Origin of the sequence: Commensalibacter oyaizuii (genome assembly GCF_029953265.1) — a bacterium.
Taxonomy (GTDB): Bacteria; Pseudomonadota; Alphaproteobacteria; order Acetobacterales; family Acetobacteraceae; genus Commensalibacter; species Commensalibacter oyaizuii.
Genome location: NZ_JASBAO010000002.1, coordinates 1 through 42,310, shown reverse-complemented (window position 1 = coordinate 42,310; position 42,310 = coordinate 1). Strand labels below are relative to the sequence as shown.

Sequence of the window (42,310 nt, the reverse complement as noted above, 5' to 3'; positions counted from 1 at the left end):
GGTATACACTAAACGAATAGGCTGATGTGTTTTGATATCTTCAATATCGGTTATAATCACAAAAGGAACAGCCCTAGGTTCAGTTTGATTATTGATTTGCAAAGTATCATATTGTTCGCCATTTGCATAAACTGCTGAATATCTTTTCAGCTCATATAAATTATTCGTTTTCAATACCCAAGAATATTTGTGCATTAATCGTAACCAAGGTTCCGCATCAGGAACTCTATGTTCGCGTATCTCTTGTTGGATTTCCTTAGTTAAATTGCAATATCGTGTTTTACCCTTTGTTCCCGTAAGTTGATATTTTAAATATCGCTCTCGGCTTTCTTTGAATTTTCCAAAAAGTGGTGTAATAAAATCATCCCAATCGACATTATCAATTTTATGCGCCTTGAATTGGGTAATTAAATAAATATTTCCTCCACCAGACATCCAAACGGTCACCAATCCCCCTGGGGCATAATTTACAATAAGGCTAGTAAGATCATCCCCCAATAATTGCGCATAATGTTCAAGCACTTTTTGATCAAAAAGTGCTTCACCTTCCCAAAATTGATCTTCGGCAATTGAATACCAACGTACGGTAATTTTGTAAGGAAGAACCTGAACTTCTCCTACATTGGTGGCCTGATCGCTTCCTGGCCATCCTTTAGAGACAGGTCCACCTGTGGTAAAAGGAAGAATAATCCTACCCTGTTGATCGGTTAGATAATTATGATTAAAATCAGGCAACATGGTATATCCACCTGCTGAACCGACTTGTGCAATATACTCATATTCTTTTGGTTGTAACATCCACCAAACTCCTCCTAAAATAGATATTCCCGTAATTAATAAAAGTAGATACCCCCAGATTTTACGCATTATCGTTAATCTCTGCTCTTCTTGGGGGATTGGTTTGGTTATATAATCCCCCAGCACCGTGGATAATATCCCCTGGAACTAAAGAATTATGGATATAATAGTTATAAAGCTGTTTTTGCTGCTCAGGGGATAATCCAGATTGAGCTAACTCAATTTGGTGTAATCCAGATTCTGTGTAATGATCCAATAAATATTGGCAGATATATTGATCGAGTATTTTAAGGATAGAATGTTGCTGCATCTCAGCAATATTATCATTAAATGCATCTATTCCATCTCCTTCAAACTTTAACCCTTCTTTTTCTGCGATTTTTTTCATGCCATTAGCCAAGATAAATTGATAGTCCTTATAGGGAACATTACGCTTTCCATAAACAAGATCAATAAAATTAAAAGCCATCGGTGCATCAGAATCTGTTACCGTTTCAAGGTAAAATTGTCCTCTTTCATTAATATTTTTACTTTGAGGGTTGCCTCTATAATAACCTTGTTCTTGAAACCACCCCCAATAAATCTCATCTGTATAATATTGAGGATGTTCTTTTAAAGTCGATAAATACACATCTTCACTTGCATTGGCCGTATATCCACCCCCAATATCCGAATGTGCCCCTGGAAAGCTGCATTCAAACCCAATACCATCACCAATGGCGGTATTAATATGGGTTAAAGGAAAATGATACCGATAATCATTTTGCGCTGTAAAATGAATAATACGCCCTGAGACTTGTTTGGAACCAATATTCAGATCAAAGGGTTTGACATTATCATAATGCCCAATCATTCCATAAGAAGAAACCGTGTCATAAAGCCCTACAAAATTAATTTGAATCTCTTTATTGGTTTTGGCCAGTTCCGCACAAAAATAACGCGCAAAAAAAGAACCACGGCTAAATCCAAAAACATTAACAGTGACTTCTATACTTCCCTGCTTTTTAGCATTGACAATAGCATTTTTTAATAATTTTAACGCTTCACTGACTCTGGCATAAACCCCTGTTTCCCCATAAGAAAACGCCATTCCTGGGGTGCTATCCTTTTCATACATAGAAGATCCAGACCCTTGGATATATATTCTTTCAATAACATTTTCACTTTTAGAACAAGCTTTGAACAATAATGCGACATTGGATAAATCATTGGCGTAGCTGGTTTTGGGTTTGACTAGCTTTTTTTGTAAAGCAATATCTGCTGCACTAGGATCAGGCTTTGTGCGTAAATCAGAGTTATACATATTATTCAACGTGCCATCAAAAAAGATATTCACTGTTAAGCTTTTTATAATCACCTCAACTTGTGAGTTCTTTTGATTATTTGTCGCAGCATTCGTGTTTTCGGGCTGATTATTACTTTTTTGACCTGGTTGGTTGTCATCAATTCCTGGCATCTTGTTCTTTCTTTATTTTACTGATTATTTTCAGAATTTTGATCGTTACCATGATGTTTATAAATATCTATTTTGGTCTTGTTTGTACTAGTTTCTACTCTGGCCGTTTCGCCTTTAGCATTGGTAACGCCTCGAATAATTTCCCCGTCTCCTGTCACAATTTTATATTTGTAATAGGGTTTAGGATTTCCTTCTTGATCCTTAATCACAAACATTTCATCATAGTTCCCAATAGGTTCTGGCAAAGGCGGAATATTGAGTGGCATTGATCCTGGATTTTGCTTCATCACCACGGCTGTTCTTTCGATGATATGGTCTGGTGCATTGATGATGACTTGGTCTGGGTTCATATGGATAAAGCTATTCTTCCCGCAAACAAGGTTAATCTCTGTGGGTGAATAGAGGGTTAGTTTCCCGTCATGGGATGTAATTTGGATATCCTGCTTGGCATCAAGGTTCATTTGGTTTTGTTGAGCCTGTAGTTCGACTTTGCCGTAACCTGCGACGGCTCTGAGGTCTTTGTTATGGGCAAAGAGGGAGATTTCATTTGATGCAGCGAGGGTGACGTTGTTTTTGGCGTTAAGGCTTGCGTCTTTACCAGCTGTGGTGATGACGTTGCGTCCCGCATTATGCTGGATCGTAGAGGGCGTGGTCTGAGCAATGCCTGCGGGGGCGGAGATGAGGACACTTGCTTGTTGGAGCATTGAGATCGCTCCTTCAATCAAGCTCATGAGGTTTGAAGTATCTAACCCTGTCGCCTTTGACGCATCCGCTGCATCTTTAAGCTGCTTGGCTTGATTAAGCGCACTACTGAGCTGTCCAGTTGCTTCGATCATATCCAGCTGACTAGAACTCGCCTTTTGTCGTCCATCTGCACTGATAAAGATCCCGTTATTGGCTCTAATCGCGCCCCACTTGTCAGTTCGAAGTTCGAAGCCTTCCCCACGTTGCTGTCTGGAACTATCCACAAGGTGTCCCAGATTGAGCTGGGTCTTGCCTCCGTATTCGGTAGAGAGCTTAATGTGCTCCTTACCCCGTTCATCCTCCATTCTAAGCTTATTGTTGGATGGCGTTCTTAGAACGTTTCTTTTGTAATTTTGGATGGTGACGTGGTCGCCATTGGCTGAATCATGCAAGGCATAAGCAATATAGGGTCTATCAGGGTCGCCATCTTCAAAGGCAATGGCGACCTCTGTGCCGTCTAATAACGGCCAGTGAAAGCCATAGGTTCCCCCACTATAGGGCTTGGCTAATCTAACCCACAGGCTTTCTTTGCCCTTGTCCCATGTGTCTAAGTCAAAGTCGAATTGAACCTTATAGCGTCCCATCTCGTCAATATGACTGTAAGTATCAAACTTCTCTGTGCTGCTTACCCTGGCTGGAATGGTTCCTGCAATATGGGGTCTGGTCAGAAGTTTAGGTCTAAACCCTATTTGATCACGATAAGGAATGGCTTCAAAGGACATCTCATATTTGCCATTCCTTGAGCCTGAATTAGTCGTAGAGACAATGAGGAACCCATCTTTTAACGCAGGGTCTGTTGACCCTCCTTCAAGATCTAAAACCTTCCCAGGATAAAGGGAGGGATCATTGGTAAAGCCTGTAATTCTGATCTTATTATTTTTATACCGTTCATTATGCAGCCTGGCATGAAAAGACCCCGTTTCTATTTCGGGGTCTATGTCTGTGCCGCGTTCTAAATACCGATCCCCATAATGATAGGGAACTCCGTAAGTGGTATTATCGGGCTGCCAACTATCCGTCTCGCTGTTCTGTGTCGCATTGGCGGTTCTATAGTTATAATCCTTAACCTTTGCCCCTGCTTGCACCACTTGATGATGAACTTCTAAGCCCCAAACAGAAAGAATGCCTTTATCATTCATGCCAGATCCTGCTGGAGATCTTACAGGAAGACTATTGCCAAACACATATTTGCTTTGATCGTCGGAGAATACGATTACATCAAGATCAAGCCTGCTATCCATATCAAAGCGATACCAAATGCCATCCCACGCAAGCTTACGCGCGATAAAGTCATAATCGGTTTCTTTATATTGCATATCCTGCTCATGAGCAGGGTAAGTATGGGTAAGATCAAAATGGAAATCCTGACCTTCAAACCCATGACGATCCCTAAGCACTTTTTCAACAATTTGAGGAATAGATTGATTTTGAAAGATGGAGGTATATTGGGTTTTGCGTAACAAAGCCAAACGGGGCTCTAAGGTGACTTGATAGAAGGTCTGGTCTTTGGAACTGCCAAGTTTCGAAAACCCTGTAATAACACCATAGACCCGCCTTTGAGGCTCTAAATCAGAAGGGGATTGAAAGAAAAACTTAGCAGGGCAGTTTAAGACATCTTGAGGAGTGATGGTCGGATCGATAGAGGTAAAACGGATTTGATAAGAAAAAGGCTCACTGAGTTTTTCAACCCCATGAAAGTCCTGAATATCAATATCAGAATGACAGCCTGTAATAGAGAGATGATAGCGGTTATGGCCAGCACCAGAGACACCGAACCCTTTTCCAGTAAGAAGAGCCTTCGTTGCATCATCCACAACGTCAAATATCCCCATGTATTTGCCCCTATAAGTCATTAATATGTCTATATTATTATATTATCAAAATATTCCTTAAAAGAAATTATCGCAACCCGTAAATTAGAAAACGCATTAAAGGAATGATAAAGTTAGCTTTCGTCAACAACCTCCTCCGTTTGGGAAGCGATAAGTTTTGCCCCGCAAGCAGTCGAGTGTCCATTTAAAGCCACAGGAATGCCATTGACCGTTAATCCATTATATCCTTGTATAATTGGAAATGCACCTTTGCACAAAGGGCAAACCGTCATATGTCCAACCCCAGCCACAGGAATTCCCTGGATTGTATAATCCGTAAATCCATTAATAACTTTACCACCATGCGTGGTCATATCTCCAAGGCGGATTAATGGTTTTGCCATTGTAAAAAACCTGTTCATATTAATGTTACAAATATTGTATTAACATAAAGAAATAATTATTAAGATGTAACTGTAATTATTACATCTTAATATGTTCTATTTAACCATTAAAAGACATCATAATTCCCTCTTCATCATTATACTCTAATGAAACAGAGGATATTTTTTTCTTATCCGCCAGTTGCTGTAATAGATTTTGAGACAAAATAGGCAGGATTTGTTGATCTAGCAAACTGTCAATATTCCTTGCCCCCGTATCTGGTAACAAGCAAGCCTCTACAATCATATCATACAAGCTATCTTGGATAACGCATTCTATTTTATAGTGGGTCATCAAACGTTTAATGACCTCTTTAAATTTAATCTCAACAATTTGTCGCATTGCTGTGGCAGATAAAGGGCGATAAATAATTGTTTGAAAACGAGCCAGTAATGCTGCTTGGAAATGGTCTTTTAAGATAGGACGGATTAACTCGTGCAATTCTCCAATCGTTGCTTCTGGTTGTTCATCAAGCAGTGTCATCATATGTTCACTGCCTAAATTAGAGGTCATTAAGACAACACAGTTCCTAAAATCAATTTCACGTCCTTCACCATCTCTCATAAAACCACGATCAAAGACTTGGTAAAAAAGATTTAGAACATCCTTATGCGCTTTTTCAACTTCATCTAATAAAACAATACTATACGGATTTTTACGAACTGCTTCTGTTAGAACACCTCCTTGACCATATCCAACATAACCTGGAGGGGAACCCTTTAATTGTGATACAGTGTGAGCCTCTTGGTATTCTGACAAATTAATTGTAATCAGTGATTTTTCACCTGCAAATAACATATTAGATAATGTTAAAGCTGTTTCTGTCTTACCAACGCCACTGGGGCCAACTAGTAAAAATACTCCTAATGGGCCTTTATCAGAAGTTAGTCCTGTTTTTGCAGCACGAATTTTTTTGGCTAACTCATTTAAAGCATGGTCTTGTCCGATAACGGTTTTTCCCAGCGTGTTTTCTAGCTCTAATAAATTGGTTTGCTCATCTTTTAAAAGGCTATTTAACGGAATACCTGTCCAGTCTGCAATGACTGTAGCAACCATATATTCAGTAACATCAAGAGAAATTAAAGGATTATTATCTTGAATTGTTGTTAATTGTTGTTGAAGATTAATAATTTCTTCTTTATCTATATCAAGGTTATTCATTTCTTGCATTAAGCTTTGGATTTTTTGTTGAATTATGACCTGTTCTTCAATTGACTCTCCATGTAAAGACATAATTTCTTGTTTCTTATTTTCATAAGCAATTTTCTTTTGACGCAAATCAATAATCTTTTGAATAGCTTCTTTTTCTTTTTCAAACTGAGAAGTCAGATTTTTTAACTTATTTTGCAATAATTTTTTTTGTTCATTTATTTCTTTTAAACGGTCATGAAAAGTGTCTGGGGAAAATTGAAGATCATTTTCTATTGCTTCATACTCTAATTCATAAGCTGCGATTTTCGCTTTGATTTGTACAATAATCTCAGGAAGCGTATCTAGGCTCATACGCACTCTGGCACTGGCTGTATCTAATAAATCAACGGCTTTGTCTGGAAGTTGCCGACCTGTTAAATAACGTCTTGATAAAGTAACAGCAGCTTTAACAGCAGGATCTTGAATATGAACATTATGATATTTCATATAATGTTCTTTTAATCCACGTAGCATGAGGCATGCTTGCTCATCGTTTGGTTCGTCTACTTTAACAATCTGAAAGCGTCTTTCTAAAGCAGCATCTTTTTCAAAATATTGCTTGTATTCTGACCATGTTGTTGCAGCAATCGTTCTCAATTCACCACGTGCCAATGCAGGTTTTAATAGATTAGCAGCATCAGAGCCACCAGCCTGATTTCCTGCACCAATAATTGTATGTGCTTCATCAATAAATAATAGAACTGGATTGGATGAACGTTGGACAGCTTCAATAATATTTTTTAACCGCTGTTCGAATTCACCTTTAACGCCTGCACCTGCTTGTAACAACCCAATATCAAGCGTTCGTAGACTTACATTTTTTAATGCTGTTGGAACATTTCCTTCTGCAATTCGTAAAGCTAATCCTTCAACAAGAGCTGTTTTACCTACACCAGGTTCTCCTACCAAAATAGGATTATTTTTACGTCTACGCGTTAAAATATCAACCATTTGGCGAATTTCTTTATCTCTACCAAAAATAGGATCTATTTTTCCCTCTTTGGCATTTTTTGTGACATCGGTCGTAAATTTATCTAAAATTTGTTGGTAAGCATCATCATTAGAGGCTTTTGTTTTACTTGTTGCCTCTTTTGTTTTCTCTAATGTTTCTGTAGGAGAAGAAACAAAGTTTAGCTCAGCTCTATTCTGTATTTCGTCACGTTCATCAGACTGCTCATCCAATAGGGGGCGTAAACGTTGTAATTGTACTGCTCTTAAGCTTAACAAAGGCCATGTACTAGATGCCCTTAGCCATTCTGGCTGATTCATTAACGCTTGTAAAATATGACAAGAACGAATGCTCTCTGTATTTTCTTCTAATGAAGTAATAAGCCAAGAGGCTTGTAATAATGAGATAATTTCTTTCGATAATTGAGGGCGCGTTTGAATAGAATGAGATAAACCATCAAGGTAAGAAAGAAGATTTCTCCACAGTTCTTCTAAATCCCATTCATAACGCCTGGCAATAACAGTAATATCACCTTCCCCCTCTTCTAATAATTTTAATAACCAATGCTCTATTGTTATTTCTGCATGAGCTCTTGTCTGACAAAGAGATGCTGCTGCCTCTAAGGCTTTGGCACAATATGGATTTAAACGGCGTAACAAAGAGGCTGTAGAGTTGTCCATTTAATAATCTCTCATCATTATAAAATGTTATTAAAAATTTATAGGTTTTTTGAAGGTATAAAAGTGCTGTTATATTAAAAAAATAATATAACAGCACTTTACTCATTCATAATTTAAATTATGTAATGATTATTAAGATTGTGGACGCTCATCCCAATCATCAGAGTGAATAATATTTCCGTCTTTAAACGTCCAAATAATTTTTTTATAACGGAGTTCAATTTCTTCTAAATGATTATGTTTTTCTTTGGAAGGATCTTTAATATCGTACATTAATGGAGATACACGAACCAACTTTACAGTTTCTAATTTAGTATTGAAGTATTCAACTTCTTGGCCTGCATCATTAATACGATACCATTTAAACTCAGCTGATTTTAAAGTTTGCCCTGTAGTAACAGCTTTGTATAAATAGGGCGTAGAAGAATCAACTTCTTTTCTAAAAATAACAGGTTTATGAGTACGAGTGCCTGTTAATTTACCTGTATTATTATCGGTTGGAATATATACACTGTGATCAAAAGCAACAACTTCAATACTGCCTTCGCGTTTTTGAACATTAACTGATCCTTTAATATCAGCTCCACCATCATCTTTTAACCATAAATATAAAGGTATAGCCATTTTATTACTCCTTGATTTACTATACAGTCATTTGTCGCCTTGGTTGGGCGACACTTGATGATCGCTTGATCCTTTAGATATCATTCGACATGCAGACGACTTATCTAGGATCAAGCGAACTTCAACTCTGCGATTAGCTGCTCGCCCCGCATCAGTTGAATTATCGGCAATAGGCTGTTTGGAACCTTCACCTTGAACGGCAAAGCAGGTGGATGGAATATCACTATTTTGTACCATCCAGTTTTGAACAGCCTCTGCTCTTTCTCTTGATAACTCTTGGTTTAATTCTTCATTACCTGTGGAATCTGTATGTCCAGTAATAAGAATTAGCCACCCTGGTTTTGCTTTTATTTGTAATAATGCTTTAATTAATATTTTTGTTGATCCAGGTTTTAAAACTGATTTTCCAACATCAAATAGTGCCATACTATCAAAATTAATAAGTCCTTCTGGCTTAGGAGACACTGATGATGGAACAAATTTAGGAGGGTTATAACTGTTAATAGCCTTCAACAAGGGGGGCATAATTCCCTCACCCATATATAAACCCATATCTAAATATAAAGGAATACCATCCCGATAATACTGATCTAAAAGCGCTGCATCTTTTTGTAATTGAATAAATGCATCTTTTTTGTCCCCTTCTTTAACATTAGGTATTTGATAAAAACGATTAATATCGTGACTAATAGATCTTAATAAATGTTTGTTGTTAACGTATGCCCCTAAAAAAGAGCTTCCTAAGAAAATACAAACCAATCCTATAGCATACGTGATAGCCTTGGTAATAGGATGATAGCCTGATTGATGGGGCAATAAACGAATCATAAAATCTGGCAACAAAATCGTATTCTCTTTATTGACAGATCGATCAACTCTAGGAAGGCTAATTTTTTCTTTTACCCATTGTTCCCATAGATTATTATCTTTAACCTCTACAGAGGTAAAAATCATTCCTATTGAAGTGGGTGGAACATACATATAGTCTGGTTCGTTATTAATATATTCTTGAACAACATTGTGGTTGAACCATTGTAGCCAAGCATTAATATGTAAGATTTGAAATAGTCTTTTTCTTTTTTCTGAAACTTGGCTATTAACAATCCAGTCTTTATAATGAACTGGTGTTTGACCGTTTGTCCAAACAGTTAGCTTTTGATCAAGAGCAACCACCTCAAACCAAGGACTTTGGACACCCTCTAAACATGTTACAATTAAGGAGTTAATATTAGATTTGGTAAGTTTTTTTATACGGCTTACTTGATAAAAATACTCATGTAATTGCCCCATCAAAGCAGCCTTGTCACTTTGTTGTTCAGGCAAAGTAATCATTAACGTGCTGATTTGATTACGCCAACTTGGCCGTGCTATTAAGAGAGCTTCTACAACATCATCAATTTCATTAAGATATTTTAAAAAAATATAAAATCCATGATCTGTTTGTCGAATACGGTCATCGATACAAAATAGGCTTTGCTCACTATTTTGATAAGTTAATATAATAGGTCGACGATAAGCCGAGGAAGGCAGTTTATCTATAATATCATTTAATTTATCATTGGTTTGTAAGTCATGAGAAACTTTTCCTAGTTTAACCCAAGATATAATCGCAACAATCAAACAAACGATTAATAATGCAGCCAACAGCGCTTTATTGTTAGTAATAAAAATAAAGCAAAAAACACTTATTAACAAACAAGCTAAAAGCCATAATATACGTTTTAAGGTGGTGTTCACCTTTAGGCTCCTAGTTATTTATTACAGGCAGCAATTGATGCAGCAGCTGCTCTAAGTGAGAGTTCAATCCTATCCATAGAAATGTTACGATAATAATTGAAATAATAATCCATAAATAAAAAGATCGTAAATATCTAAAAAAAGGAGACTTATAGTATGTATTAATTAATATCGGCTGTTGCTGAAAATCAAAAATACCAACTTTATCGGTTAACGTTTCTGTTAAACTGGTTAAATCATGTTTTGATAAATGCTTGTAACGGCCTTGATATCCTAAAGCTAAAACTCGTTGAAAGCAGGTTAAAACTACTAAATTGGGTGACGGTTGGTTCAATACAGTTTTAATACGTTCAAAGAGGATTTCTCCAGCGTTCATGGTATTAAAAAATTTTACTTGTAATGGATTTTGAACCCAAGCATTATAACCGCTATCCATTTCTGTTCTATCTAAAACAGCTTCATCTAATAATGCACATTGTGCATAGGTAATATGCTCAATATTCTCTTCACTTTGTTTTTGTTCTTGTAGCTCTTTTTTAACAGTATTCACCATTGTGATGGCTTTTTGATACAATTTATCGCCATCTTCAATTTTTATACCATTTTTTAAAGAAGCAACTAATAACCATGTATCTAGCATTATACTATCAAGAGTAATATCATTTTTCATGATCGTAACACCGCAAACAATTCAAGTTTTACATCAGGAATAGTGCCAGGAACGTAAAAAATACAAAGCCCAGCATCCAACATTGCCCGTGCAGCACTATTATCCAAATCAATTGAAAAATATTGATTTTCTAAACGTAAAGGAATAGCAGCAGGAACATGCCTTAACGCAGTAATAGGCACACCATTTACTGCAACATTCACAATATTATTAACATCATCTGGAGCTCCGACCTTACAAACTAAAGGGAATTGTGTTTGTAAAATATGCGGTGCAAGAGATGACCTAACAGAAAGATAAAAATCGACATTTTCTCTTAAACGAGGATCATGTAGATTTCCTTTCCAAAAGTTATTATTTGTTTTTTCAAGATCAATTGCAATCACCCTCGAAGGCAAGCTTGCCTCCAATAAATCGCTAATCAAACGCATTAGGGGTGGAAAAACTTCATGTAGTTTGTCATGCTGATATCGTGGGATAGAGTTAATATCTTGTTCAAGAGAAAATGTCAGAAGAGATCCTGCAAGTCTACTTAACTCACGATAAACAATTTCTGGGTGAATAGTCGGAAAAGATCCAAAGAAACTTAAAATAGGCTCATAACTGTTTAAAGCATTTAATAACCAAAACAAAGAAACATCTGCAACAGCAAAATCTGCCATACGTTGATTATTTTCCCTGCGCATCCCCATTAAACGCATTCTTTTAGCCCGTAATTGAATTGTTAAAATTTCCAACTGTTCTGTTAATGTGGGCTGTGCTGAAAAAGATAACAACGGAGGAATAAATCGCTCATCAAGTATCCAAGACTGACCATCACGAACCAAGCGCGCTACAGGATAAGTAAGATACTCATCATTTGTATCGATATTAAACCTAAAGGTTAATAAGTATCGTTCAACAGCTACAGACTCTTGCTCACTTCCAAAAATATCTTGAACAGATACCCATTCTTGTTGATAGCGCACAGGACGTTGAACGACCTCATCTTCTTTACTATAATTACCACCATTAGCATGCTCAAGTGGAAGTGCTAATAAAACATCAACTTGTTGCAAATCAATCGGTAACACTTTATCCAAATCGCAAGCAGGAGGAAGACTATCCGCACGATCTGTATCGATAAAGCACCCATCCTGCATTCGAGCGCGTAGATGTTGAACCTTTAAACGATTTACTCGCAAAGCGTCTTTATCAAATTCTATTTGATGAACACCCCAAGGATGAACACAACCAATATGCGCAATGCAATCATTAGTTAATGCTTCCCATCGAGCTTGTTGTTGGAATTGTTGCGGAGACAAAAAAGCCCCCTCAACCCATAATGGTCTTGAAATTTTCATAAAAGATTAAACGTTTATTGTTTTGCTTTTGGCATTTGAGATACTAAAGAAAGATTAATATTCATGCCTTCCACTTGGAAATGAGGAACAGCATATAATTTAACCTTAAAGAATCCTGGATTATCTTCTATATCCTCTACAATCACCTTAGCTTCACGCAAAGGATGAGATGCTTGCAAATCATCAGTAGGGTCAGTCATTTCTGTGACTAAGGTATTAATCCATCTATTTAACTCTAACTCTAACAATCGTCTATCTTTGGTCATCCCAATATTTTCACGTTGTAATATTTTTAAATAATGGGCAATACGAGATAGCAAGAATATATAAGGAAGACGAGAATTAATGCGACTATTTGCTGTTGCTTCTTTTGTATCATATAAAGCGGGTTTTTGAGTTGAATTTGCTGAGAAGAAACAAGCATAATCACGGTTCTTATAATAAGAAAGAGGAATAAATCCAAGATTTGCAAATTCAAATTCTCTTGTTTCAGGAATCATAACCTCTGAAGGAATTTTAACCTGACTACCCGTACCAAGATCATATAAATGAATAGGAAGATCTGTTACAGCACCACCAGCTTGAGGCCCACGAATTTGAACACACCAACCGTTTCTAATAAAGCTTTTCATCATATTTGCAGCAAAAGCATAAGAAGCATTTGTCCATAAATAACGATTATGATCTGGTCCTTTTACTTCCTCAACATAGTTAAAACTTCGAACAGGAACGGTATCTGGACCATAAGGAAGGCGTGCTAATACTCTTGGCATTGTTAAACCAATATATCTTGAATCGTCTGTATCTCTAAAAGCTTTCCATTTAATATATTCAGCACGATCAAAATAGTTACCAATATCTTTAATTGCAGCAACTTCTTCCATGGTTTCTTTACCAAAGAAAGATGGGCCTACAGAAGCAATAAATGGCATATGAGAAGCAGCAGCGACTTTTGATATATTCTTTAATAACGCAATACTTTGTGGAGAGCGATCAAATTCATAATTCGCAATCGTTGCAGCAATAGGTTCACCACCAGGAGTGTCATATTCTTGTACATAAGTATGATAGTAAAAACCGCTTTGAGTAATTTCTGGTGCATCTTCGAAATCTCTACGCAAATCGTCCATAGAAACATCTAATAGCTCAAGCTTTACATTATGACGAAAATCAGTTTGATCAACCAAAGATTTAAGGCCTCGCCATGCCGACTCGACCTTTTGAAATTCTGGATGATGCATAATTGCATCCAGCTGCTTACTAAGCTGTTGGTCAATAGCACTAATATGATGATCAAGAAGAGTTTTATCTAAACGATCTACTTTTTCAGAAGATTGTTTTAATAAATTCATAAATACACTAACCGCAGCTGTTACACGCTCATCAGCACTCACATCAGCAAGGACATCCGTATTTTCAAAAGCATCAATTTCTTTTAGATGATTAACAGGTTTCAAATTGATTTTTTCAAATAATGTTTCATAAACACTATTAGCAGTAATTCCATCTGTCACTTTTGTTACAGAATTACTTTGAGATTTTTTTGAAGAAGTTTCTGACATCTTATTTAGTTCCACTTGTGAAATTTAGATTTTTTCTGGTGCTAATTCTGATAGTTCAGCTCTAAGTTTGTCACTTAAAGACTCGTCTTTAAGAATATTTTCCAACTCACGGCGGAACGTTACATTATCAAGTAAATTGGACTTTAAATCACGAAGTAAGTTACGCATAGAAAGAAGAGCTCTTAATTGAGGAACTTGACGCGCAATTTGTTCAGGCTCAAAATCTTTTAAGGATTTAAAATCCAAACGAATATTTTCTTCGCTATTATCACCTGTAAGTGTATTTTCAACAGTCATATTTACTTTTGGATTAAAATCAGCAAGAACACTATCGAAATTGTTTTTATTAATGGAAACTTTTTCTCTTTCTGATAAAGGTCTATGCTCTTGACCATTACTATAGTCCCCCATTGAAATTAATTTTAATGGTAACTCTACTTTCTTTTGTGCTCCACCCGTATGTAAATCTAATTTAATATTAATACGTGCTTGAGGCACTTCTTTTTGAAAACTATCTGACATATAGACCCCTCATATTTGACGATGTCAAAAACAATAAACAAAAATTTATTATTTTTTACGCAGTATTGTAATTATTTTGCTATAACAATTGATTATATACAGAAATAATATTTTGTTCAAAATAAAAACTTCTTACCTTTGAGTGATTTAATGGATAAAAATAGAAAAAAATCTTTTAATTATGAATGGTTATTCATTTTACCTATTGTATTGTCCATTCTATTTTTATGTTTTAATTATTCTTTTATAGAAACTGCAATTCAAAAACAGTTTTTTGCTTTATCTATCGTTAGAATTTATGAAATATTCTCACTATTAATGTTTATATTTTTAATATTATTTAATATATTTTCTTTTATTAATAATAGAAAAAAAATTGTTATACTAAGACCAAAAGATCAATTAAAAAGTAATTATTCAAACGAATACATAAAAACTATTTATTTGACTCTTCGAAAATACTTAAAAAATAAGTATGGTTTATTGTGGAAATATAAAACAAAGATTATTATTATTTTTGGAGAAAAGGAAAATATCTATAATTTGTCTTCTGATTTTACTCAAACCCTATGGAAAGAGGATAAAAAAACAGTTTTTTTGTGGTTGTATAATGAAAATACAACATTATCCTGCGAAAATGTGATTCAATTCTGTAAGTTACGAGGACGTCCTATTGATGGAATCGTTTTCATCACATCGACTAACTATCTATATGATGCCATCTCTGAACAAAGTATTTCTCTTGATATTCATCAAGTTTATCAAAAGTTAAAGGTTAGAATTCCTTTTTATATATGGATGGTTCATAATGAGAACAATGATAATGAAAAGATTTTTTCTCAGCCCATTTATTGTGCATTATCAAATCACATTTCTGTAAAAACCCTACAAGAGTCATTATCTTCTTTTATCCCTTCCTTGATTTCTGCTGGGATAATGCCTTTAACTGAGAATCATAAAAACACTTATTTACTTCAACTAGCATCTGATTTATTGAGTGGTGGAAAAGAACAATTAGCAAATAATTTAAAATCATTTATAGGTGGAAAAACACCCCTATATTTAATGGGTTTAATGTTTTCTCAAAGATTAAATACCAAATCGACCTATCAAAAAAATTGGTTTCAACACTCTAATTGGAGGGCAATTGCCAATCATTTAGATTACGTCCATCCCAAACGTATTAGCTTATCTAATGCTGAAAAATTACAGCTTGGATGTATAGGATTAATCTTAATATGGGGGATCGGAAATATTGCTTCTTATTTTATTAATAAGAATTCAATCATTCACAATTCGAAATTAGCCTCTCAAGCTATGAATGAACGATTGCCAACTGCACAAGGGTTATTAGTACAAAAACAATTACAACAGGAAGTAGCTCATAAACAGCTGCTCGTTAGACAAGGGGCTCCTTGGTATAGTCGCTTTGGATTAAATAAAAATACACAACAATTAACAGCATTATGGCCTTATTATAAACAAGCCAATCTTAGATTGATGCAAAACCAAGTAGTTGCTTTACTTAATCAAAAACTTACTTTTTTTATCGAAAATAATAAAAAATCTACAAATAATTTACAAGTAAAAGAGGCATATGATTTATTAAAAGCATATTTGATGATGGCAAAACCGGAAAAGATGGATGCAGGGTTTTTTGAAGAGGTTATTTTCCAACATTGGCAAGAGCGCCCTAATGTCACTCAAGGAATCTGGGAAAACACAGCTCCATCTTTATTAAAATTTTACGCACAAAACCTTCCCAACCATCCCGATTGGAAGATTAGTCTTAATGCGACATTGGTTGAAAAAACCAGAAAAATACTATTGCACCAAATTGGAAATCATAAAGTCGAAGAAATCCTATATAATAATATTATAGAAACAGCATCACCTCATTTTGCAAAAGTACAGTTAAAAAATATTGTTAACAATACAGATGTAAATCAAGTTTTTTTTACAAAAGAAACTATTCCAGGCGTGTATACACGCAAAGCGTGGGAAAAAGAAGTTAAAACAGCTATTGATCAAGCTATTGAGGAGCCAAGACAAAATGTTGATTGGGTTTTAAGTGATAATCCAGAAACAGCCAATGATCCCAATGATAATAAAGCACTTAAACAATTATTAACTGATCATTATTTTAATGATTTTCAGAAAAAATGGGCTATATTCCTAAACAGCATACAATGGCGTCAAAGCCAATCAATTGATAATACAATAAAGCAATTAACTTTATTATCTGATGTAAAACGTTCTCCTCTTATCGCATTAATTAATACAATTAACTATGAAGGCAAAACAGGAAAACAAACAGAGGATATTCCTGGATCTCTAGTCCGTTCAACACGTAAATTGTTTTGGAATGATAAAGATGATGCTATCAACCAAAAAGAGACAGTTTCTTATCCCATGGACGATACTTTTGGATCTCTATTTGCAATTATAGAGGGAAAAGCAGGAGGAGATGGCACAACAAATATTAATATTCAATCATTTTTAACCAAGGTGACATTACTTCGATTAAAATTGCAGCAAATTGCTAAAATTAATAACCCAAGAGCCGTTAATAACATGGTTTTTCAAGAAAAAGATGAACAATTAGCAGAAACCAGTCAATATAGTCAGTTAATGGCTGCTTTTATAGGGGATTCTTTGGGAGATTTAGGAAATACTCTATTTGTAAAACCTATAGAGCAAATTAAACAATCCGTAATCCAGCCAGCTTCTCAAAATATGAATAATGCTTGGCAAAAAAATATTGCAGATGAATGGAATAGAGCCTTTTCCAAAAAGTATCCTTTTGATTCAAAATCTAAAAATGATGTCTCTTTTGATTTATTGGGACAATATCTGCGCCCAAATACAGGGCGTTTAGATCAATTCATTCAATCTCAACTTGGGCATCTGATGCATAAAGAAGGAAATATATGGGTCGTTGATCCTATGGCATCTGATGGTTTAGTTTTTAATCCTCAGTTCTTACAAGCTATTAACAAACTTAATGAATTATCAGAGGCTTTATTTATTAGCCCAGATACCCGCTTTCATTTTGAGATTCAAGCTGTTCCGTCTCCAAAAATTATTCGAAGTGAGTTTTCAATTGATAACCAAAAAGTTATTTATTTTAATCAGGCCGATGAATGGCAATTAGTAGATTGGCCTGGAGATGATGAGGTTCGTGGTGCTTCTCTTGCGGTTATAGATTATTCATCAAAATTAAAAAATTTAGCAGAATATGATGATAAATTAGGAATTATCCGCTTACTTGATAAAGCAAAAATTAAACAGCTTGATAGTAATATCTTTCAATTAACGTGGAAGATACCTCATTCTAAACAAACCATAACATATCTATTAAGAAATGATAATGGAAAAGGAATATTAACATTTCTAGACCTAAAAAACTTCCAATTTCCACAACAAATTTTTGAAGAGCAGTAATAATGATGCTTAAAAAACTAATTACAGGTTGCTTTCAACAAGAAGATGCCATCTCTCAAGCTCGCAAAGCATCTATAAAGTGGCAAGATTGGATATTACCAATTCCTGGTGTCAGTAAAGTAGGAAACGATCCAACATATGAAGATGACTTTCAATATATGCGTGATGAAATCAGCAAAATAACGGATACCAATACTCAAAATATTTTAATTTACGCAGAAGAACTCTTAAAAAATCATTGTAAAGATGTTCGTGTCGTCACTTATTATATTTGGGCGCGTTTACATCAAGACGGTGAAAGTGGTTTTGCTGATGGATTATTATTATTAGCAACATTAGTGCATGAATATGGTGAAGAGCTACTCCCAACTAGGACAATCACGCGTAAACTAGCCTTTGAATGGCTTTGTGGTGTAAAAATACAAAATAGTCTATCTCTTTATCCAGAGGTTGAAAAAAATAATTTTAAAAATATTATTGCTGCACTAGCATGGTTACAGTCACAATTTGAAAATTGGTCAGAAGAAAATCGTGCAAATCTCAATGGGTTAATTACTATTTTAGAAAATAGATTAGAAAGCTCTGGTGGAATTAATACTATTATTCCACAAAACAGCACATCTTCCTCTTTAATCTCATCTCAAGAAAAAAATAATTCTGAACAAAAATTTACTGTTAATGCCATCAAATCTGGTAGGGAACTTCTAGAGCAATCACGTTTATTATCCTCTTACTTACGCGAACAACCACAAGGATGGCTTTCCTCTGCCAGATTAATGCGTTGTATTCGATGGGATACAGTACATCAACTCCCCTCGCACGATACAGAAAAGAAAACCAGACTTACGCCACCTCGAAGCGAATTAAAAAATGCTCTAAAACGCTTATATATGCAGCAAAAATGGATAGAACTTTTAGAGCAAGCCGAAAACATGTTTATGGAAGGCGTTAATCATTTTTGGCTTGATATACAATGGTATGTTTACCAAGCTTTAAATAAATCTGATAATGAATATGCAGAATGGGCAAAAATTATCAAGAACGATCTACAAATGCTATTAGATCGCTTACCCGGATTGCATGATCTCACATATGATGATGGCACAGCTTTTGCAGATGAGGTGACGCATCCTTGGATTGAACAAAATGTTCTTCTAACTGAAACCAATTTATTTGCCGATAAAACAAACGCATCTTTTCATGATCAAAATAGTATTTTAGATATGGAAAACGAAGCTTTAAGCATGATCGATAAAGAAGGCGAAGAAGCAACCTTGACATGGTTAATGCAAATACCTGGTATAGATTCTATAAAAAACCGTTGGTTACAAAGGCTTTTAATGGCACGCATTACAGAACAATGTGGCAAAATTGATATGGCTGTTCATTTGTTAAAAGAATTAGAAAAAGATGCCGAACCCTTTCAACTACACTTATGGGAGCCCGAGCTAATGTTCGAAGTTAAAGCCCGTTTCTTAAAATTATTACGTATGAAAGCACAACGTAACGAAAGTGATAAAATGCGCTTATTAGAAAAAATGGAACAGCTTCTATCTGATCTAGTTTCAATAGACCCCTCTCGAGCCTTCGTATTGTTTAATTAAAAAGAGAAAGCTCAATAATGGCTCATGATGATTTAATTTTACGTTACTATGAAGCGGAAATGATGTATTTGCGCGAAGCTGGAAAAGAGTTTGCTCAAGCTCATCCAGATCGTGCTGCACTGCTAAATTTAGATAAAGTTAGCGATAGAGACCCGTATGTAGAACGTTTATTTGAAGGTTTTTCCTTTTTAATGGGAAAAATGCGCCAAAAGCTGGATGACGATTTACCCGAATTAACTGAAGGTTTGGTCAGTTTATTATGGCCACATTATTTACGTACTATCCCCTCTTTGGCGGTAGTTGAATTAACTCCGGACTATCATAAACTAAAAGAACCAGAAATTTTATCTAAAGGGTTTGAAATTATTTCACAACCTATTGGTTCTAAAAAAACAAAGTGTCGCTATAGGTCTACTAGAGATGTAGAACTACTTCCTTTAAAATTAAGTAATGCTCAATTATTACATGAGCCAGATGGTCGTTCAGTTATTAGAATTCAATTTAATTGCGGAAATTTAGCTGAATGGAGTGATATCCATATCCATTCTTTGCCAATTTATCTGAATGCTGATTCCCCCATTAGCTCTGCCCTGCATCTTTATCTAACACGATATGCTCAACACAGTTTTATCCGTTATTCGAATGCTTATAACTCTGATCGACAACCGATAGATTTATGTTTTTCTCCTATGGGTTTTGATCCAGAAGATCGATTATGGCCAAAAGGAGAAACTGCCTTTAGTGGGTATCAACTTTTATTAGAGTATTTCTCTTTTAGAGAGAAATTTATGTTCTTAAATTTAAAAGGTTTAGAAAAAATTAGGTTGCCAGAAGCAATAGAGTGGTTCGAGCTAGATATTGTTTTAAACAAATTATGGCCACAAGATTTACTATTTTCTGAAGAAAATTTTGTTCTATATTGCACGCCTGCTATTAATTTATTTGAAATTGAAGCCGATCCTTTACGAATTTCAGGTTTACAACACGAATATTTGCTACGTCCATTAAGAATTCAGGATGGTCATACTGAAATATATTCTGTAGACCATGTAAAATCGTCAAAACGTGCTGAACAACATGATTTCGTCCCCTTTAGTAGCTTTCAACATCGTGGAGGTATGTTACGTCATACAGCCCCAGAACGTTATTATCATACGCGAGTGCGCCGTGGGGCCTCTGGCCTATATGATACATGGTTAATTCTTGGCGGTGATGCGTTTGAAAAGAACTTCGACTTTGAAGAAGAAATTCTATCTCTAAGAATTACTGCAACTAATGGACAACTCCCACGTAGCGCTTTACGAAATAGCATATTAAACCAACCTCTTCACTCAACACAATTAGAGGTTAGAGTTCGCAATTTAAGCGCACCTACAATGCCATGCTACCCGCCCTCGACAGATCGTTTTCATTGGCGTGTTCTTAGTCATTTAAGCTCTAATTTTTTAAGTATGCTGGATAATGCTGAAATCTTAAGAGGGACTTTGGCTCTATATGACTGGACAGATGATGAAATGAATCGTCGTCGTTTGGAGGCAATTATTCATGTGGAGCACTCTTTAATTCAACGTTTTGAAAAGGGATTCTTGTTAAGAGGTGTTTATATTGAAGTAACAATCAATAGTAGCGGATTTTCTGGTGAGGGGGATATTTGCCTATTTGGCGAGATGTTGAACCAATTTTTTGGTTTATATACAGATATTCATTTATTTAACCAGCTAACAATTACATTAAAACCTACTGGAAAGAGTTTTAGATGGAAAGAAAACCACAGTCAGAAGATTTCTGGTTAGTTAAAAAAATTGAAGATAAAATCACATTTATTAATTTCTATCGTTTTTGCCAACTAATAGAAAAAACAGGTGTGCATTACCCTGCGCTTGGAACAACCTCTTTACTTAAAAATGACTTAATTCGTTTTAGGTCGGTCGAAGATATGGGGTTTCCCGTTAGTGAATTTAAAGAAGTTCAATGGTCTGAAACAAATTCATCATTTCCTCCAACAATTAGAACAACTTTTTTGGGACTATATGGGGTTGATTCCCCATTACCAACGATATTCTTAGATGATATTTCTCAAAAAAGAGAAGGATATGAAAGTGTTACATCTTTCTTAGATATTTTTCATCATCGTATAGTTACACAATATTATCGCATATGGCGTAAATATTCTTACCCTGCTTCTTTTCAATCTGGTGGCACGGATGAAACGTCACAATGTTTATTAGGATTAATAGGCCTAGGTATTCCAGGAACACAAAAACATATTGCAACCCCCATATCACGTTTTTTAGCATTACTGAGCGTAATGCGCCTACCGACACGTAATGCTGAGGGGATAAGTGCCTTAGTATCCGTTCTAACAAAAAATACTATAGCCACTGTAAAACCTCACTCTATTCAACATATTCCATTACTTAACCCCATCAAATTAAGCTCAAAAACACCTATTCATTTAAACATACGCCATACTTTGGGAAAGACTGGAAGAGATGTAAATAGCCAAATTGCTTTAAATTTATATACTGAAGACTTTGAAGAAGCAAAGTCTTGGCTTCCAGGAGGACAGTTATTTATAGATTTTTTAATTTTATTAAGAGTTTATCTGGGATGGAGATATACAGCAAAAATACAATTAACCATTCCTAAACGCGTACTACCTGATGCTAAATTAAACAAATCTCAGATTCAATTAGGACGAACAGGAATTTTAGGATTAACAAGAGTAAAAAAAGAACGTTCTAAAGAAATTATTACTGTCAACATAGGGGGATATAAAGGATTAAAACCTCTTTCTAAAATCAAACAAGCTGAAGAGGTATGTTATGTCTATTAATAACCGAAAATTATTAGGCATCAGCATATGTTTACTGGTGCTTTCTGGATGTGGTTCATCTAAAAAAGACGTTCAACAGGCGTCTGTTAATGAACCTGAAAAAGCGCATCATATCAAAGAATTATACTTGCAATTTAATACTGATAAAAACTTAAATCCTGATCAAGATAATCAACCACTATCTGTAATGGTGAGAATTTATCAAATAAAGGACAATCAGGCTTTTCTGCAAACTAACTATAAAGATTTATTAAAAGAAAAAAATGATGTTGTCAAACAAAACACACTAAGCAGGTACGATATTATTCTTAAACCAAATGAGAAAATATTATTACATCGTTCTTTAGAAAAAGAGACAATTTATATCGTTATAGTTGCCTTTTTCAGAAAGCCTGACTTAGAGAAAAACAATTGGAAAGCAATTATTCGTAGAGATTACCTTATTAAAAAGAAACCACGAATAGTTGACGTGAATGCAAATAATTTATCTGTAAAGCCAACGAAGAAAGAGTTGAAAGACCAAAAGAAAAAATGAATCCTTCATTATATGAAATGTTAACTTTTAACTTTACGGATGAGCTTGATCTCTATCAAGTAAATGATACAGACAAAATTATTTTATCCGTTATGAATAATATTGAAAGAGTGCTGAACTGTCGTGCAGGCAATCTAGCTCATTTACCAGATTATGGTATTCCTGATCTTCACTCTATTCTGCAAAATTTACCTGAGTCCGCTTATAATTTAATGAATATTATTCAAAAAGTTTTATTAAAGTACGAGCCCAGATTGAAGTCTGTAAACGTAAATCTGATTTCTGAAGATAAAACAGGAAATCTATATTACACAATAAGAGCACATTTACATAAAGTAGGATTGGTTCGATTTAGTACCGAGTTTGCTCCAGAAGGGCGTATTCTGATTAACTATTTACGTCAACGTCAACAAATCGATTAAAGAGCAGCAATATGAATTCAATATTATCAGATAAGTTTGGAAAAATTGGAAAAACACCAATTGCACTAAAAGAATTTACGTCTTTAAAGGAAGAAATGGGAAAACTAAACCATCCTGCTCGACCAGATATTGACTGGGAAAAAGTAGAGGAACTTTGTAAAATTATATTATGCAAAAATGGAGCGGATTTACAAACGCTTTCTTTCTATACCATTGCGCTGACAAAGTTATACCAGCTAAAAGGATTAACAAAAGGTATAGATCTTATTGATACACTTATAGGTAAATATTGGTTTAATTTTTGGCCAGAGCAAACACATATTAGAGTTGAAATTATTGCGTGGCTAGTAAAATCTATTCAACAATTCTTACGATCTTATCAATTTTCTTATGCTGACCTGACATCTATTTATCATCTTGAAAGATTATTTGATCATTTGTGTCAAAATTTTCAAGATTTAGAAATTAAACATTTAACAGGAATGACTGATTTATATCGTCTTACCTCAAAAACAGCCAAGCAATTAGAGCGTCTCGAGCAAGAAAATTCAATATCTAATATGGTTCCTGTTGATCTTGCTGGCAAAATAAAAGAAAAAAAAAATGAAGACCTCACAAGTAGTAATGATATCCCCAACTTAACCAAACAACAAAAAGAACTAATTATAGAAGAAAACAATGAAGATAAAAAAACAACTAAAGATAGTATTTCTTTATCTTCCATGCCCCTTGTTCAATCAGAGAACAATCCTTCCAAAAAAAGTTTTTGGAAAGGATTTATAACGGGAGCCTGTGTGATTATGTTCATTGGTATCATTTCGGACGGAGCTATATTTTATGATCAATATATAAATTTAAAAAATGTTCCTATCGTAAATAGTCACTATTTCCCTGAGAATTTAACAGATAGCCAGATTAATATATTAGCTAAACTAGCAGAAAATAAAATTTCAAAAGAAACAACTGATAATATTTTAACCAGTGGCGAGGAAATCCTTAATCGAATTGAAATACAGCCTTTATGGAGCATTTATTATGGTGATCATTTGATTAAATTATATCAGTCTTTATTCCCCCAAAATACACAAGTTACAAAATTACAAAAACAGTGGCAAAACAAGCAGAAAGAGTTAGCAGACCAATATATACAAACCAATACATATCAAACAATCCAAAACCAATTACAAAGCTTTCTAGACCGATTAAATGAACTTGATGAAAGAAGAGGCCAATACATTACCGTATCAGAGCTAAAATCTATCGTTTTTTCTATTCAAAAACCTTTATTTCAATCCCCACCTTTAGATGAATTATTAAGGCAAATGAAAGAACAAAAAAAACAGCAACAAGATACAACAACTTTACAACAACAAATAAATATACGCTTCATACAGCTTCTTAATTATTACTATATGCTGCAACAGTCCAAGTAATTAACCTTTTATTTAGAGATTTCCATATGAGCTGGCCCATTCCAACTTTGACAAAAAAAGAACTCTCCTCTCCACCAAGTTTATGGTTTTGGAGCATTTTTTTTATATCCCTACAAATTATTGCAATTATCATTGCAATATTCATTCTAAACTATGAAAACCCAAGACAGATTGTTGGATTATGTTTAATTCCCACTATTTTAGGGTGGGTTATTTTATATGTATTTTGGGCATTAAAATACATAGGGTCTTCTTTATTAACAAAATATTGGAACAAAGAAATAGATAAGACTGATTCTTTATGGAAAGAATGGGGGAAAAATAAAATTGCAATACTAGGAAACGCTGTATTAACACCTGAAAAAAATGGAGTAAATGATCTATTATCAGATACTCCTCCTGTTTTTCCCCAAAAAGCGCGCCCTTTACACCTACATTATCTTCCTATTAAGGAGCTTTTCGAAGATATTCATCAACAATTACAAAACCAATACCCTAATTATAAAAGTAATTTACAAGAAATATTTCTATTACTACCTGAGACCTCTTCTTTCAAAGAAACAGAGTATCAAAGCACGATAAAACAACAGTGGGATGATAGGCCCTGTCATGTTTTACATCATATAGAAGAAATATTTCCAATATTTAACAATAAAATAGAAACAAAAAAAATAATATTACTGTTATCATTACAATTATGGGACAATAATCAAAAGAGTTATAGTGAATTTATAACAGCTCAATTATTGAGCTCAGAATTATTTGAGCGAAAACAAAATGTTAATCAAACTGGCGGTTATATTGGTCGCCATATGCCACTTTCCTTACATAATATTAAAAATGATTTTAAGCAGTTTATTTCCTATGGATGTGATGATATCAACAAAATAAAATCAATATGGACAAATAATATAGAAGATAGTGTTAATACCAACATTATTTTAGAACTAGAAAAGCAACAAATCTCCGTTTCTACTCATAATATTAATTATTCATTTGGCCCTTCAGGACCTTTATCGCTAATACTCAGTATAGCAATAGCTCTTGAATTTGCTAAAAAACAACAAACAGAACAATTAGTTTTTAATAAACTTCAAAACGATATAATTTTACACAGGATTTTTTGCAGTTAAAACCAGAAATATTATTTGCAAAAACATGTATACAAGTATATATGTTTTTATGTAAAATCTTATATATGTATGAATGTAAAAATGAAAATTATTTCTATTATTTCTCAAAAAGGTGGAGTAGGAAAAACCACTTTATCTACAGCTCTAGCTGTTGAAGCTATAACAAATAATAAGCAAGTTATACTACTTGATTTAGATCCTCAAGCAAGCTCTTCATTTTGGAATGATAGTCGTCAAAATCAAGATAATTTAGCTGTTACTGCAATCCCTCCAGCACGTCTTGAACATTATCTAAAAGCATCTAAAGATGCTGGTGCTAATTTTGTTTTTGTTGACACTCCACCTTTTGCTAAAGATATAGCCTATGATGCTGCAAAATTTGCAGATTTAGTGTTAATTCCAACTAAACCAGCAGTATTAGATATTATCGCAATGACACGTACTGTTGATTTAATAAAAGCTTTTAGTAAAAGATCATCGGTCATTTTGACATTTTGCCCACCAACAGGAAAAGAAATAGAAGAAGCTCAAGATGCTGTTAAACAACTTGGTGTAGAGTTATGTCCTATTAAAATAGGTAACAGAATTGCTTTTTCTCGTGCACAACAATTTGGGCAAACCGCACAAGAATATGAGCCAAACAGTAAAGCTGCAAAAGAAATAAAACAATTATACAAATATATATGTATACATGTATGAAAGTAAAAATCATGAAAAATAAATCTAATTTATTACTGGATGCTATTAACCGTGCTGTTCCACAGATAGAAGAAGAAAAAGAAAATAGCAATAAAATTGATAATAGTAAAAAACAAAATCTCTCTCGCTTTGGTACAAAACTTATTGCTGGTCATTTCGATCCAAAAATTGCAAGACAACTACGTATTATTGCAGCAGAAGAAGATACAACAGTACAAGCTTTGTTAGAAGAAGCCCTTAATTTATTATTCGTTAAAAAGGGTAAATCTCATATTGGTGGCTTAACAAACGATTAAACAATATATAATTGTATACAGGTATACGTATGAATAATAAAGAAAACCCACGCCATTCCCAATTCGATTTTTTTGTACCATATGTTACTGATGCTCCTCTACGAGACCATAGAGAAACTATGGAGCGCCCGTTTTTTTCTTTAGCAAAACGTAAAAGATTAAAACCTATTGAATATATCAGCCCAGACGGTGGTGTTTTTGTAAATGTATATCCAAATCAAGAATTTGGAATGGCAACTATTTGGGATGCTGATATCCTAATTTGGGCCACTTCTTGTATTAATGAGATGAAAAGAAAAAAAATAAATGATATCTCAAAAACTCTATATTTTCATCCATATGATTTGCTACGATCCATTAGCAGAAATACTGGAGGAAGACAGTATCTACTGTTAAAAGAAAGCTTGGGAAGACTACAATCCACAACTGTTGTAACAAATATTCGAGCACACAAAGGAAAAAAACAACGTCAATTCAGCTGGATTGAATCTTGGACAGATCATGTAGATGAAATTACTGGTATTAGTCAAGGCATGAGTATTACTCTAGCTGAATGGTTTTATGAAGGTATTTTGACAGACGGGGGGGTTCTCGCAATAGATCCTTTATATTTCTCAATTACAGGCGGACGCGAAAGGTGGTTATATCGTGTTGCACGTAAACATGCAGGAGGTGCTGGAGAAAAAGGCTTTGCTATTTCTTTATTAACCTTGTTTGAAAAAAGTGGTGTAGAAGGAAGCTTTCGTAGATTTAAATATGAAATATATAAAATTGTTAAAGAAAATAAACTACCTAGATATAATTTAATAATAGAAAGAAACGATAATAATCCGTTACTTAGGATAATCCTGACAAAAAACAATTAAACATGTATACAAATAATACTGTATATATGTTTAATTGTTTTTTATTAAAAACGTTCCTAATGTGCCGATAGCTATTCTTGTGGATAACATTTTTACAATTTTAACGTAATAAAACTCACCTTAAATAAAGTTTTTTTATTATATTCCATGTATTATAAATAAAATTTCGGCACATTAGGAACACTTATCCACAAGTCGATAATTCTTTCGGCACATTAGGAACAAATCATCGGCACATTAGGAACAAATCATCGGCACATTAGGAACAAATCATCGGCATATTAGGAACATCATAAACTTAAAACGTATTGATATTTAATAATTTTTAAACATAATCTTAATGCTTAACTATTTAACTATAAAATTTAACTTTTTAATTCAAATAAGCATTAATTAAAAATAAAACTACAAACCTTATATAACTTTAACTTATCGAAATTAATTTATTGATGTCGTTTATTTACTAATTATCTTCGTCCTTAATAACATGTATATCTTACTTACTTAAAAATATCTGAACATTGCCAAAGGCACATAGTAAGATCAATAAAAAGTATCGTGTGACTTTATCTGATAAAACTTCAAACATAACTTAACATGCAATGACCATTAATAATAACCAAGACAAATTTATATTTCAAAATAATCATTTAATTTCTAATATTAAAACAGATCAAAGAAAACTATTTTGAAATATAAATTCAACTTATAAAATTCCAAAAACGTCTGCTTATATTACCAAACTAGGTAATGAAGAAATAAATTTATTAAAACATATTCTAAACAAAAAAGTATTAAAATATCTAAAAACTACGAAACTAGAAAAATTTAACAATACAAGAGCTTATTATATTGTTTTAGATCTAGTTAAATAATACTTAATTGAATTTAACAATTTCTTTTTTCGATCTATTAAAACAATTAAAATCACTATCTTGTATTCCTCATCTGGTCAAAAATAATTTTAATAGAGTAAAAATTATTCATCCTTATGCAATAGAAAAAGAAAATAATGATTCATTAGAATATGATTTATATACCAATGAATTTTATACTGCTGTAAAACTATGTAATACAAACGATCTTTAAAAATGACACTGTATTCATTTGACATAAATAGTTTTGTATTTCAAAGAATATTGATAATTTTCATTACAATTAGTTGTTTAGGCTTTGAAATAGCTTTTCTGGTTTGATGTTGGTGTTTTTTATTTTTAGTTGTTCGTTAAAAGAAAAATGATGATTTTTTCTGTCGTTATAATATACGTTAAGTAATACAAATGTATCGATTAAAACACTATAAGTATTGATTTAACTGTGATTTTATGGTATTATCGTAGAATAGGTTATTCTACTACCATATACACCGTTTATACATCTACGAACCAGAGTATCAGAAAATGCCTCGATTAGTTCCCAATCAACTATCAGAAAAAAAGATCAATCGGTTAAAAGAAGGGATGCACGCAGACGGGGGCAATCTTTATTTAAATATTCGGGGCAATTCGCGTGCATGGGTCTTTCGGTTCAAAAGTCCTACTACGGGCAAGGTTAGAATGTTAGGCCTTGGATCATTGCCAGATATTACTTTGGATAAAGCCAGAGAGCTCGCAAGGCAAAGCAGGGCGATGTTAAAGGATGAATTAGACCCTTTACAACAAAAGCGCGCTGGTCGGCTTGAGATTAAAAAGAACCGCAAACTTTTTGAAGATGTAGCAAAAGATTATATTGATGCGCGCTCTAAACAGTGGAACGGTAAGAAAACAAAAGGTGAAATAGAGGGATTACTTACAAACTATGCCTATCCTGTCTTTGAGGGGCGAGGCATTCAATCCATTACCTCAGATGATATTCTGACCTTATTAAAATCAATCTGGTATGAAAAAACCATCACAGGGGCAAAGCTGCAAGGCTTGCTTGATCGTGTTTTCAAATACGCGCAGGCTCGTGGTTGGTTTAAGGGAGACAACCCCGCAAAATGGGATGGTTTTCTTGAAAACCTATTGCCTAAGCCTTCTATCATTTCCAAGACAACCCATCGCAAGGCCTATCCTTGGCAATCTATCAGTAAACTTTATAGGCGTTTGAAGGCCATCAATGATATTCCCAATCTGGCAGCCTGTTTTCTTTGTTTGACAGCTTGTCGTTCAGCCGAAGGTCGAGAAATGCGCGTTGACGAAATCGACTTCAAAGAAAGAGTTTGGACGCTGCCAGCCTCACGCAGCAAGACCAACAATGAACACAGAGTACCTTTATCTGACGAAGCTATGGCCATTATTGAACGCGCTATGCAGATCAATGACAACCAGGGCGAATATGTTTTTCAATATAACAAAAAGCCCATCTATGACAAAGCAGTCCTAACGGCCGTTAAGGATGCAGCACAAGACAAGGCCATGACATTGCATGGGTTCAGGTCATCTTTTAGAGATTGGGGCAGTGAAGTTACGCAGACATCGCCAGAAATCCTTGAAATGTCTCTTGGCCATACAATCAAGTCAAAGGTTGAAGCTGCTTATAGACGCGGTGATATGCTGGATAAACGGCGCATCTTGATGAATGACTGGGCCAATTACTGTAAGGGGTGAGTTAGAGTTTTTACACCATTACGCGCGTACGTGCGCGGGGCAAGAGCAAGCCCCTGCTTCGCGCAAGATTATGATACAGCCAAAAGATTTGACGAAAGCCACATCATAGGGAGGGGGGGTATCTTTGGGTCCTTCCTACGGCTTTTGCATCGCAGGTATATTCGCACCCCAAATAAGCCCTAGCTACATATAATATTTTTGGTTGCAGTTGCACCCCCATAAACTCAATATAGCCCTAGAGTTTCCTTATCAAAACAGGGTGCAACCCCCGTTGCAGTTTGGTTGCAGGGGGTCCACCCTATAAACAACGTATAAACGGCAGAAAACAGCCAATATTTAAAAATATAAAGGGTGCAACCAAACTGCAACCAGTTGCACTTTGATTTACGATAGGTTGCAGTCTGAAATAAATCAAAAGAAATCAAGAAATCAAAATGAGTTTCTTGGCCAATATGCGCGCGCGAGGAAATCGCCTTAATTCTTATAGTTAAAACAGAATAATATTGCTCTTTTTCTAATTTGTGACTTGCCTCGTTTATTGAAACGCCATTATTTTATTAAATAGTAATAATAATATTGGTTTATTAATAAATTATTGGGGTGATGGTATGGGTATGTTTGACGTTGTGGATGATGCAACGAAGGCTCTTCTTACTGGAAAAGGGTTCGGTGTCTCTGGTGCTGGCCATAACCGCTATCATCTCTCTATTACAGGCTGTCATTCTGATATTGATATTCAGGACTTTCATGGGGTTGAAAAACTCAGTGAGCCTTTTTCTTATCAAATCCGTTTTACCTCTATCGATCCGACCATCACTCCTCAAGATGTCTTAAACTGCCCTGCTAAGTTTTTCTTTCAATCCCCTTCTGATTTAGAGCCTCAAAGGCGGGTCTATGGTGTTATTACAGGGTTTTCGAAACTTGGCAGTTCCAAAGACCAGACCTTCTATCAAGTCACCTTAGAGCCCCGTTTGGCTTTGTTACGCAAAACCCAATATACCTCCATCTTTCAAAATCAATCTATTCCTCAAATTGTTGAAAAAGTGCTTAGGGATCGTCATGGGTTTGAAGGTCAGGATTTCCATTTTGATCTTACCCATACTTACCCTGCTCATGAGCAGGATATGCAATATAAAGAAACCGATTATGACTTTATCGCGCGTAAGCTTGCGTGGGATGGCATTTGGTATCGCTTTGATATGGATAGCAGGCTTGATCTTGATGTAATCGTATTCTCCGACGATCAAAGCAAATATGTGTTTGGCAATAGTCTTCCTGTAAGATCTCCAGCAGGATCTGGCATGAATGATAAAGGCATTCTTTCTGTTTGGGGCTTAGAAGTTCATCATCAAGTGGTGCAAGCAGGGGCAAAGGTTAAGGATTATAACTATAGAACCGCCAATGCGACACAGAACAGCGAGACGGATAGTTGGCAGCCCGATAATACCACTTACGGAGTTCCCTATCATTATGGGGATCGGTATTTAGAACGCGGCACAGACATAGACCCCGAAATAGAAACGGGGTCTTTTCATGCCAGGCTGCATAATGAACGGTATAAAAATAATAAGATCAGAATTACAGGCTTTACCAATGATCCCTCCCTTTATCCTGGGAAGGTTTTAGATCTTGAAGGAGGGTCAACAGACCCTGCGTTAAAAGATGGGTTCCTCATTGTCTCTACGACTAATTCAGGCTCAAGGAATGGCAAATATGAGATGTCCTTTGAAGCCATTCCTTATCGTGATCAAATAGGGTTTAGACCTAAACTTCTGACCAGACCCCATATTGCAGGAACCATTCCAGCCAGGGTAAGCAGCACAGAGAAGTTTGATACTTACAGTCATATTGACGAGATGGGACGCTATAAGGTTCAATTCGACTTTGACTTAGACACATGGGACAAGGGCAAAGAAAGCCTGTGGGTTAGATTAGCCAAGCCCTATAGTGGGGGAACCTATGGCTTTCACTGGCCACTCTTAGATGGAACAGAAGTGGCTATTGCCTTTGAAGATGGCGACCCTGATAGACCCTATATTGCTTATGCCCTGCATGATTCAGCGAACGGCGATCATGTTACCATTCAGAACTATAAAAGAAACGTTCTAAGAACGCCATCTAACAATAAGCTTAGAATGGAGGATGAACGGGGTAAGGAACATATCAAGCTCTCCACAGAATATGGAGGCAAGACCCAGCTCAATATGGGGCATCTGGTTGATAGTTCTCGTCAACAACGAGGGGAAGGTTTTGAGCTGAGAACCGACAAATGGGGCGCGATTAGAGCCAATAACGGGATCTTTATCAGTGCAGATGGACGACAAAAGGCGAGTTCTAGTCAGCTGGATATGATCGAAGCAACTGGACAGCTCAGTAGTGCGCTTAATCAAGCCAAGCAGCTTAAAGATGCAGCGGATGCGTCAAAGGCGACAGGGTTAGATACTTCAAACCTCATGAGCTTGATTGAAGGAGCGATCTCAATGCTCCAACAAGCAAGTGTCCTCATCTCCGCCCCCGCAGGCATTGCTCAGACCACGCCCTCCAGTATCCAACACAACGCAGGGCGCAACGTCATCACCACAGCAGGCAAAGATGTTAGCCTCAACGCTAAAAACAACGTCACAATGGCAGCATCGAACGAGATATCCCTCTTTGCCCACAATAAAGACCTCAGAGCCGTCGCAGGATATGGCAAAGTCGAGCTACAGGCTCAAGATAATCAGATGAACCTCGATGCCAAAATGGATATTACGCTGACTTCTCATGACGGGAAAATACAGACCTTTTCTCCGAAAGAGATTAATTTGGTTTGTGGAGAGAAGTGTTTTATCAAAATTACCCCAGATCAAGTGATTATGAACGCCCCAGATCATATCATCCATAAAACAGCGGTTGTTATTAAAAAAACCCCCGGGTCAATGCCGATCGATCCCCCTCCTATGCCTCAGCCTAAGAAAATGGGTGATTTTAACTTTTCAGAATAAGAAAGTCATATGTAATGATTATAAGTCCTCCTTTTTTACCTGATGGTGATGTTAATCAAAGCCAATCTATTGATGATTTTGTTGATGGATTAATGGGACGGATCGATAGAGGTAAGTTCCCTGTTAGCAGCCATTTAAGGTGGCATGGTGGGGTGCATCTGCAAGCTCCAGAAAGTGATGAGAAAAGTGTAAGATTAATTAACAGGGTTCCTGTCAGAGCGATTGCAGATGGTAAGGTTTTATATGTCCGTCAACCCACGCCAGAGGTTAAGGATCCTCATCCTTTAAATAATATGGGTAAAGGAGGATGGTGTGATGATGGATGTGTGGTTATCCAACATGATACAGAGATAGGAGAAGACTTAGCCGTTACGTTTTACTCGATTTACATGCACTTGAAATCTATTGAAGCAACGGTAACTACAGGCTCTGAAATACATCGCAAAGGTAAATTAGGGCAAGCTGGACAGATTTATGGAAATGAAGGGCTAATTCATTTTGAGATTGTTGCCGATGAAGCCAATACTAAGAAATTTCTTGGGGACTTAGCGTTTAGTGCGCCCAGTTATTATACTAATCAATATCAATGTGAAGAAAAGTTTAGAGCACAAAATGGCCGAACCGATGCTTGTTTTGGTAGTATGTATTTCTTTGTGCCTAAGTTTATTCCTCTTTTTGACAAACCAGATATTTTGAGTCCAAGCATTGTTCGGCAAACAACGGTTGATTTAACGCAACGTAATTATACGCCTTTTTCTGAGCAAAAGACGGTTGATATAACTCAGACCGAGCCTGAAGAAGCACTTATATCTCGTCCTACGCCAATAACAGTCGGTCAACATATGTATGTAGAAATGGCGTTTGATAAGGGGAAATGCACGTTTACAAGCTATGATGAGGATGGCAAGCAAATTGGCGATCCTGTGGTTACACAAGGGGATAGTCGTTATAAAGATGCAGTGCATGAGTATAATCTATATCAAGCCTCGTTAAAGCTTTACCCTTCTAAACCCACAGCTGGGTTTGAATTATTGCGTTTTGGTCGTGTGATCGGGGATGAGGATTTTGCAGCGACTGAAAGCATTACGCATTTTAGGAGAATTCAAACCCCTCAAGGTGTGTTTTGGATTGATTTAAACAATAAAAACATCAAGAAATACAGCGATGCGGACTTCCCTTATTGGAAAGGCTGGGGGGTGGTCAATGATGATACTAAGCCCACAGATGGGCGTTCTGATTCAGCCATTATCAACAAGATGATCCAAGAGAATTGGCAAAAAAAGTCGATTAGTGCGCAATTATTATTCTTAACCCCGACCGCTAATCGTAATGTTGATACGGATTATAACGAAAAGACGTATAAAGAAAAATCCGAGTTGCTGGATGCTGAACTAGATACAAAGATGGGCAAGCTCTTTTGTAAGTTCCCCACAGAATGGCAAACCAGCGACTTTGATACTCGCTATGACTGGGTAAAGAAAGAAATCTTTGACAATAACGAAGAACAGTTTCAAGACTTTAAAAAACACGCCGAAGCCCTTGCTTTTTGGGAAAAAGCAGGCCTGACCCTCGATAAAAACCACTGGCATTTCCCACCCGTCGAGTTCATTAAGCATTTTAGAAAATGTGCGTGGCTTAGTGAGGGTGAGTTCAAACAGACATTTGTTCCTTATGTTGAGCAAAAATCGAAATGGTATCCTACGGGAATAAAGAGGGCTTCAGATTTGTTGGGGTCTTTAAGAGTTAATTTGAATAAGTCTTTTCGAAAATATTGCATTAACACGCCTTTAAGAATGGCTGGTTTTTTGGCGAATGCTTTTGAAGAAACAATATGGATGACAACGTTAGAAGAAAAAAGTAGTTACTGGTATCAACCATGGGGAGGACGGGGTATTTTGCAACTGACTCATCCAGAGAATTATGCAACATACTGGAAATTTCTGGGTAAAACCATTTCAAATGATTTTAAGTCTTATCAAACCGCATATGGTAAGATTGCGCATATGAAAGGAAATGATGTTCGAAAAGAAAAAATGAAAGTCATGCAAGATGCAAATTATCCAAATTTGGCTGAATATCATACTTTAAGAAAAAGAATTTCTAATAAAGAACTAGAAGACCCTACAGACTCATCTGGTTTTTATTGGGTAAGTAGAAGCACCAGTATTTCTAAATATGCGGATGAGCCACAACAATTAGAGGCAGTTTTAGTTGGAACAAAGGCCTATTATCGTAGTCCTTCTTTTTGGAAAGTAGCTAATGTTGTCAATTATGGCAGTTATAGTTCATCCAGAACCCAATATGGAACGTCTATTAATGGCTTTCCAGAACGGTGTTGTGGATACACTAATTGCTTGTTGGTTTTAACTGAACTTAAATTCCCAGATGGAAAAGAAAAGCTAGAAATACCAAAAGGGTGGAAACAAAGGGATATACACGGTAATGATCCGAAATAATAAATATATAATAGCAATTTTTATTGCTTTAATCACATTACCTGTAGCGCATGGACAGGAAAGAACAGATAAAGATATACTTAAAACGAAAATTTGGGATTGGTATATTCCTCCTGATGCTAGAGCGAGCTCTTCGTATAAAAAAAGTAAAAAATGTGGAAATATTAGTTTGGATATTCCAAATTGGGTCGATATTAAAGAAGCTCAAATAAATATTAAAAAAAAACTTCCTCATGATGATCGAGTAGACTTCTTATCTGGAGGCATTTCATTTAGTATAACTTGTAAAATACAAGTTAATTTAAACACAGATAATATTAAATTTAACGATACGACCAAACTATGGGAATTATCCAAAGAAGATCAAGAGGATTATATAGGGGGAACAAAGCTTAAATCAGATCAAATTTATCAACTTCATACACCAAACGCTTTTGGTTGGGTGCATACAATGATTAGCTTTGATGTCATAGGCGGAAGTTATACAAAAATAGCAAAGTTTTGTTTATTTAATAATCAAAAAAACAAACAGTTATGTGGTTCTGGCAATCCTCAATATATCCCAAATAGAAAACAACTTGGAACCACAAGGTTTGATTACACTCCGATATTAATCAAAATCCTCAATACCGCTCAATTCCTTGATGATAAATAGCTTTTCCAACAGATTCATCAGGTTTTTATTGGGTATATCAGGATCTTCACAATGTAGTTCCCAATAAGTATGCCGATGAACAACATAATTTAGAGAGAGTTGTGATTACAGGAGGGCATGTATATTATCGCAGTATGGCATTTTGGCGCAATGCTGCTGGGGTCAATTTGCCCGGGGCAATATCCAGAACCAATTATCATGGGATTAATGGCTTTGATAGTCGATGTGCAGTCTATGGAAATGCATTGGCAGTATTAACCGAAATGAAATTTCCTGATGCAAAAGGAAATAAGACATTAGAATTTCCAGAGGGATATAAAACGCGCAAGATTAATGAGCAGCCTTAAGATACGATAAAAATATCTTTGCATCACAAAAACATGGAAAGTCAAAGTGAATATTAAAAATATACTTTTAGTAGGTTATCTGGTTTTTGGTTCTATTCATTCAGTTCAAGCAAAAGAACAACAGGTAACGACTAAAATATTAGATTGGTCTTATAGAATTCCTTATGAAGTACCAACAACAGCTTTTAAAAATAGTAAAAAATGCGGTAATATTGAAATGAATTTACCGAATAATAGTTATTTTAATCTTGGTTATTTAATAATTAAAACAAATACTAAGCATCATCAGACTCCGACTGATAAATGGTTTGGTGAGGGAATACAAATATCTTTAAATTGCACAACAAAAAATGTTCAAATGAATCCTAAAGATAGCAGTAATTTTATCTATAATCCCCAAAAACAACAATGGGTGTGGAAAAATGATGGAAGTTCTGAAGGAATTTATCAAATTAAGGCCAAAAATGGAATTGGATGGTTAATAGAAGATGAGCCAGAGAGTATAATGGGCACAAAAGGTAGTAATGGTGATGACTATATAAGAAGTATAGGCTTTTGTATTACCAATAATGCTCATACCAAGCAATTATGTGGTGCTGGTAACGTACAATATATTCCTCACAAAAAAGATATTGATAAGAATATTGGCAATTATACCGGGACCATTTATAAAATATTACAAACCACGAAATTCCTTGACGATAAATAGCCGACTGCTGATCGTAATGTTGATGCGGATTATAACGAAGAACAGTTTCAAGACTTTAAAAAACACGCCGAAGCCCTTGCTTTTTGGGAAAAAGCAGGCCTGACCCTCGATAAAAACCACTGGCATTTCCCACCTATTGAGTTCATCAAGCATTTTAGAAAATGTATGTGGCTCAGTGATGGGGAGTTAAAGCAGACATTTTTGCCTTATGTTGAACAGAATTCTCATTGGTATTCAAAGAGCATAAGAGGAGCTTCTACCAATTTATTGGAAGCATTAAGGGTCAATCTTAATAAGATGTTTCGTAAATATTGTATTAATACCCCGTTAAGAATGGCTGGTTTTTTAGGGAATGCTTTTGAAGAAACAATATGGATGACTACTTTACAAGAAAAAAGTCATTATTGGTATCAACCTTGGGGGGGGCGAGGCATTTTGCAATTAACCCATCCAGAAAACTATGCGACTTACTGGAAATTCTTGGGTAAAACCATCTCGAATGATTTTAAATCCTACCAAACTGCATATGGTAAAATCAATCATATGAAAGGGAATGATGTTCGCAAAGAAAAAATGAAAGTCATGCAAGATGCAAATTATCCAAATTTAGCAGAATATCATAGAATTAGAGAAGATATTTCTAGTAGAAAAACAAAATTTCCAACAGACTCATCAGGTTTTTATTGGGTCAGTAGAAGCACCAGTATTTCTAAATATGCGGATGAGCCACAACAATTAGAAGCGGTAACCGTTGGAACAAAATCTTATTATCGTAGTCCTTCTTTTTGGAAAGTAGCGAATGTAGTGAACTACGGAAGTTATAGTTCATCCAGAACCCAATACGGAACGTCTATTAATGGTTTTCCAGAGCGTTGTTGTGGATATACAAATTGTTTAATGGTTTTAACTGAACTTAAATTCCCAGATGGGAAAGAAAAGCTAGAAATACCAAAAGGGTGGAAACAAAGGGATATACACGGCAATGATCCGAAATAATAAATATAGCATAGTAATCCTTATTGCTCTAATAACGATATCTATAGCTCATGCACAAAATATAACAACTAATGATGTTACAAAAACTAAAATACTAGATTGGTCTATAGATCCTATAACTTTGAAATATGATCATGGGATTATAAAATCCAGTTATTATAAAGAAAGTAAGAAATGTGGAAATATTAGTTTTGGATTTGCTCGGTTAATTAATTTTAGAAATTTCAATTTAATTCTTACCCAAAAGCTCCCTCATGATGATCGAGTAGATTTTTTATCTGATGGAATTAAAATTGATATTGATTGTAAAACACAAGTGAACTTAAACACAGATAACATTCGATTTAACGATGTTACAAAACAATGGGAGTTATCCAAAGAAGATCAAGAGGATTATATAGAAGGGACTAAGCTGAAATCAGATCAACTCTATCAACTCCATACACCAAATGCATTTGGTTGGGTACATACAATAATTAGTTTTGATGTTATGGGCGGAAGCTATACGAAATTTGCTCATTTTTGTCTATTTAATGATAAGAAAACAAAACAATTATGTGGATCTGGTAATCCTCAATATATCCCTAATAAAAAACAACTTGGAACAACAAGATTTGATTACACTCCGATATTAATCAAAATCCTCAATACTGCTCAATTCCTCGATGATAAATAGCTTTTCCAACAGATTCATCAGGTTTTTATTGGGTAAGTATAAGTATAAGTATTTCTAAATATGCAGACGAAGAGCAGAATTTAGAGGCGGTTTTAGTTGGAACAAAGGCCTATTATCGTAGCCCCTCTTTTTGGAAGGTTGCTAATGTTGTCAATTTTGGCAGTTATAGTCCATCACCAAAGCGTCCACAATACGGAACCAGTATTAATGGCTTTCCAGAGCGTTGTTGTGGCTATACAAATTGTTTATTGGTTTTAACAGAACTGAAATTTCCAGATGGGCAACAAAAATTAGAATTACCTAAAGGGTGGAAACAAAGGGATATACACGGCAATGATCCGAAATAGTAAAAATATAATAGCAATATTTATTGCTTTAATTACTATATCTGTAGCTTATGGACAGGAAAGAAACAGTAGTAATACTAAAATATTAGATTGGTCTATAGATCCTATAATTTTAAAATATGATGCTGGAATTATAAAATCTAGTCGTTATAAAGAAAGTAAAAAATGTGGAAATATTAGCTTTAAATTTCTAGAGTTAGTTAATTTTAAAGGTTTTCAATTATTTATTACAAAAAAAATTCCTCATGATAATAATTCAGATTTTTTATCTGGGGGTATTACATTCAGTCTAGATTGTACAACACAAGTAAATTTAACCAAAGATAACATTCGATTTAACGATACGACCAAACAATGGGAATTATCTAAAGAAGATCAAGAGGATTATATAGAAGGGACTAAGCTTAAATCTGATCAACTCTATCAACTCCATACACCAAATGCTTTTGGTTGGGTACATACAATGATTAGCTTTGATGTTATGGGTGGAAGCTATACAAAAATAGCTAATTTTTGTTTGTTTAATAATAAGAAAACAAAACAATTATGCGGTTTTGGTAATTCTCAATATATCCCAAATAGAAAACAACTTGGAACGACAAAGTTTGATTACACCCCAATCTTAATCAAAATCCTCAATACTGCTCAATTCCTCGATGATAAATAGCCTTTCTTACAGATTCATCAGGTTTTTACTGGGCGAGTAGAAGCATAAATATTTCTAAATATGCAGACGAAGAGCAGAATTTAGAGGCGGTTTTAGTTGGAACAAAGGCCTATTATCGTAGTCCTTCTTTTTGGAAAGTAGCTAATGTTGTCAATTATGGCAGTTATAGTTCATCCAGAACCCAATATGGAACGTCTATTAATGGCTTTCCAGAACGGTGTTGTGGATACACTAATTGCTTGTTGGTTTTAACTGAACTTAAATTCCCAGATGGAAAAGAAAAGCTAGAAATACCAAAAGGGTGGAAACAAAGGGATATACACGGTAATGATCCGAAATAATAAATATATAATAGCAATTTTTATCGCTTTAATAACGATATCTGTAGCTCATGCACAAGAAGTTAAAATATTAGATTGGTCTATACCTAACGATTTCATAGCTTCTAATGAGTATAAAGAAAGTAAAAAATGTGGAAGTATTAGTTTTAATATCCCTAGTTGGGTAGCTATAATAAGATCATATTTAGTAATTAAAAAAAAATTTATAAACGATGATAGGTCTGATATTTTTTATGGAGGAATTGGTTTCGGAATGTTGTGTAAAACAAAAATTAATTTAAACCAAGATAATATTAAGTTTAACGATATTACGAAACAATGGGAATTATCTAAAGAAGATCAAGAGGATTATATAGAAGGGACTAAGCTTAAATCGGATCAAATTTATCAACTCCATACGCCAAATGCGTTTGGTTGGGTGCATACAATGATTAGCTTTGGTGTCATGGGCGGAAGCTATACAAAAATAGCTAATTTTTGTTTATTTAACGATAAGAAAACAAAACAATTATGCGGCTTTGGTAATTCTCAATATATCCCCAATAAAAAACAACTTGGAACAACAAGATTTGATTACACTCCGATATTAATCAAAGTCCTCAATACTGCTCAATTCCTAGATGATAAATAGCTTTTCCAACAGATTCATCAGGTTTTTATTGGGTCAGTAGAAGCACCAGTATTTCGCAATATGCAGATGAGCCACAACAATTAGAAACGGTAACTGTTGGAAGTAAAGCATATTATCGTAGTCCTTCTTTTTGGAAGGTTTCTAATGTTGTTAATTTTGGCAAATATAAACCATCACCAAAACGACCACAATATGGAAAATCTATTAATGGATTTGAATTACGTTCATCTGCCTATACAAATTGTTTATTAGTTTTGACAGAGCTTAAGTTTCCAGACGGACAAAACAAGTTAGAGATACCTAAAGGTTGGATACCAAGAAAGATCAATGGTGAAGCAGGAGTTTCTTCTTCAGCTAAAGCTAAAAAACCAATACATAATAAGAAGAAATAATATGAAGATTTCTATTTATATAACAATAATAGGCTTATCTATATTTTCATTTAATTCTGTTGTTTGTGCACAAAATATAACAACAAATGAAATAACTAAAATAAAAATATTGGATTGGTCTATACCTCCAGACCTTAGACCAACAAAATTATACAAAGAAAGTAAGAGGTGTGGAAATATTAGTTTTAATGTGCCTAATTGGGTTAATATTAAAGAGGGGCAATTATTAATTCAAAAAAACCTTCCTCATGATGATAATTCAGATTTTTTATCGGGCGGTATGAGATTTACTATGTTATGTAAAATCAATGCGAAGATAGATGAAAGTTATATAAAGTATAATTCTAGTGACGATCAATGGGAATTGACTAGTGAAAATGAAGATATGGACGGATATGTTTATGGTACAAAATATAAAGCCAATCGAATATATCAACTTCATACACCCAATGCGTCTGGTTGGTTATGGACAAGTCTTGATTGTAATATGAGAGATAAAAATTTTTTTAAACTAGTTAATTTTTGTCTATTTAATAAAGATAAAACCAAGAAATTATGCGGTAATGGGATTTCCCAATATATTCCAAACAAAAAACAACTTGGGACTACACGGTTTGATTACACGCCAATTTTAATAAAAATCCTCAATACAGTTCAATTTCTCGATGATAAATAGATTTAATAAAAGATGCAGTGCATGAGTATAATCTATATCAAGCCTC

General features: G+C 34.9%; 34 protein-coding genes. 23 read left to right on the top strand and 11 right to left on the bottom strand.

Going from position 1 to position 42,310, the window contains the following annotated elements:
- From QJV27_RS10960 to tssB, 11 genes are all read right to left on the bottom strand, one after another.
- The coding region (locus QJV27_RS10960) for a DUF2931 family protein (protein WP_281449048.1) at positions 1-867 on the bottom strand (867 nt) is incomplete at its 3' end.
- Positions 860-2,254: a phospholipase effector Tle1 domain-containing protein gene (locus QJV27_RS10955; protein WP_281449047.1), complete on the bottom strand. Its 1,395-nt coding sequence runs from the start codon at positions 2,252-2,254 to the stop codon at positions 860-862. The genes QJV27_RS10960 and QJV27_RS10955, both read right to left, overlap by 8 nt.
- Positions 2,255-2,271: 17 nt before the next feature.
- A complete protein-coding gene (locus QJV27_RS10950; RefSeq protein ID WP_281449046.1) occupies positions 2,272-4,830 on the bottom strand; it encodes a type VI secretion system Vgr family protein in 2,559 nt (852 codons plus the stop codon).
- 113 nt (positions 4,831-4,943) lie between these two features.
- Positions 4,944-5,213: a PAAR domain-containing protein gene (locus tag QJV27_RS10945; protein WP_281449045.1), complete on the bottom strand. Its 270-nt coding sequence runs from the start codon at positions 5,211-5,213 to the stop codon at positions 4,944-4,946.
- Between the two features lie 100 nt (positions 5,214-5,313).
- Complete coding sequence (gene tssH, locus QJV27_RS10940) at positions 5,314-8,073, bottom strand: type VI secretion system ATPase TssH (protein ID WP_281449044.1); 2,760 nt, start codon at positions 8,071-8,073, stop codon at positions 5,314-5,316.
- Between the two features lie 132 nt (positions 8,074-8,205).
- Positions 8,206-8,697 carry an Hcp family type VI secretion system effector gene (locus tag QJV27_RS10935; protein ID WP_281449043.1) on the bottom strand — a complete coding sequence of 164 codons (492 nt, stop codon included), beginning with the start codon at positions 8,695-8,697 and terminating at the stop codon, positions 8,206-8,208.
- Positions 8,698-8,724: 27 nt separating this feature from the next.
- Positions 8,725-10,434 (bottom strand): OmpA family protein, encoded by a 1,710-nt coding sequence (locus QJV27_RS10930; RefSeq protein WP_281449042.1) that lies wholly within the window; start codon positions 10,432-10,434, stop codon positions 8,725-8,727.
- Between the two features lie 10 nt (positions 10,435-10,444).
- Complete coding sequence (gene tssL, locus QJV27_RS10925; RefSeq protein ID WP_281449041.1) at positions 10,445-11,104, bottom strand: type VI secretion system protein TssL, short form; 660 nt, start codon at positions 11,102-11,104, stop codon at positions 10,445-10,447.
- Positions 11,101-12,447 carry a type VI secretion system baseplate subunit TssK gene (gene tssK, locus QJV27_RS10920; RefSeq protein WP_281449040.1) on the bottom strand — a complete coding sequence of 449 codons (1,347 nt, stop codon included), beginning with the start codon at positions 12,445-12,447 and terminating at the stop codon, positions 11,101-11,103. The genes tssL and tssK overlap by 4 nt, the downstream gene beginning before the upstream one ends.
- 14 nt (positions 12,448-12,461) lie before the next feature.
- On the bottom strand, positions 12,462-14,009 hold the full coding sequence (gene tssC, locus QJV27_RS10915) for a type VI secretion system contractile sheath large subunit (RefSeq protein WP_281449039.1): 1,548 nt from the start codon (positions 14,007-14,009) through the stop codon (positions 12,462-12,464).
- A 24-nt stretch (positions 14,010-14,033) separates the two neighbouring features.
- Positions 14,034-14,531, bottom strand: coding sequence for a type VI secretion system contractile sheath small subunit (gene tssB / locus QJV27_RS10910; RefSeq protein WP_281449038.1), 498 nt, complete (start codon positions 14,529-14,531; stop codon positions 14,034-14,036).
- A gap of 150 nt (positions 14,532-14,681) precedes the next feature.
- On the opposite strand from tssB, the gene QJV27_RS10905 reads away from it, so the two are divergent.
- From QJV27_RS10905 to QJV27_RS10795, 23 genes are all read left to right on the top strand, one after another.
- The gene (locus QJV27_RS10905; RefSeq protein WP_281449037.1) at positions 14,682-17,975 is read left to right on the top strand and encodes an ImcF-related family protein; all 3,294 of its coding nucleotides are present in this window, start codon (positions 14,682-14,684) and stop codon (positions 17,973-17,975) included.
- A gap of 2 nt (positions 17,976-17,977) precedes the next feature.
- Positions 17,978-19,579 (top strand): type VI secretion system protein TssA, encoded by a 1,602-nt coding sequence (tssA, locus tag QJV27_RS10900; RefSeq protein ID WP_281449036.1) that lies wholly within the window; start codon positions 17,978-17,980, stop codon positions 19,577-19,579.
- Positions 19,580-19,596: 17 nt separating this feature from the next.
- Entirely contained in the window at positions 19,597-21,372 is a 1,776-nt protein-coding gene (tssF, locus tag QJV27_RS10895; RefSeq protein ID WP_281449035.1) for a type VI secretion system baseplate subunit TssF, read from the top strand.
- On the top strand, positions 21,336-22,415 hold the full coding sequence (gene tssG / locus QJV27_RS10890) for a type VI secretion system baseplate subunit TssG (RefSeq protein WP_281449034.1): 1,080 nt from the start codon (positions 21,336-21,338) through the stop codon (positions 22,413-22,415). Before tssF ends, tssG begins: the two co-directional genes overlap by 37 nt.
- Positions 22,405-22,950, top strand: coding sequence for a type VI secretion system lipoprotein TssJ (gene tssJ, locus QJV27_RS10885; protein WP_281449033.1), 546 nt, complete (start codon positions 22,405-22,407; stop codon positions 22,948-22,950). Before tssG ends, tssJ begins: the two co-directional genes overlap by 11 nt.
- Entirely contained in the window at positions 22,947-23,372 is a 426-nt protein-coding gene (gene tssE, locus QJV27_RS10880; RefSeq protein WP_281449032.1) for a type VI secretion system baseplate subunit TssE, read from the top strand. The genes tssJ and tssE overlap by 4 nt, the downstream gene beginning before the upstream one ends.
- 11 nt (positions 23,373-23,383) lie before the next feature.
- Positions 23,384-24,805 (top strand): VasL domain-containing protein, encoded by a 1,422-nt coding sequence (locus QJV27_RS10875; protein ID WP_281449031.1) that lies wholly within the window; start codon positions 23,384-23,386, stop codon positions 24,803-24,805.
- 26 nt (positions 24,806-24,831) lie between these two features.
- Positions 24,832-25,938 carry a hypothetical protein gene (locus tag QJV27_RS10870; protein WP_281449030.1) on the top strand — a complete coding sequence of 369 codons (1,107 nt, stop codon included), beginning with the start codon at positions 24,832-24,834 and terminating at the stop codon, positions 25,936-25,938.
- Between the two features lie 81 nt (positions 25,939-26,019).
- Positions 26,020-26,637: an AAA family ATPase gene (locus tag QJV27_RS10865; RefSeq protein ID WP_281449029.1), complete on the top strand. Its 618-nt coding sequence runs from the start codon at positions 26,020-26,022 to the stop codon at positions 26,635-26,637.
- 11 nt (positions 26,638-26,648) lie between these two features.
- Complete coding sequence (locus QJV27_RS10860; protein ID WP_281449028.1) at positions 26,649-26,933, top strand: ribbon-helix-helix domain-containing protein; 285 nt, start codon at positions 26,649-26,651, stop codon at positions 26,931-26,933.
- Between the two features lie 29 nt (positions 26,934-26,962).
- Positions 26,963-27,799: a replication initiator protein A gene (locus QJV27_RS10855; RefSeq protein ID WP_281449027.1), complete on the top strand. Its 837-nt coding sequence runs from the start codon at positions 26,963-26,965 to the stop codon at positions 27,797-27,799.
- A 1,400-nt stretch (positions 27,800-29,199) separates the two neighbouring features.
- Positions 29,200-30,387 (top strand): tyrosine-type recombinase/integrase, encoded by a 1,188-nt coding sequence (locus QJV27_RS10850; protein WP_281449026.1) that lies wholly within the window; start codon positions 29,200-29,202, stop codon positions 30,385-30,387.
- Complete coding sequence (locus tag QJV27_RS10845) at positions 30,359-30,496, top strand: hypothetical protein (RefSeq protein ID WP_281449025.1); 138 nt, start codon at positions 30,359-30,361, stop codon at positions 30,494-30,496. Before QJV27_RS10850 ends, QJV27_RS10845 begins: the two co-directional genes overlap by 29 nt.
- 499 nt (positions 30,497-30,995) lie before the next feature.
- Positions 30,996-33,371 carry a type VI secretion system Vgr family protein gene (locus QJV27_RS10840; RefSeq protein ID WP_281449024.1) on the top strand — a complete coding sequence of 792 codons (2,376 nt, stop codon included), beginning with the start codon at positions 30,996-30,998 and terminating at the stop codon, positions 33,369-33,371.
- Positions 33,372-33,385: 14 nt separating this feature from the next.
- Positions 33,386-35,827, top strand: a complete 2,442-nt coding sequence (locus tag QJV27_RS10835; RefSeq protein ID WP_281449023.1) for a M23 family metallopeptidase — start codon at positions 33,386-33,388, stop codon at positions 35,825-35,827.
- A complete protein-coding gene (locus QJV27_RS10830; protein WP_281449022.1) occupies positions 35,814-36,482 on the top strand; it encodes a hypothetical protein in 669 nt (222 codons plus the stop codon). The genes QJV27_RS10835 and QJV27_RS10830 overlap by 14 nt, the downstream gene beginning before the upstream one ends.
- Positions 36,483-36,616: 134 nt before the next feature.
- Positions 36,617-36,829 carry a hypothetical protein gene (locus QJV27_RS10825; RefSeq protein WP_281449021.1) on the top strand — a complete coding sequence of 71 codons (213 nt, stop codon included), beginning with the start codon at positions 36,617-36,619 and terminating at the stop codon, positions 36,827-36,829.
- Positions 36,830-36,875: 46 nt separating this feature from the next.
- On the top strand, positions 36,876-37,538 hold the full coding sequence (locus tag QJV27_RS10820; RefSeq protein WP_281449020.1) for a hypothetical protein: 663 nt from the start codon (positions 36,876-36,878) through the stop codon (positions 37,536-37,538).
- 165 nt (positions 37,539-37,703) lie between these two features.
- Positions 37,704-38,534, top strand: coding sequence for a hypothetical protein (locus tag QJV27_RS10815; RefSeq protein WP_281449019.1), 831 nt, complete (start codon positions 37,704-37,706; stop codon positions 38,532-38,534).
- Entirely contained in the window at positions 38,521-39,210 is a 690-nt protein-coding gene (locus QJV27_RS10810) for a hypothetical protein (RefSeq protein WP_281449018.1), read from the top strand. The genes QJV27_RS10815 and QJV27_RS10810 overlap by 14 nt, the downstream gene beginning before the upstream one ends.
- Positions 39,211-39,543: 333 nt before the next feature.
- Positions 39,544-40,224: a hypothetical protein gene (locus QJV27_RS10805; protein WP_281449017.1), complete on the top strand. Its 681-nt coding sequence runs from the start codon at positions 39,544-39,546 to the stop codon at positions 40,222-40,224.
- Between the two features lie 327 nt (positions 40,225-40,551).
- Complete coding sequence (locus tag QJV27_RS10800; RefSeq protein ID WP_281449016.1) at positions 40,552-41,196, top strand: hypothetical protein; 645 nt, start codon at positions 40,552-40,554, stop codon at positions 41,194-41,196.
- A 393-nt stretch (positions 41,197-41,589) separates the two neighbouring features.
- Positions 41,590-42,264 carry a hypothetical protein gene (locus QJV27_RS10795; RefSeq protein WP_281449015.1) on the top strand — a complete coding sequence of 225 codons (675 nt, stop codon included), beginning with the start codon at positions 41,590-41,592 and terminating at the stop codon, positions 42,262-42,264.
- Positions 42,265-42,310: the final 46 nt, after the last annotated feature.

Excerpts from the sequence above, each read along its gene's own strand:
- QJV27_RS10955 (WP_281449047.1), bottom strand. The coding sequence starts at position 2,254 with ATGCCAGGAATTGATGACAACCAACCAGGTCAAAAAAGTAATAATCAG.
- QJV27_RS10950 (WP_281449046.1), bottom strand. The coding sequence starts at position 4,830 with ATGGGGATATTTGACGTTGTGGATGATGCAACGAAGGCTCTTCTTACT.
- QJV27_RS10945 (WP_281449045.1), bottom strand. The coding sequence starts at position 5,213 with ATGGCAAAACCATTAATCCGCCTTGGAGATATGACCACGCATGGTGGT.
- tssH (WP_281449044.1), bottom strand. The coding sequence starts at position 8,073 with ATGGACAACTCTACAGCCTCTTTGTTACGCCGTTTAAATCCATATTGT.
- QJV27_RS10935 (WP_281449043.1), bottom strand. The coding sequence starts at position 8,697 with ATGGCTATACCTTTATATTTATGGTTAAAAGATGATGGTGGAGCTGAT.
- tssL (WP_281449041.1), bottom strand. The coding sequence starts at position 11,104 with ATGAAAAATGATATTACTCTTGATAGTATAATGCTAGATACATGGTTA.
- tssK (WP_281449040.1), bottom strand. The coding sequence starts at position 12,447 with ATGAAAATTTCAAGACCATTATGGGTTGAGGGGGCTTTTTTGTCTCCG.
- tssC (WP_281449039.1), bottom strand. The coding sequence starts at position 14,009 with ATGTCAGAAACTTCTTCAAAAAAATCTCAAAGTAATTCTGTAACAAAA.
- tssB (WP_281449038.1), bottom strand. The coding sequence starts at position 14,531 with ATGTCAGATAGTTTTCAAAAAGAAGTGCCTCAAGCACGTATTAATATT.
- QJV27_RS10905 (WP_281449037.1), top strand. The coding sequence starts at position 14,682 with ATGGATAAAAATAGAAAAAAATCTTTTAATTATGAATGGTTATTCATT.
- tssA (WP_281449036.1), top strand. The coding sequence starts at position 17,978 with ATGATGCTTAAAAAACTAATTACAGGTTGCTTTCAACAAGAAGATGCC.
- tssF (WP_281449035.1), top strand. The coding sequence starts at position 19,597 with ATGGCTCATGATGATTTAATTTTACGTTACTATGAAGCGGAAATGATG.
- tssG (WP_281449034.1), top strand. The coding sequence starts at position 21,336 with ATGGAAAGAAAACCACAGTCAGAAGATTTCTGGTTAGTTAAAAAAATT.
- tssJ (WP_281449033.1), top strand. The coding sequence starts at position 22,405 with ATGTCTATTAATAACCGAAAATTATTAGGCATCAGCATATGTTTACTG.
- tssE (WP_281449032.1), top strand. The coding sequence starts at position 22,947 with ATGAATCCTTCATTATATGAAATGTTAACTTTTAACTTTACGGATGAG.
- QJV27_RS10875 (WP_281449031.1), top strand. The coding sequence starts at position 23,384 with ATGAATTCAATATTATCAGATAAGTTTGGAAAAATTGGAAAAACACCA.
- QJV27_RS10870 (WP_281449030.1), top strand. The coding sequence starts at position 24,832 with ATGAGCTGGCCCATTCCAACTTTGACAAAAAAAGAACTCTCCTCTCCA.
- QJV27_RS10865 (WP_281449029.1), top strand. The coding sequence starts at position 26,020 with ATGAAAATTATTTCTATTATTTCTCAAAAAGGTGGAGTAGGAAAAACC.
- QJV27_RS10860 (WP_281449028.1), top strand. The coding sequence starts at position 26,649 with ATGAAAAATAAATCTAATTTATTACTGGATGCTATTAACCGTGCTGTT.
- QJV27_RS10855 (WP_281449027.1), top strand. The coding sequence starts at position 26,963 with ATGAATAATAAAGAAAACCCACGCCATTCCCAATTCGATTTTTTTGTA.
- QJV27_RS10850 (WP_281449026.1), top strand. The coding sequence starts at position 29,200 with ATGCCTCGATTAGTTCCCAATCAACTATCAGAAAAAAAGATCAATCGG.
- QJV27_RS10845 (WP_281449025.1), top strand. The coding sequence starts at position 30,359 with ATGACTGGGCCAATTACTGTAAGGGGTGAGTTAGAGTTTTTACACCAT.
- QJV27_RS10840 (WP_281449024.1), top strand. The coding sequence starts at position 30,996 with ATGGGTATGTTTGACGTTGTGGATGATGCAACGAAGGCTCTTCTTACT.
- QJV27_RS10835 (WP_281449023.1), top strand. The coding sequence starts at position 33,386 with ATGATTATAAGTCCTCCTTTTTTACCTGATGGTGATGTTAATCAAAGC.
- QJV27_RS10830 (WP_281449022.1), top strand. The coding sequence starts at position 35,814 with ATGATCCGAAATAATAAATATATAATAGCAATTTTTATTGCTTTAATC.
- QJV27_RS10825 (WP_281449021.1), top strand. The coding sequence starts at position 36,617 with ATGGCATTTTGGCGCAATGCTGCTGGGGTCAATTTGCCCGGGGCAATA.
- QJV27_RS10815 (WP_281449019.1), top strand. The coding sequence starts at position 37,704 with ATGTGGCTCAGTGATGGGGAGTTAAAGCAGACATTTTTGCCTTATGTT.
- QJV27_RS10810 (WP_281449018.1), top strand. The coding sequence starts at position 38,521 with ATGATCCGAAATAATAAATATAGCATAGTAATCCTTATTGCTCTAATA.
- QJV27_RS10805 (WP_281449017.1), top strand. The coding sequence starts at position 39,544 with ATGATCCGAAATAGTAAAAATATAATAGCAATATTTATTGCTTTAATT.
- QJV27_RS10800 (WP_281449016.1), top strand. The coding sequence starts at position 40,552 with ATGATCCGAAATAATAAATATATAATAGCAATTTTTATCGCTTTAATA.
- QJV27_RS10795 (WP_281449015.1), top strand. The coding sequence starts at position 41,590 with ATGAAGATTTCTATTTATATAACAATAATAGGCTTATCTATATTTTCA.